Origin of the sequence: Streptomyces sp. NPDC051105 (assembly GCF_040682795.1) — a bacterium.
Lineage (GTDB): Bacteria > Actinomycetota > Actinomycetes > Streptomycetales > Streptomycetaceae > Streptomyces.
In genome coordinates this window covers 1-56321 of record NZ_JBFBBR010000014.1, presented here as the reverse complement: position 1 = coordinate 56321, position 56321 = coordinate 1, and the positions used below count along the sequence as shown (strand labels likewise).

At 69.7% G+C, this 56321-nt stretch carries 50 protein-coding genes, 1 tRNA gene and 3 pseudogenes (1 of these 54 running past the window's edge); 25 read left to right on the top strand and 29 right to left on the bottom strand.

Annotated features, from left to right (window positions below):
- Nucleotides 1-511 carry the beginning of an NAD(P)/FAD-dependent oxidoreductase gene (locus tag AB0N16_RS30160; RefSeq protein ID WP_365802107.1) on the bottom strand. 1019 nt of this gene lie to the left of the window's left edge, so 511 of the gene's 1530 nt are visible here — the first part of the coding sequence; its start codon is at nucleotides 509-511; its stop codon lies beyond the left edge, outside the window.
- 198 nt (nucleotides 512-709) lie between these two features.
- Between AB0N16_RS30160 and AB0N16_RS30155 the strand changes: the two genes are divergently transcribed.
- Nucleotides 710-1330 (top strand): MerR family transcriptional regulator, encoded by a 621-nt coding sequence (locus tag AB0N16_RS30155; RefSeq protein ID WP_365802421.1) that lies wholly within the window; start codon nucleotides 710-712, stop codon nucleotides 1328-1330.
- A gap of 230 nt (nucleotides 1331-1560) precedes the next feature.
- Here the strand turns inward: AB0N16_RS30155 and AB0N16_RS30150 are convergent, their stop codons facing one another.
- Entirely contained in the window at nucleotides 1561-2364 is an 804-nt protein-coding gene (locus tag AB0N16_RS30150) for an exodeoxyribonuclease III (protein WP_365802105.1), read from the bottom strand.
- 79 nt (nucleotides 2365-2443) lie between these two features.
- Here AB0N16_RS30150 and AB0N16_RS30145 point away from each other — a divergent pair, with 79 nt between their 5' ends.
- From AB0N16_RS30145 to AB0N16_RS30135, 3 genes are all read left to right on the top strand, one after another.
- On the top strand, nucleotides 2444-2932 hold the full coding sequence (locus tag AB0N16_RS30145; RefSeq protein ID WP_365802103.1) for a GNAT family N-acetyltransferase: 489 nt from the start codon (nucleotides 2444-2446) through the stop codon (nucleotides 2930-2932).
- Between the two features lie 426 nt (nucleotides 2933-3358).
- Nucleotides 3359-3838, top strand: coding sequence for a hypothetical protein (locus AB0N16_RS30140; protein ID WP_365802101.1), 480 nt, complete (start codon nucleotides 3359-3361; stop codon nucleotides 3836-3838).
- The gene (locus AB0N16_RS30135) at nucleotides 3835-4194 is read left to right on the top strand and encodes a hypothetical protein (protein ID WP_365802099.1); all 360 of its coding nucleotides are present in this window, start codon (nucleotides 3835-3837) and stop codon (nucleotides 4192-4194) included. Before AB0N16_RS30140 ends, AB0N16_RS30135 begins: the two co-directional genes overlap by 4 nt.
- A 166-nt stretch (nucleotides 4195-4360) precedes the next feature.
- On the opposite strand, the pseudogene AB0N16_RS30130 reads toward AB0N16_RS30135, so the two are convergent.
- Nucleotides 4361-4828: pseudogene (locus AB0N16_RS30130) on the bottom strand (nuclear transport factor 2 family protein); the annotation flags it as partial.
- 116 nt (nucleotides 4829-4944) lie between these two features.
- On the opposite strand from AB0N16_RS30130, the gene AB0N16_RS30125 reads away from it, so the two are divergent.
- Nucleotides 4945-5919, top strand: coding sequence for a LysR family transcriptional regulator (locus AB0N16_RS30125; protein ID WP_365802097.1), 975 nt, complete (start codon nucleotides 4945-4947; stop codon nucleotides 5917-5919).
- A gap of 193 nt (nucleotides 5920-6112) precedes the next feature.
- Nucleotides 6113-6349: a hypothetical protein gene (locus AB0N16_RS30120; protein WP_365802095.1), complete on the top strand. Its 237-nt coding sequence runs from the start codon at nucleotides 6113-6115 to the stop codon at nucleotides 6347-6349.
- Here AB0N16_RS30120 and AB0N16_RS30115 read toward each other — a convergent pair.
- From AB0N16_RS30115 to galU, 7 genes are all read right to left on the bottom strand, one after another.
- Nucleotides 6341-6414, bottom strand: a tRNA-Ala gene (locus AB0N16_RS30115). The genes AB0N16_RS30120 and AB0N16_RS30115 overlap by 9 nt on opposite strands.
- Before the next feature lie 103 nt (nucleotides 6415-6517).
- Complete coding sequence (gene glpR / locus AB0N16_RS30110; RefSeq protein WP_365802093.1) at nucleotides 6518-7747, bottom strand: gephyrin-like molybdotransferase receptor GlpR; 1230 nt, start codon at nucleotides 7745-7747, stop codon at nucleotides 6518-6520.
- 185 nt (nucleotides 7748-7932) lie between these two features.
- Nucleotides 7933-8604 carry a GNAT family protein gene (locus tag AB0N16_RS30105; protein WP_365802091.1) on the bottom strand — a complete coding sequence of 224 codons (672 nt, stop codon included), beginning with the start codon at nucleotides 8602-8604 and terminating at the stop codon, nucleotides 7933-7935.
- 20 nt (nucleotides 8605-8624) lie between these two features.
- On the bottom strand, nucleotides 8625-9161 hold the full coding sequence (locus tag AB0N16_RS30100; protein WP_365802090.1) for a MogA/MoaB family molybdenum cofactor biosynthesis protein: 537 nt from the start codon (nucleotides 9159-9161) through the stop codon (nucleotides 8625-8627).
- A complete protein-coding gene (gene moaC, locus AB0N16_RS30095) occupies nucleotides 9158-9670 on the bottom strand; it encodes a cyclic pyranopterin monophosphate synthase MoaC (protein ID WP_365802088.1) in 513 nt (170 codons plus the stop codon). Before moaC ends, AB0N16_RS30100 begins: the two co-directional genes overlap by 4 nt.
- Nucleotides 9671-9797: 127 nt before the next feature.
- Nucleotides 9798-11120: a gephyrin-like molybdotransferase Glp gene (glp, locus tag AB0N16_RS30090; protein WP_365802086.1), complete on the bottom strand. Its 1323-nt coding sequence runs from the start codon at nucleotides 11118-11120 to the stop codon at nucleotides 9798-9800.
- Nucleotides 11117-12052 (bottom strand): UTP--glucose-1-phosphate uridylyltransferase GalU, encoded by a 936-nt coding sequence (galU, locus tag AB0N16_RS30085; RefSeq protein WP_365802084.1) that lies wholly within the window; start codon nucleotides 12050-12052, stop codon nucleotides 11117-11119. The genes glp and galU overlap by 4 nt, the downstream gene beginning before the upstream one ends.
- Before the next feature lie 79 nt (nucleotides 12053-12131).
- Between galU and AB0N16_RS30080 the strand changes: the two genes are divergently transcribed.
- Nucleotides 12132-12767: a 5-formyltetrahydrofolate cyclo-ligase gene (locus AB0N16_RS30080; protein WP_365802082.1), complete on the top strand. Its 636-nt coding sequence runs from the start codon at nucleotides 12132-12134 to the stop codon at nucleotides 12765-12767.
- A gap of 98 nt (nucleotides 12768-12865) precedes the next feature.
- On the opposite strand, the gene AB0N16_RS30075 is transcribed toward AB0N16_RS30080, so the two are convergent.
- Nucleotides 12866-15625, bottom strand: coding sequence for a penicillin acylase family protein (locus AB0N16_RS30075; RefSeq protein ID WP_365802080.1), 2760 nt, complete (start codon nucleotides 15623-15625; stop codon nucleotides 12866-12868).
- Between the two features lie 206 nt (nucleotides 15626-15831).
- Here AB0N16_RS30075 and AB0N16_RS30070 point away from each other — a divergent pair, with 206 nt between their 5' ends.
- From AB0N16_RS30070 to mscL, 6 genes are all read left to right on the top strand, one after another.
- The gene (locus AB0N16_RS30070) at nucleotides 15832-17427 is read left to right on the top strand and encodes a potassium/proton antiporter (RefSeq protein ID WP_365802078.1); all 1596 of its coding nucleotides are present in this window, start codon (nucleotides 15832-15834) and stop codon (nucleotides 17425-17427) included.
- 411 nt (nucleotides 17428-17838) lie between these two features.
- Nucleotides 17839-19131 carry an MFS transporter gene (locus AB0N16_RS30065; RefSeq protein ID WP_365802076.1) on the top strand — a complete coding sequence of 431 codons (1293 nt, stop codon included), beginning with the start codon at nucleotides 17839-17841 and terminating at the stop codon, nucleotides 19129-19131.
- A 67-nt stretch (nucleotides 19132-19198) separates the two neighbouring features.
- Nucleotides 19199-19531: an FmdB family zinc ribbon protein gene (locus AB0N16_RS30060; protein ID WP_365802074.1), complete on the top strand. Its 333-nt coding sequence runs from the start codon at nucleotides 19199-19201 to the stop codon at nucleotides 19529-19531.
- Nucleotides 19532-19632: 101 nt separating this feature from the next.
- Nucleotides 19633-20466 carry an S-methyl-5'-thioadenosine phosphorylase gene (locus AB0N16_RS30055; RefSeq protein ID WP_365802072.1) on the top strand — a complete coding sequence of 278 codons (834 nt, stop codon included), beginning with the start codon at nucleotides 19633-19635 and terminating at the stop codon, nucleotides 20464-20466.
- A 176-nt stretch (nucleotides 20467-20642) separates the two neighbouring features.
- Nucleotides 20643-21218 (top strand): hypothetical protein, encoded by a 576-nt coding sequence (locus AB0N16_RS30050; RefSeq protein WP_365802070.1) that lies wholly within the window; start codon nucleotides 20643-20645, stop codon nucleotides 21216-21218.
- 138 nt (nucleotides 21219-21356) lie between these two features.
- Complete coding sequence (gene mscL, locus AB0N16_RS30045; RefSeq protein WP_365802068.1) at nucleotides 21357-21815, top strand: large conductance mechanosensitive channel protein MscL; 459 nt, start codon at nucleotides 21357-21359, stop codon at nucleotides 21813-21815.
- 112 nt (nucleotides 21816-21927) lie between these two features.
- Here mscL and AB0N16_RS30040 read toward each other — a convergent pair whose 3' ends face one another.
- Nucleotides 21928-22107, bottom strand: coding sequence for a hypothetical protein (locus AB0N16_RS30040; RefSeq protein ID WP_365802066.1), 180 nt, complete (start codon nucleotides 22105-22107; stop codon nucleotides 21928-21930).
- A 449-nt stretch (nucleotides 22108-22556) separates the two neighbouring features.
- On the opposite strand from AB0N16_RS30040, the pseudogene AB0N16_RS30035 reads away from it, so the two are divergent.
- Nucleotides 22557-22808, top strand: a pseudogene (locus AB0N16_RS30035) (low temperature requirement protein A); the annotation flags it as partial.
- A gap of 116 nt (nucleotides 22809-22924) precedes the next feature.
- Here AB0N16_RS30035 and AB0N16_RS30030 read toward each other — a convergent pair.
- The 3 genes from AB0N16_RS30030 to AB0N16_RS30020 all read right to left on the bottom strand — a co-directional run bounded on the left by AB0N16_RS30030 (nucleotide 22925) and on the right by AB0N16_RS30020 (nucleotide 24862).
- Entirely contained in the window at nucleotides 22925-24043 is a 1119-nt protein-coding gene (locus tag AB0N16_RS30030; RefSeq protein WP_365802419.1) for a methyltransferase domain-containing protein, read from the bottom strand.
- A 325-nt stretch (nucleotides 24044-24368) separates the two neighbouring features.
- Nucleotides 24369-24581 carry a hypothetical protein gene (locus AB0N16_RS30025; RefSeq protein WP_365802064.1) on the bottom strand — a complete coding sequence of 71 codons (213 nt, stop codon included), beginning with the start codon at nucleotides 24579-24581 and terminating at the stop codon, nucleotides 24369-24371.
- The gene (locus tag AB0N16_RS30020) at nucleotides 24578-24862 is read right to left on the bottom strand and encodes a hypothetical protein (protein WP_365802062.1); all 285 of its coding nucleotides are present in this window, start codon (nucleotides 24860-24862) and stop codon (nucleotides 24578-24580) included. Before AB0N16_RS30020 ends, AB0N16_RS30025 begins: the two co-directional genes overlap by 4 nt.
- A gap of 503 nt (nucleotides 24863-25365) precedes the next feature.
- On the opposite strand from AB0N16_RS30020, the gene AB0N16_RS30015 reads away from it, so the two are divergent.
- Nucleotides 25366-26196, top strand: coding sequence for a helix-turn-helix transcriptional regulator (locus AB0N16_RS30015; protein WP_365802060.1), 831 nt, complete (start codon nucleotides 25366-25368; stop codon nucleotides 26194-26196).
- The gene (locus tag AB0N16_RS30010) at nucleotides 26193-26405 is read left to right on the top strand and encodes a DUF397 domain-containing protein (RefSeq protein WP_365802058.1); all 213 of its coding nucleotides are present in this window, start codon (nucleotides 26193-26195) and stop codon (nucleotides 26403-26405) included. The genes AB0N16_RS30015 and AB0N16_RS30010 overlap by 4 nt, the downstream gene beginning before the upstream one ends.
- Nucleotides 26406-26820: 415 nt before the next feature.
- On the opposite strand, the gene AB0N16_RS30005 is transcribed toward AB0N16_RS30010, so the two are convergent.
- The 3 genes from AB0N16_RS30005 to AB0N16_RS29995 all read right to left on the bottom strand — a co-directional run bounded on the left by AB0N16_RS30005 (nucleotide 26821) and on the right by AB0N16_RS29995 (nucleotide 31744).
- Nucleotides 26821-27105 (bottom strand): hypothetical protein, encoded by a 285-nt coding sequence (locus tag AB0N16_RS30005; RefSeq protein WP_365802056.1) that lies wholly within the window; start codon nucleotides 27103-27105, stop codon nucleotides 26821-26823.
- Nucleotides 27106-28062: 957 nt separating this feature from the next.
- Nucleotides 28063-29514, bottom strand: coding sequence for an HK97 family phage prohead protease (locus tag AB0N16_RS30000; protein ID WP_365802054.1), 1452 nt, complete (start codon nucleotides 29512-29514; stop codon nucleotides 28063-28065).
- 523 nt (nucleotides 29515-30037) lie between these two features.
- A complete protein-coding gene (locus AB0N16_RS29995) occupies nucleotides 30038-31744 on the bottom strand; it encodes a recombinase family protein (RefSeq protein WP_365802052.1) in 1707 nt (568 codons plus the stop codon).
- 107 nt (nucleotides 31745-31851) lie between these two features.
- Between AB0N16_RS29995 and AB0N16_RS29990 the strand changes: the two are divergent.
- The 4 genes and pseudogenes from AB0N16_RS29990 to AB0N16_RS29975 form a co-directional block, all read left to right on the top strand.
- Nucleotides 31852-32844, top strand: a pseudogene (locus tag AB0N16_RS29990) (low temperature requirement protein A); the annotation flags it as partial.
- 39 nt (nucleotides 32845-32883) lie between these two features.
- A complete protein-coding gene (locus tag AB0N16_RS29985; protein WP_365802050.1) occupies nucleotides 32884-33909 on the top strand; it encodes a P1 family peptidase in 1026 nt (341 codons plus the stop codon).
- Nucleotides 33910-34075: 166 nt separating this feature from the next.
- Nucleotides 34076-35299, top strand: coding sequence for an Ig-like domain-containing protein (locus AB0N16_RS29980; RefSeq protein ID WP_365802048.1), 1224 nt, complete (start codon nucleotides 34076-34078; stop codon nucleotides 35297-35299).
- A gap of 157 nt (nucleotides 35300-35456) precedes the next feature.
- Complete coding sequence (locus AB0N16_RS29975; RefSeq protein ID WP_365802046.1) at nucleotides 35457-36203, top strand: DUF6227 family protein; 747 nt, start codon at nucleotides 35457-35459, stop codon at nucleotides 36201-36203.
- Between the two features lie 28 nt (nucleotides 36204-36231).
- Here the strand turns inward: AB0N16_RS29975 and AB0N16_RS29970 are convergent, their stop codons facing one another.
- The 5 genes from AB0N16_RS29970 to AB0N16_RS29950 form a co-directional block, all read right to left on the bottom strand.
- Nucleotides 36232-36483 carry a hypothetical protein gene (locus tag AB0N16_RS29970; protein WP_365802044.1) on the bottom strand — a complete coding sequence of 84 codons (252 nt, stop codon included), beginning with the start codon at nucleotides 36481-36483 and terminating at the stop codon, nucleotides 36232-36234.
- 109 nt (nucleotides 36484-36592) lie between these two features.
- A complete protein-coding gene (locus AB0N16_RS29965) occupies nucleotides 36593-38740 on the bottom strand; it encodes a fructose-specific PTS transporter subunit EIIC (RefSeq protein ID WP_365802042.1) in 2148 nt (715 codons plus the stop codon).
- Between the two features lie 247 nt (nucleotides 38741-38987).
- The gene (gene pfkB / locus AB0N16_RS29960; protein ID WP_365802417.1) at nucleotides 38988-39935 is read right to left on the bottom strand and encodes a 1-phosphofructokinase; all 948 of its coding nucleotides are present in this window, start codon (nucleotides 39933-39935) and stop codon (nucleotides 38988-38990) included.
- A gap of 47 nt (nucleotides 39936-39982) precedes the next feature.
- A complete protein-coding gene (locus AB0N16_RS29955; protein ID WP_365802040.1) occupies nucleotides 39983-40744 on the bottom strand; it encodes a DeoR/GlpR family DNA-binding transcription regulator in 762 nt (253 codons plus the stop codon).
- Between the two features lie 257 nt (nucleotides 40745-41001).
- On the bottom strand, nucleotides 41002-42447 hold the full coding sequence (locus AB0N16_RS29950; RefSeq protein ID WP_365802415.1) for an MFS transporter: 1446 nt from the start codon (nucleotides 42445-42447) through the stop codon (nucleotides 41002-41004).
- A 218-nt stretch (nucleotides 42448-42665) separates the two neighbouring features.
- On the opposite strand from AB0N16_RS29950, the gene AB0N16_RS29945 reads away from it, so the two are divergent.
- Nucleotides 42666-43634, top strand: coding sequence for a YafY family protein (locus AB0N16_RS29945; protein ID WP_365802038.1), 969 nt, complete (start codon nucleotides 42666-42668; stop codon nucleotides 43632-43634).
- 301 nt (nucleotides 43635-43935) lie between these two features.
- Here AB0N16_RS29945 and AB0N16_RS29940 read toward each other — a convergent pair whose 3' ends face one another.
- Both AB0N16_RS29940 and AB0N16_RS29935 read right to left on the bottom strand, forming a co-directional pair.
- Complete coding sequence (locus AB0N16_RS29940) at nucleotides 43936-44607, bottom strand: TetR family transcriptional regulator (protein ID WP_365802036.1); 672 nt, start codon at nucleotides 44605-44607, stop codon at nucleotides 43936-43938.
- A 747-nt stretch (nucleotides 44608-45354) separates the two neighbouring features.
- Nucleotides 45355-46356: a sigma-70 family RNA polymerase sigma factor gene (locus tag AB0N16_RS29935; protein ID WP_365802034.1), complete on the bottom strand. Its 1002-nt coding sequence runs from the start codon at nucleotides 46354-46356 to the stop codon at nucleotides 45355-45357.
- A 240-nt stretch (nucleotides 46357-46596) separates the two neighbouring features.
- On the opposite strand from AB0N16_RS29935, the gene AB0N16_RS29930 reads away from it, so the two are divergent.
- Nucleotides 46597-47115, top strand: a complete 519-nt coding sequence (locus tag AB0N16_RS29930) for an N-acetyltransferase family protein (RefSeq protein WP_365802032.1) — start codon at nucleotides 46597-46599, stop codon at nucleotides 47113-47115.
- Between the two features lie 10 nt (nucleotides 47116-47125).
- On the opposite strand, the gene AB0N16_RS29925 is transcribed toward AB0N16_RS29930, so the two are convergent.
- Nucleotides 47126-47938 carry a class III extradiol ring-cleavage dioxygenase gene (locus AB0N16_RS29925; protein ID WP_365802030.1) on the bottom strand — a complete coding sequence of 271 codons (813 nt, stop codon included), beginning with the start codon at nucleotides 47936-47938 and terminating at the stop codon, nucleotides 47126-47128.
- Nucleotides 47939-48071: 133 nt separating this feature from the next.
- Here AB0N16_RS29925 and AB0N16_RS29920 point away from each other — a divergent pair, with 133 nt between their 5' ends.
- Nucleotides 48072-48587 (top strand): MarR family transcriptional regulator, encoded by a 516-nt coding sequence (locus AB0N16_RS29920; protein ID WP_365802028.1) that lies wholly within the window; start codon nucleotides 48072-48074, stop codon nucleotides 48585-48587.
- A 127-nt stretch (nucleotides 48588-48714) separates the two neighbouring features.
- Here the strand turns inward: AB0N16_RS29920 and AB0N16_RS29915 are convergent, their stop codons facing one another.
- Together AB0N16_RS29915 and AB0N16_RS29910 are read right to left on the bottom strand one after the other, a co-directional pair.
- Nucleotides 48715-50253 (bottom strand): MFS transporter, encoded by a 1539-nt coding sequence (locus tag AB0N16_RS29915; protein WP_365802026.1) that lies wholly within the window; start codon nucleotides 50251-50253, stop codon nucleotides 48715-48717.
- A 186-nt stretch (nucleotides 50254-50439) separates the two neighbouring features.
- Nucleotides 50440-51090, bottom strand: a complete 651-nt coding sequence (locus AB0N16_RS29910; protein ID WP_365802024.1) for a TetR/AcrR family transcriptional regulator — start codon at nucleotides 51088-51090, stop codon at nucleotides 50440-50442.
- 272 nt (nucleotides 51091-51362) lie between these two features.
- Here AB0N16_RS29910 and AB0N16_RS29905 point away from each other — a divergent pair, with 272 nt between their 5' ends.
- Nucleotides 51363-52664 carry a M6 family metalloprotease domain-containing protein gene (locus AB0N16_RS29905; protein ID WP_365802022.1) on the top strand — a complete coding sequence of 434 codons (1302 nt, stop codon included), beginning with the start codon at nucleotides 51363-51365 and terminating at the stop codon, nucleotides 52662-52664.
- Between the two features lie 351 nt (nucleotides 52665-53015).
- On the top strand, nucleotides 53016-54605 hold the full coding sequence (locus tag AB0N16_RS29900) for an IclR family transcriptional regulator C-terminal domain-containing protein (RefSeq protein WP_365802020.1): 1590 nt from the start codon (nucleotides 53016-53018) through the stop codon (nucleotides 54603-54605).
- A 142-nt stretch (nucleotides 54606-54747) separates the two neighbouring features.
- On the opposite strand, the gene AB0N16_RS29895 is transcribed toward AB0N16_RS29900, so the two are convergent.
- The gene (locus AB0N16_RS29895; protein WP_365802018.1) at nucleotides 54748-55773 is read right to left on the bottom strand and encodes a hypothetical protein; all 1026 of its coding nucleotides are present in this window, start codon (nucleotides 55771-55773) and stop codon (nucleotides 54748-54750) included.
- Nucleotides 55774-56321 lie beyond the last annotated feature (548 nt).

The window sequence follows — 56321 nt, the reverse complement described above, 5'->3', positions numbered from 1 at the left end:
CGCGCAGGTCGTAGTCGTGGTCCCAGCGGGCCGAGTGGAAGACCTTGCCGGGGAAGGAGTCCAGCCCCGGGATATCGGGGATCTTCGGGTCGGACAGCGGCCCGGTGGCGGAGACGACGACGTCGGCGGAGAAGGCGCCGGCGGCGGTCTCGATCTCCCAGCGCAGCGCCTCCGCGTCCCAGGTCATCCTCTTCACCTCGGCGTCGAAGCGGAGGTGGGGCCGGAGCCCGAACACGTCGGCGACGTGCTCCAGATAGGCGCGGATGTGCTCCTGCCCGGAGAAGGTGCGCGGCCAGTCGGGATTGGGCGCGAAGGAGAAGGAGTACAGGTGGGAGGGCACGTCGCAGGCGCACCCCGGGTAGCTGTTGTCCCGCCAGGTACCGCCGACGCTGCCGGCCCGCTCCAGGACCACGAAGTCGGTGATCCCCTCCCTGCGCAACCGCACGGCCGCGCCCAGCCCGCCGAACCCGGACCCGATCACCGCCACCCGTACATGCTCGTGCTGGGCCATCCCGGAGCCTCCACACCTCGCCCGTGATTACGCCAGTGAACACTGGCACGATGGGACTGTAAAGCAGCTCCGTACTGCTGGGTAGGCCCCGGACGGAGGAAAGTTACCGGCGGTACAACATAGGCTGCGCACGTGACGGACGACGGCGGACGAACAACCTCCACGGCCTCCGCCCAGGGCGGCGGGCGCGAGTACCGCATGGAGGAACTGGCCGCACTGGCCGGCATCACCGTGCGCACCCTGCGCTTCTACCGCGAGCGCAAGCTGATCCGGCCACCTCGCCGCGAGGGCCGTATCGCCTGGTACGACGACCACCACCTGGCCCGGCTGCGCACGATCTCGGCGCTCCTGGAACGCGGCCACACCCTGAACGGCATCGCCGAGCTGGCGGAGGCCCTCGACCACGGCAAGGACGTCGCCGAACTCCTCGGTATCGACACCCCCACCGAGGAGGAGCCGGTCCGCCTGACCCCCGAGGAACTCGCCGCCCGCTTCGAGGGCGAGGTCACCCCGGAGAACCTCGCCGCCGCCATGGACCTCGGCTACCTCGGCACCGACGGCGACGACATCGTCCACATCAGCCGCCGCCTGCTCGACGCCTCGGAGGCCCTGGTCCGCGAAGGCTTCCCGCTCGCGGAGGTTCTGGCGGCGGGCCGCAGCGTCCGCGAGCACGCCGACGCCCTCGCCGAACTCTTCGCCGAACTCGTCCTGCGCCACGGCCCCCAGGAGGACATGGAACGCCTGCGCCCACTGGCCCGGAGCGTGGTGGAGGCGGAGGTGTCACTGGCCCTGGACCGCCGGATGAGCAAACGGGGCTAGGCCTTTTCGTTTGGATCACCGGTCGGACGCTCGTCTTCGGCATACCGGAAGCGGAGCCGCCTCTCGTCATGACGGCACAGGCGGACGGTGCGACGATCCGACGGTGCATGGACCTCGCCGATGATGCCGAGGAGGCCGGCTCGAGGAGTACACTATCGATCACTTCCACAAGGCCATGTCGACAGATACGCCCGTATCCCGCGAGCCGCCATGCGGAAGCGGTGTCCGCGTCACATCTCGAAGACCACCGTCACAGGAGCGTGATCCGACCACCGTTCCTCATGGGCGGCCGCCCGCTCCACGACTGCCTTGACGGCGCGGGCCGCCAGCCCAGGGGTCGCCACCGCGAGATCGATCCTCCAACCCGCGTCGTTGTCGAAGGCCCGCCCCCGGTACGACCACCAGGTGTACGGCCCCTCGACGTCCGGATGCAGCGCGCGGACGACGTCGACATAGCCGCCGTCGGCCGGGTCCAGGACACTGCCGAGCCAGTCCCGTTCCTCCGGCAGGAAGCCGGAGTTCTTGGTGTTTGCGCGCCAGTTCTTCAGGTCGGCCTGCTGGTGGGCGATGTTCCAGTCACCGCAGACGACGACCTCACGCCCGTCGGCGGCGGCCCGCTCGCGCAGTTCCTTCAGGTGGGCGAGGAACTCGTCCATGAACCGGTACTTCTCGTCCTGCCGCTCGGTGCGGACCTCCCCGGAGGGGAGATAGAGGGAGGCGACGGTGACACCGGGAAGGTCGGCCTCGACATAGCGCCCGCTCGCGTCGAACTCGTCCGACCCGAAGCCGATGCGCACGCTGTCCGGCTCGCGCCGGGTGTACAAGGACACACCCGCGCGCCCCTTGGCGGACGCGGGGGCGTGCACGACATGCCAACCGCCGGGCGCGCGCACCCCCTCCGGGAGCTGCTGCGGCTCCGCGCGCACCTCCTGCAGGCAGAGCACGTCCGCGGAGGTCTCCGCGAGCCACTCCACGAAGCCCTTCTTCGCGGCGGCCCGCAGCCCGTTCACATTCACCGAGGTCACAGTCAGCACCAGGGCACGATACCGGCACACTGGACGCAGTCCCGATGCCCACCGCGTTTACCGCCTGCACGAATATACGATGCCTCACATGAATATACGCCCGGTCGCCTTCGACCATCCCGACGCCGTAAAGCTCAACGACGAGGTCCAGGCCGAGTACCACGTGCGTTACGGCGAGGGGGGCGACGCCACGGTCCTCGACGCGGCAGACTTCGCGCCGCCGAACGGCGTCTACCTGATCGCGTACGACGAGTCCGACCGCCCCGTGGCCACCGGCGGCTGGCGCAGCCAGGACGAGAACGGCGAGGGCAACGAGGACGGCGACGCCGAACTCAAGCGCATGTACGTCGTCGAGGAGATGCGCGGCCGGGGCCTGGCCCGCCGCATGCTCGCCGCCCTGGAGGACGACGCCCGCGCGGCCGGCCGCCTCCGCATGGTGCTGGAGACGGGCACCAAGCAGCCGGAGGCCATCGCCCTGTACACCTCCAGCGGTTACGAGCCGTGCGTGAAGTTCGGCTACTACCGCCACTACGAGTCGAGCCGCTGTTACGCGAAGCCCCTGCGAGCAGACCTGTAATCGACTTCACATCCGGCCGCCACCTTGCCCCCGGCGCCGGGCATCGGGGGGACCGCGGCGCCGCCGGGTCGGTCCCACCTGCTGCACCCGACCGACCAGGTGGCCACCCCGCTCTCACCCTGGACCACCTCGCCTGCCGGCGCCCACCGGGTCGGGAGAACCCCGGAAACGACAAAGATCCCGGCGATCGGAACATCGCGGGGATCTCATCGTGCAGTGGGGCGTTCACGCGCGCTGATGACGTGCGGCGACAAGAGGCCCTGAAGATCGTTCCCCGTGCTGACGAAGATCGTTCCCCAGCCGCCTGGGAAACGGAACCGGTCGCCGCCGTTCGGCCGCTCGTGAGATGCGCGTGACCGGTCCGCTGCTCTGTGCCCCTCTTCCGGGTGATGACGCCGGGGCGAGTTTCGAAGTAGTTTCAAAGTTATGAGCACCGAGAGCGCCGCCGTGAACTTCTCCGAGCTGGTGAACAAGAACAAGCAGACGCTTGCCCGGCTCCAGGAATCACCGAGACTGCTCCTGCACCGCAGAGACGGCGAGGACCTGGTCCTCACCACCGCGGCGCGGGCCGAGCAGGACCAGACGGTGGTGTCGGCGGCCACCCGAATGCTGGCCGCGATGGCCCGCCGGGAGCTCGGCAGCATGGAACTGCTCCTCGACATACTGCCGGACGCCTTCCCATGGGTCCGTTTCCTGCCCGAGCCCGATCTCCACGCCTTCGCCGTCGAACTGGTCGACACCATGCGAGCCGCCGACTCCATCGGCAACAGCGCGTCCGTCGCCCAACTGCTCATCGCCTGGCAGCACACCGCCGAGGTCCACTCCGACCCCGAACTGCTGGCCGCACTGACCAGGGATCACGGCGAAGACTACGGCCCGGTACCGGACCCGCGGGGCACCGCATGACCGCGGGCCGCGGCGACCGCGCCGCACCACCGGCACCCGACGGCCACTGGAAAGTCCGCTTCGCCGACGCGGCCTCGGCCAAGGGCTGGGAGAGCCTCGCCCAGCAGGCCCGCGAGAACACCTACCGCGCCTGGATCACCATGCGCACCGCCCCCCGACCGTCCACTGAGACACCCCGGCACCACCGCCTCAAGGGCGGTCTGGCGCACGGAACCCACCGCGGACAGACCTGCGAGCAATGGCAGATCGAGGTGACCGGCGGCGGCCGCATCTGGTACCTCCTCGACACAGTCCGGGAGGCGTACTGGATCACCTTCGCAGGTACGGGGCACCCGCGGGCCACAGACCGCCGCTGAGGCGGCGGGCCACAGACCGCCGCTGAGGCGGCGGGCCACAGACCGCCGCTGAGGCGGCGGGCCACAGACCGCCGCTGAGGCGGGACAGCCGGGCGGGGGCGGAACAGGACGGCAAGGATCGTGGCGGGCGGCGGGGCCATGGAGGACAGGCCGCTTCCCGCACCCTTCAGGGGTGCCGGTGATAAGCCTTGTTGGCGATGCGCCATCTGTCGTCGGCACGGATCAGCAGGAAGATGTCGGTGAACGTGTCTGCGCCGTGCGAGAGCGTCATGGTTGCGGTCGCGACGGTGCCGTGGACGTCGATGGCGTCGATGCGGCGGGAGCGAGTCGGTTCGTCCCTGGCCGGCCGGCCAGGGAAGACAGTGCAGTACTCGTCCAGGCTCCACGAGACGAATGCGCCGTCCCGGAGTCCCTCGATGTGGGCGGTGGGAAGGAATGCGTCGCGGAAGTGGGTGGGGTCGCCGGTGGCGTGTCCGCGGATGTAGGCGCGGAGCGGTTCGAGTACGGCGTCCTCCCCAGCAGGGACCGTGGCGGCGACGGCGATGTCGGCTTCAGAGCCAGCACGGGTGTCGACCAGGCCGGCTGCGCTGCGCAGGGGGGTGTTGGACGAGGCGGCCAGCAGAGCCAGGTCCTTGATCGTGTGCGGTGTGGTCATGCACGGCAGGCTGGTGCACCACGAAGGCTGCGACAAGCGCAGATTTCGCAGGCCAACCCTGCGGAACTCGCATACCTGCTCGGCATACTGGCGCCATGGAACTGACGGTGTGGCGGACCTTCGTGACCGTGTGCCGGCTCGGGTCGCTGTCAGCGGCGGCCGCGGAGCTCCATCACACGCAGTCGGCCGTTTCCCGGCAGATCGCCGGGCTGGAGCGGCAGCTCGGTGTGCCGCTGATGGAGCGCCATGCGCGCGGGGTGCGTCCGACGCCTGCCGGTGAGGTGTTCCGGCACCATGCTCTGGCCACGCTCCACGAGGCCGACCGAGCCGTTCGGGCGGCACGGGAGGCTGGCGACGGGGGGTTCAACCGGCCGCTGGCCGTCGGTGCGACACCCTCTCTTGCCGCAGGGATTGTCCCCGAGGCCGTCCGGGCCCTGCTGAAGGAGGCCGGATCCATCCGGTGGAGCCTGTTCCCCGGCCTGAGCACGCAACTGCACCACCGTGTGATCGCCGGCGAACTCGACGTCGCCGTCGTCACCGACGCACCGCCTGGGCTGCCCCATGACCCGCGGGTCGAACGCCGGTTCCTCGGGTTGGACGAGATGGTCGTCGCGCTGCCCGTGGACCATCCGCAGTCCGGGCGCGGCCCGGTGCCCATGCAGGCGCTGGCCGACCAGACCTGGGTCGAGGACAACGACGGCTCTGCCGCACTCCTGCACCAGCACGCCGCCCGCGCCGGAGTCAGCGCCCGCATGGATCTCACCGCGGCCGATCTGCCCGGCAAACTGGCCCTGGTCGCAACCGGCCATGCGATCGCGCTGATACCCGGGGTGTTGACAGCCGCGCTGCGGCCCGATGTCACCACGGTGAGCCTCGTCAATCCCCCGGCACGCGGCATCTACACGGTCACACCAGGTCGTGGCCCCCACCCCCGCGCAGCGCCCCTGCTCGACCAGCTCGCCGCAGCCTTCGCCTCGGTGGTCCGTCCTGCCCACGCCGCGCACCCGCCGACCGGTACGGATGTCCACCCCACCGGGCCGGCACTTCACGACGGCATCACGGACTCGTAAGCGGGGGCTCTCCGGGATCGGGATGCCGCTGGCTTTCCCAACTGCCAGACGTGGTTCGGCGTTTGGGTGTCTGGGACATCTGGCGTGGCCTGCGATGTCTGGCGTTGCGCCTGTGGCGTCGTCGGGTTGGGGAGGACGAACGGGCTTCGCTGGCACGGATGAGACCGCAGCGGCCTCAGGCGTGCGTACGGCCGTGGACTTCTACATCCGCAACGCCGACCGTCTCCAGCAGCGCCAGCGTGAGCTGGAAACAGAACTCGCCGCAGTTCACACCGCCAGCGGTGTTCCGGTGCTGGACGAGGACCTGCTGGGACGGCTGGTGGCCTGCCATTTCCCGGAAACGACAAAGACCCCGACCGATCATCATGATCGGCGGGATCTCGTCAACCGCTCCCGAGCGAACTCAGGAACAGCCGTGCAGTGGACCTGAGGGGATTTGAACCCCTGGCCCCCTCGATGCGAACGAGGTGCGCTACCGGACTGCGCCACAGGCCCTTGCAACGAGTGAAACTCTAGCATCCCCGTCGGGGTGCTTGGAAATCCGTTCCCTGACTGGTCAGGACCGGGGTGCCGGGAGGCGCCCCGCGCTCGCTTGGTGTCACTCGTTGGCCGCGCGCGGGCGGTCGCCGTCCTCGTACTGGTCGAACAGGGGCGTGCGGCCGCGCTCGCGCGCCCGGCGCGCGGAGGCCGCGCGGCGCGCGTCGGTCCGGCCGTCGGCCGACTTGTCGTCGGCGGCAGCCTCCGGCTCCTGCGCCTCCGTCTCCGGCGCAACCGGCCTGGCCTCCTGCTCCGGCGCGACGGAGCTGGACCGCGCCGAACTCCAGGCGTCGGGCGCCCCCAGGTCCACGTCGGAGGTGGCGCGGGGCGCGACCGGCGCGGTCACGTACGTCGGCAATGGCACCGGCACCGGGTCCCAGCTGTCCCCGTGTCCGGGCCGCCGCTGCCGCTCGCGCTGCTGGTCGACCCACTCGGCGTGGTCGGTCTGTTCGACGAGGGCGCGCCGGTCAGCGGCGAGCGCGGACAGGCCGGGATCGGTCTCGGCCGCTGGTCCCTCGTCCGGTTCGTCGGCGACCGCGCCCGGATCGAGAGGCGCGCGCCGCCGCGGCTGGCGTTCCCGCAACCGCTGCGCGGCGACCTCGGCCTGACGCCGGTCCATCTGGTAGGCGAAGCGCCGGCGCTCCTGCGCGCGGAGGTAGGCGATGTAGGCGCTGAGCATGACGGCGGGTACGCCCGGCGCCCACAGGAACGCGAGCCCCCCGACGGCGGCGACGATCGCGCCCAGCGTGAACGCGACGAAGAGCAACACTGTGGTGCGCCGACGGCGCGCGAGTGCCTTCGTACGCCGGGCGCGCGCTTCGGCCGTCTGTGCCGAGGACGCGCGCCGCGCGGCCGGAACTCGCTTGCGCGCGGGGTTGGATGGCGGGGCGGGCGTGGCGCCTGACTGACGGGCCGGTGTGGACGGGGACTTGGCCGCCGACGCGACCGCCTGGTCGCGCTCCGGTTCCCGGCGCCCGGGTACCTCCGGCTCCGCCTCGGCCCGGACCTGACGACGGGTCGGAGGCATGGCGAAAGCCCGGACGTCCACCGAGTCGGTGACGACGTCCGGATCCCCGGCGTCCTGCTCCCCCTCAGAGGCGGAGCGCGCCCGCAGGTCCCTGGCGTATCGGCGCTCCATCCCCGCCCGTCCGGACAGCAGCCGGATGGCGGTGCTGAAGCGTTCCGTCGGACGGGCCTCGTTCAGCTCGTCCTGCCTACGGAGCCACATAGGCACCAAGTAGGCGGCCCAGGCCCCGACAATGACTGCGTAGATGAGGCCGCTGCTGCTCACGCCTCACACGGTAGAGGGGTTTGCATGGGGCCATCTGCCAATTGCGCCGGTGTGTCGCACGATCTGGCTGATATTTCGAGCTTTTTTTGTGACCGATGCGATCAGCAAGCCGTCGGAGCCGCGAATTCAATGCCCCGAGACGGTCACGAGTCGATCAATTTCGAACACGTATTCCATTTTTTCGCCTAGGCGGGATTCCCTGGAGTGTTCTGCGGATTCCAGGGCACGTTCGGGGTACCTGTCGTACCCGGCGCCTTCGGCGACTCGCTCCGGGAGCGTTCCCGCCGCCAGCGGCCGAGCAACCCCTCGGGCACCTCTTCCGCCGTAAGGGCGAAGACGAGGTGGTCGCGCCAGGCCCCGTCGATGTGGAGATAACGCGGCCGCAGCCCCTCCTCACGGAATCCGAGTTTCTCCACGACCCGGCGGCTGGGCCGGTTCTCGGGGCGAATACAGACCTCGATGCGGTGCAGACCGACCGTGCGGAAACAGTGGTCCACCACGAGCGCGACGGCCGTCGGCATCACCCCGCGGCCGGCCACCGACCGGTCCACCCAGTAGCCGACATGTCCCGAGCACATCGACCCCCAGGTGATCCCGGCGACCGTCAACTGCCCGACCAGGCGCCCCTGGTACTCGATGACGAAGGGCAGCATGCGGCCCGCGTTCGCCTCGGAGCGCAGGTGCCGGACCATCTGCCGGTAGGTCGGCCGGTGCGCGATGGGGCCAGTGGGCGTGGGCGGCGGGATGGTCGCTTCCCAGGGGCGCAGCCAGTCGCGGTTGCGCCGGTTGACCTCGCGCCAGGCCCGCTGATCGCGCACCCTTATGGGCCGGAGGACGACATCACCGTCCACCAGCACGACGGGCCAGGATGGGCTGTTCAGCTCGCACCCCCGGTGCTGGGTCTGGGGTGGTCGCCGCCTCGGATCTGGTCGACGGCGTGCGCCAGCAGCGGTTCCAGGACGGCCAGGCCGTCCCGTACCCCGCCGGTGGACCCCGGAAGGTTGACGATCAGTGTCCGGCCCGCCACCCCGGCCAGACCCCGGGAGAGCGCGGCGGTGGGCACCTTCTCCCGTCCGAACGCGCGGACGGCCTCCGCGATGCCCGGCACCTCGTGGTCGATCACCGCACGGGTCGCCTCCGGTGTGCGGTCGGTGGGCGAGATGCCGGTGCCTCCGGTGGTGACGACGACGTCGTACCCGGCGTCGACGGCCGCGCGCAGGGCGGCTGCCACGGGATCCCCGTCGGGCACCACCCGCGGCCCGTCCACGGTGAATCCGAAGCCCGCCAGTCCCGCCGCGATCAGCGGCCCACCCTTGTCCTCGTAGACGCCGGCGGCGGCGCGGTTGGAGGCGGTCACCACCAGCGCACGGTACGGCGCGCGCGGCGCACCACCGGCGGACGGCCCGGCGCTCACGCCCGGCTCCAGTCGCCCGACTTGCCGCCCGTCTTCTCCTCCACGCGTACGTCCGTGATGACCGCTCCCTTGTCGACCGCCTTGACCATGTCGATCACGGTGAGTGCGGCGACGGAGACCGCGGTGAGGGCCTCCATCTCGACGCCCGTGCGGTCCGTCGTCCTCACGGTGGCCTGGATCTCCACGGCGTCCTCCGCTACCGACAGATCCAGTTTCACACCGGAGACCGCCAAGGGGTGGCACAGCGGGATCAGGTCCGGGGTGCGTTTGGCGCCCATGATGCCCGCGATGCGTGCGGTGGCGAGGGCGTCGCCCTTGGGGACGCCCTCACCGCGCAGCAACTCGATCACGCGGGGTGAGACGAGGACGCGTCCGCTCGCGCGTGCGGTGCGCGCGGTCACGTCCTTGCCGGACACGTCGACCATGCGGGCGGCGCCCGCGTCGTCGATGTGCGTGAGGCGGTCTGGCACAGGGCGTCCGGGGGTGTCCCCCCGGGAAGGCTCAGTCATGCTGTGTGGCGCTCCCGGTCCGGGCCCGTCGCGGTGCGGCGCTCGAGCCTGCTGTGCGCGACACGGTACCGCCAAGCCGGCGCGCACCACCGGGCAGGACCGCCCGGCGAACGAGTACGCGCGCGGGTCAGCCGAGCAGGACGACCTCGACCTCGCTGCCGGGCTCGACGGACTCCACGTCCTCGGGTACGACGATCAGCGCGTCGGCGTGCGCCAGGGCGGCGACCAGATGCGAACCGGCGCCGCCCACCGCGGTCACCTCGCCGTCGGCGTACGCCCCGCGCAGGAACTGCCTGCGCCCCTTGGGCGAGCCGAGCGCCCGGTCCGCCTTGAGGGTCGCCTTGGTACGGGGCCGGTGCACGTCCGGGAGGCCCATCAGGGTGCGGATGGCGGGGCGGACGAACAGCTCGAAGGAGACGTACGACGACACGGGGTTGCCGGGCAGTGCCAGCAGGGGCGTGTGGTCGGGGCCAATGGACCCGAAGCCCTGCGGCTTACCGGGCTGCATGGCGAGCTTGCGGAAGTCGATGCCGCCGCCCGCCTCGTCCGCGTCGCCGACGTGGGCCAGCGCCTCCTTGACGACGTCGTACGCCCCCACGCTCACACCACCCGTGGTGACCATCAGGTCGGCTCGGACGAGCTGGTCCTCGACGGTGGAGCGCAGAGTGTCGGCGTCGTCGACGACCGCGCCCACCCGGTAGGCGATGGCTCCCGCGTCCCGGGCGGCGGCGGTGAGGGCGAAGCTGTTGGAGTCGTAGATCTGGCCGCTGCCCAGCGTCTCGCCGGGCTGGACGAGCTCGCTGCCGGTGGACAGGACGACCACACGCGGGCGCGGGCGCACGCGTACCGAGCCGCGGCCGATCGCGGACAGCAGCGCGATCTGCGGCGGGCCGAGAACGGTGCCGGCCTCCAGTGCGCGCTCGCCTGCCCGCACGTCGCTGCCCTTCGCGCGCACGTGCGCGCGTGCCTCGGCCGGCCGGTGCACGCGCACGTGCCCCTCGGCCCCCTGGGGCGCGAGGCTGCGCGCCACCATCCCCGCGACCGGTCCCTCGCCGAGTCCGCCGTCGGTCCACTCCACGGGGACGACGGTCTCGGCGCCGGGCGGCAGCGGGGCACCGGTCATGATCCGGGCGGCCTGGCCGGGGCCGACCGGGGTGAGCTCCGCCGCGCCCGCCGCGACATCCCCGACGACCTCCAGGACGGCCGGGAACTCCTCGCTGGCGCCCGCCACGTCCGCGACCCGTACCGCGTACCCGTCCATGGAGCTGTTGTCGAACGGCGGCAGTGACACCGGCACCATGACGTCGTCGACCAGGACGCAGCCCTGGGCGTCGAGGAGTTGCAGCTCGATGGCTTCCAGGGGTCGGACGGTGGTGAGGATGTCCTCCAGGTGCTCGTCCACCGACCACAGGTGGTCCTGGCCGGCGGGGCGGGTCGCGGCGCTGCTCAACTCTGCTGCATCTCCTCGGCTACGTAACTGCGAAGCCAGGTCCGGAAGTCCGGGCCCAGGTCTTCACGTTCGCACGCGAGCCTGACAATGGCACGCAGATAGTCGCCGCGGTCGCCGGTGTCATAGCGGCGGCCCTTGAAGACGACGCCGTGCACGGGGCCGCCGACCTTCCCCGCGGCGGTAGCCGCTGATGAATACGTCTGGGCGAGTTGCTGCAGGGCGTCGGTGAGCTGGATCTCGCCGCCGCGACCCGGCTCGGTGCGCCGCAGTATGTCGAAGACATGCGGGTCGAGGACGTAGCGGCCGATGATGGCGTAGTTCGATGGGGCGTCCGCCGGGTCCGGCTTCTCCACCAGGCCGGTCACCCTGACGACGTCACCGTCGACAGTGGTCTCCACTTCGGCGCAGCCGTAGAGGTGGATCTGCTCGGGGTCCACCTCCATGAGCGCGATCACGCTGCCGCCGTACTGCTCCTGAACCTCGATCATGCGCCGGAGCAGCGGGTCGCGCGGGTCGATCAGGTCGTCGCCGAGCAGGACGGCGAAGGGCTCGTGGCCGACGTGCGGGGCCGCGCAGAGCACGGCGTGGCCGAGGCCCTTGGGGTCGCCCTGGCGCACGTAGTGCATCGTGGCCAGGTCGCTGGACTCCTGGACCTTGGCGAGCCGGCTGGCGTCGCCCTTCTTCTGGAGCGCCGATTCCAGCTCGTAGTTGCGGTCGAAGTGGTCTTCCAGGGGACGCTTGTTGCGTCCGGTGATCATGAGGACGTCGTCGAGCCCCGCCGACACGGCCTCCTCGACCACGTACTGGATCGCCGGCTTGTCGACGACCGGCAGCATCTCCTTGGGAGTGGCCTTGGTGGCCGGCAGGAACCGGGTGCCGAGGCCTGCCGCGGGAATGACAGCCTTGCTGATCCTGGGGTGCGACTGAGTCATGTCCGCAACCTTATCCGGTGCCTTTGCGAAGAATCTGAGTCTCCGGTTAATTGGCACTCATATGAGCGGATTAGAAAGGATGCGGGGACGACCTGTGCAGCACAGTGAGCCCGGGGGCGAGACTGACAAGCGATTGTTGCGACGAGAATTCCTGGGGGTGAGGAACAGGTTGACGACAGACGTCGTCAGGGAGTCGTCCGACGCGCTGGCCGAGCACGCTCTGGAACTGCCCGAGCTGGCGCGTGCACGCACGGTGGCGGCGTACGTCTCGGTCGGGAGCGAGCCCGGCACCCTCACGCTACTCGACGCGCTGCTCACGCGGGGCGTACGCGTCCTGCTCCCCGCGCTCCTGCCGGACAACGATCTGGACTGGGGCGCGTACGCCGGGGAGGGCTCCCTCACGCGCGTCCAACACGGCGGGAAGATGGCGCTGTTCGAACCCTCCGGTGAACTCCTCGGCCCGGACGCCGTGCTCTCCGCCGACGTCGTGCTGCTGCCGGGGCTCGCGGTCGACGCGCGCGGGATGCGGCTGGGGCGCGGTGGAGGGTCGTACGACCGCGTACTGGCACGTCTGGAGCGCGCGGGTGCGCGGCCCGCGCTCGTGGTGCTGCTGTACGACACGGAGGTCGTCGAGCGCGTGCCCGCGGAGGAGCACGACCGGCCGGTGCAAGCGGTGGTGACACCGTCGGGCGCGCGCCGGTTCACGGGCTCTTGAGGTAGCCGGCACGCGGGGGGACGGCAGGCGCCGGTACGTGAAGCGGCCCTCCACGCGTGCGCGGAGGGCCGCTTTCGTCGGCGTGCGGTCAACACCGCTCAGGGCTTGAGAACGAGCGTGTCGCCGGTGCTCTTGTCGACCGCCTTGTCCGAGAACGACCACGGGAGCAGCTCGCCGTCGGCCCACTTGCCGGTCTGGTCGGTGTAGTGGGCGCTGAAGGCGTGGCCGGAGGCTCCGGTGAGGTTGATCCACTTGGATTTGTCGAGGTCGTCGAGGTTGACGACCATCCGCATGGAGGGGACCCAGACGACGCCGTAGCCGCCTGCGGCGTTCCAGCCGGTCGCGTCGACCGTGGCCTCGCCGCCACTGAGCTTCCAGGGGCCGCGGTTGAGGACGTACTGGACGATGGCCGGGCCGTCGGTGCCCAGGGTCTGGTTCTTCAGGAACAGGCGGTGCAGCCGGCCCCAGCTCCAGGTGTCGATGTCCTTGCCGAGCTTGGCGGTCAGCTCCCAGCGGGCGTCGATCATGGCACGCGCGAACAGCTCGTTCATGTTGTCGGCTTTGGGGCGGGTGCCCGCCGATGGCGTCTTCCACCAGTCGCTGTCCGGCTTCTCCATGAGGGTGCGGACCACCTCGAACCAGCGGTCGCCGCCGTCCGGCTGGGCCTGGTCGGCGTCGCGCTCGCCGCACTCGCGGACCTTGGTGTCGTCGTCGACCGGACCGGTGCCGTCGGCCTTGTCAACCCACAGGCACTGGCCCTTCACCCGCAGCTCCTTGGGCAGCTTGTTGCCGAAGGCCAGTTTGAGGATGTTGCGCCAGACCGCGTTGAAGTAGGCGGCGGCAGCGGAGTCGGCGTCCTGGGTGTAGTCCCAGCCCTCGAGGAGTTTCTGCGCCTCGCGGACGTCCTTGTCGTCGAGGTTGATCTTCAGCAGCTTGGGCACGAGCAGCTTGGCGATCTCGCTGCTGTTGTCCAGCTGCATCTGGCGCATGTCGTCGGTGGAGATCTTGCCGCCGTCCTTGATCTTCGACTCGATCAGGTCGGTGATGCGCTGGCTGCGAGTGCCGTAGCCCCAGTCCGTGGTGAGCGTGTAGGGGTACTTGTCCTTGTCGACCACGGCCTGGTTGGCGGTGACGATGTAGCCGCGCTCCGGGTCGTACTCGTAGGGCAGTTCGTCCTGCTTGATGTAGCCGGTCCACTTGTACTCGGAGTCCCAGCCGGGGGCCGGGATGGAGCCGTCGTCGGCCGACGAACGCGTGGGGATCTTGCCCGGCAGCGTGTAGCCGATGTGGTTCTTGGTGTCGGCGTAGACCAGGTTCTGCGACGGCACGTCGAACTGGGCCGCCGCCTCGCGGAACGAGCTCCAGTCGGACGCCTTGTCGAGGGCGAAGACGGCGTCCATGGTGGTGCCCGGGTCGAGGGCCGTCCACTTCAGCGCGACGCCGTAACCGTCGCCGCGGTCGGGTGCGGCGTTGTCGACGGAGGCCTTCTTGCCGACCTTGACGAGTTCGTCGTCGCGGTCGGACAGCAGGGGCATCCCGTCGGCGGTCTGCCGTACGACGATCTTCTTCGAGGTGCCGCCGGCGACCTTGATGGTCTCCTCGCGGCTCGTGAAGGGCTTGGTCCTGCCGTCGTACAGGTAGCCGTCGCCGGAGAGCTTCTCCAGGTAGAGGTCGGTGACGTCGACACCGGAGTTGGTCATGCCCCAGGCGATGTCCGCGTTGTGGCCGATGACCACACCGGGCATGCCGGCGAAGGTGTATCCGGTGACGTCGTACTGGCACTTGCTGGAGACCGTGGTGCAGTGCAGGCCCATCTGGTACCAGACGGACGGCAGCGAGGCCGACAGGTGCGGATCGTTGGCGAGCAGTGGTTTGCCGGTGATGGTGTACTTACCCGCGACGACCCAGGAGTTGGAGCCGATGCCCTGGCCGTTCACGCCGACGGCCGTGGGGACGTCGTCCAGGACGTTGTAGAGGGCCGCCAGCTGGCTTGTCAGCGCCGAACCGGTGGTCGACGAGGTGGAGGAGCCACTCGTGCCCGTCGAGGTCCCGGAGCCGCTCGTGGAGCCGCTCTGCTCGAACGTCTTGGTGAGCTCGTTGTACTGGCCCTCCTGGACGATCGGCTCGTTGCGGCCGTACGGGTATTCCGGGTAGAGGTCCTTGATCTGCTGCGGGCCGAGGCGGCTGGTCATCAGGGCCCGGTCGATCTCGTCATCCATGTTGCCGCGCAGGTCCCAGGCCATCGCCTTCAGCCAGGAGACCGAGTCGACGGGAGTCCACTGCTCGGGCTTGTAGTCGTTGATGAAGCCGAGGGCCGCGTACTCCAGGGAGATGTCCTTGCCGTCCTTGCCGGCGAGGTAGGCGTTGACTCCCTTGGAGTAGGCCTGGAGGTACTTCTTCGTCGAGTCCGACAGCTTGGTGTCGTACTCCTCCTTCGCGACCCGGTCCCAGCCCAGGGTGCGCAGGAACTCGTCGTCCTTCACCTGGCCCTTGCCGAACATCTCCGACAGGCGCCCGGAGGTCATGTGACGGCGCACGTCCATCTCGTAGAACCGGTCCTGCGCCTGGACGTAGCCCTGCGCCATGAACAGGTCCTCGTCGGAGGAGGCGTAGATCTGCGGGATCCCGTAGCCGTCCCGCTTCACGGTCACGGGTCCGGAGAGGCCCTTGAGCGTGAGCGAACCCTTGGTCTGCGGGAAGGACGCGCGGACCGTACTGATCGACCAGTACGCCCCGTAGGCGATGCCCCCGACGATGGCGAGGACTAGCACCAGAACGATCAGGCGGGCTCTGCGCCCCTTCTTCCTGCCGGACTTGCCAGGCTTGTCACCCGATGTGGCGGTGGTGTTGGGGGGCATCGCTGTCCTTGCTGTCCTAACGCGAGCGGCAGGCGGTCCTGGAGTGCTGGAGCAACCATAGGCGCAGGGCCTCGCGCGCCTTGACGCGGTGTCGGGAACCGGCGGGCACGGGCGTTCGATCTTGCCTCGTGGAACGTCAAGAAAGCGTCAAGAGTTAGGTAAGGTAACGAAGTACTTGGGTGCGGGGTGCCGCAGCCTCGGGTGTTGTGTACGTGAGCTCGCGTCGCCCGCGCGCGAGCCGACGAAGGGAATCGCCACTGACTGTCCAGCACCTCAACCAGCTCCTGCTCGTCTGCTCCCTGGTCCTGCTCGTCGCCGTCGCGGCGGTCCGGATCTCCTCACGCAGCGGGCTCCCCAGCCTGCTCGTGTACCTGGGGATCGGCGTCCTCATGGGCCAGGACGGCATCGGCGACATCCACTTCGACAACGCCGAACTGACCCAGGTCATCGGATACGCGGCCCTGGTCGTGATCCTGGCCGAGGGCGGTCTCGGTACGAAGTGGAAGGAGGTCGAACCGGTCCTGGCGTCCGCGTCCATGCTGGCCCTCGTCGGGGTCGGGGTGAGCGTCGGGGTCACCGCGGCGGGCGCGCACTATCTGGTCGGGCTGGGGTGGCGGCAGGCGCTCATCATCGGAGCGGTGGTGTCCTCGACGGACGCGGCGGCGGTCTTCTCGGTGCTCCGGCGCATTCCCCTCCCCGCGCGCGTGACGGGCACGCTGGAGGCGGAGTCCGGCTTCAACGACGCCCCGGTGGTCATCCTGGTCGTCGCCTTCTCCACCGCGGGACCGGTCGAGCACTGGTATGTCCTGCTCGGCGAGATAGCCCTGGAGCTGGCCATCGGTGCCGCCATGGGCCTCGCGGTCGGCTGGCTCGGCGCCTGGGGCCTCAGGCACGTGGCGCTGCCCGCCTCCGGCCTCTACCCGATCGCCGTGATGGCCATCGCGGTCACGGCGTACGCCGCCGGCGCACTGGCGCACGGCAGCGGCTTCCTCGCCGTCTACCTCGCCTCCATGGTGCTCGGCAACGCCAGGCTGCCGCACTGGCCCGCCACGCGCGGTTTCGCCGAGGGACTCGGCTGGATCGCCCAGATCGGCATGTTCGTCCTGCTCGGCCTCCTGGTCACCCCGCACGAGCTCGGCGACGACATCTGGCCGGCCCTGATCATCGGGCTCGCGCTCACCATGGTGGCGCGGCCCCTGAGCGTGATCGCCAGTCTCGCGCCGTTCCGTGTGCCCTGGCGGGAGCAGACCCTGATGTCCTGGGCCGGCCTGCGCGGCGCCGTCCCCATCATCCTGGCGACGATCCCCATGGTGAACGGCGTCGACACCAGCCACCGGATCTTCAACATCGTCTTCGTCCTGGTCGTCGTCTACACCCTCGTCCAGGGGCCGACGCTGCCCTGGCTGGCCCGCAAACTGCGGCTCGGCACCGGTCCGGAGGCGGCCGACCTCGGCATCGAGTCCGCACCTCTGGAGCGGCTGCGCGGGCACCTGCTGTCCGTCTCGATCCCCGAGGGCTCGCGGATGCACGGCGTCGAGGTCAACGAACTCCGGCTGCCCGCCGGGGCCGCCGTCACCCTGGTGGTCCGCGAAGGAAAATCGTTTGTTCCCCTGCCCACGACGGTGCTGCGGCGCGGGGACGAACTGCTCGTGGTCGCCACAGACCCGGTGCGCGATACCGCGGAGCGTCGGCTGCGCGCGGTCGGGCACGGGGGCAAGCTGGCGGGCTGGCTGGGCACGAACGGGACGGCGGGCGCCGGGTCGGGCGCGGGCTCGGGATCGGGGTCGCCCTCCGGGCGGTGAGCGCGGGCGCGCGGGGCGCGGGGCGGGCAGGGCGTGGGGCGGGCAGGGCGCGGGGCGGGCAGGGCCGCCGGGGGGTGCGGGGCGGTCGTGGGCGCGGGCGCACACGACGAGTGCGGGCGCGGGGAGCGGGAGGCGCGTGTTAAGGACGCGTTTCGGACGGTTCACACCGCCGCCAATCCCAGGTGAACGGCCCCCATGGTGCCCGTTTTCACAGGCACACAAGGGGTTGAGCCCTGTACGATAAAAGCACCCTGATCGAACCAACTCTGCCTGACGCAGAGCTGGCGCGACCGTATGGCGGCCGGATCGCTCTTCGCAGTGGACACCGGTATCTACCGCAGTTCCGCGCAAGAGGACAGCTCTCGGCGCCCCCGCACGGGCGCGCTACCAGGCGGCAGAAAGGCACGGGCCGTGGCATCCACGGTCACCACCGAGCCGTCGGAGAACTCGGCGGCGCCGTCCCGCCCGGGATACGGACAGTTGCTGCGCACCCGTGGCGCCTGGACGTTCCTGCTCCCCGGTTTCGCGGCGCGCCAGCCGTTCGCCATGCTCACCATCTCGATCGTGCTGCTCGTGCAGCACACCACCGGCTCGTACGGCGCCGCGGGTGCCGCCGCGGCGGTCACCGGTGTCTCCATGGCACTGTTCGCGCCCTACAGCGGCCGACTCGCCGACCGCTACGGGCAGCGCGCGGTGCTGACCCCCGGAGTGCTGGTCCACACGATGTCGGGCCTCGCCTTCACGGCGCTCGCGCTGGCGCACGCGCCCCTGTGGGCGCTGTTCGCGGCGGCCGTTCCGACCGGCGCCTCCGTGCCCCAGGTCGGCCCCATGGTGCGCGCCCGCTGGGGCGTGAAGCTCCAGGACTCGCCCCTCATGTCCACGGCGGCCGCCTTCGAGTCCGTCACGGACGAGCTCACCTTCGTCTTCGGGCCGCTGCTCGCGACCGCCCTGTGCACCACCGTGACGCCGGCCGCCGGCCTGGTCACGGAGGCCACGCTGACCCTGGTCGGCGGTCTCCTCTTCGCCGCGCAGAACAGCACCCAGCCGCGGGTGACCGGCACCGGCCACGCGCGCGTGCAGCACGTCTCCGCGCTCCGCGTCCCCGGCGTGCGGGTGCTGGTCGTCGCCTTCCTCGGCATCGGGTCCGTCTTCGGCGGCATGCAGGTCTCGCTCGCCGCGTTCACCGAGTCGATCGGCGAGCCCGGCCTGAACGGTGTCCTGTACGGCACCTTCGCGGCGGGCAACATGCTCTCGGGCATCGTCTGCGGCGCGATCGCCTGGAAGGCCGCCCCGCACCGGCGCCTGGTCGTGGGCTACGGGGCGCTCGCGCTGACCGCGTCGGCGCTGTGGACGTCGCACTCCGTGCTCGTCCTGGCCGGCCTCGGTCTACTGGTCGGCATGTGCATCGCACCCGCGCTGATCACCGGCTACACGCTGGTCGAGGGCCTGGTCCCGGCCGGCGCCCGCACGGAGGCGTTCACGTGGCTGACCGGCGCGGTGGCGCTCGGCCAGGCGGCCGCGGTCACGGTCGCCGGGCAGCTGGAGGACCGCCTGTGGGGCGGCGCCGGGTTCCTGGTGCCGATGGCGGGCACGGTGCTCGCCCTGGTGACCCTGCTGGCGCTGCGCTCGCGGCTCGTCACCCGGCCCCGGAACCGTACGGTCGCACGTGGCGTCGGTCACCGCGTGCCGGTGACGGTGGACTGATCCTCAGGAATACGTCACTATGGACCGTCGTTAGCACTCATCGAGTGAGAGTGCCAGGAGGAAGACAGTGCCGACCTACCAGTACCAGTGCACCGACTGCGGCGAGGGCCTCGAGGCGGTGCAGAAGTTCACCGACGACGCCCTGACCGAGTGCCCCAACTGCGGTGGCCGCCTGAAGAAGGTGTTCTCCGCCGTAGGCATTGTCTTCAAGGGCTCGGGTTTCTACCGCAACGACAGTCGCGGCTCCTCGTCGAGCAGCAGCCCCGCGTCGAAGCCGTCCGGCTCCGGCTCGTCGAGCACGTCGTCCGACGCGAAGTCGTCCGAGTCGAAGTCGTCGTCCTCGACGTCTTCGTCGGGTTCGACGTCCTCCTCGGGCTCCGCCAGCAGCTCCGCCGCCTGAGACTCCTTCCTCTCGGACCCCGCCGTCGTACGACGGCGGGGTCCGAGGTGTTCCCGGGCACCGGCTCCTGCCTGCTCCGGCGGCCAGCTAGTGTGCTGGGCATGGTGAACGCAGAGATCGGCGTAATCGGCGGCTCCGGCTTCTACTCCTTCCTCGACGACGTGACCGAGGTCCAGGTCGACACGCCCTACGGGCCGCCCAGCGACTCCCTCTTCTTCGGCGAGATCGCCGGCCGCCGGGTCGCCTTCCTGCCCCGCCACGGACGCGGCCACCATCTGCCGCCGCACCGCATCAACTACCGGGCCAACCTCTGGGCGCTGCGTTCCGCCGGCGTGCGCCAGGTGCTCGGCCCGTGCGCGGTGGGCGGCCTGCGCCCCGAGTACGGGCCGGGCACGCTCCTGGTGCCGGACCAGCTGGTGGACCGTACGAAGTCCCGGGCGCAGTCGTACTTCGACGGGCTGCCGCTGCCCGACGGCGCCGTGCCGAACGTGGTGCACGTCTCCCTGGCCGACCCCTACTGCCCCACCGGGCGCACCGCGGCGCTCAAGGCGGCTCGCGGCAGGGACTGGGACCCGGTCGACGGCGGCACGCTGGTCGTGGTCGAAGGGCCGCGCTTCTCGACCCGCGCCGAATCGCTGTGGCATCAGGCGCAGGGCTGGTCCGTGGTGGGCATGACCGGCCATCCGGAGGCGGCGCTCGCCCGTGAACTGGAGCTCTGCTACACGTCGTTGACGCTGGTCACCGATCTGGACGCGGGCGCCGAGACCGGTGAGGGCGTCTCGCACGACGAGGTGCTGCAGGTGTTCGCGGCGAACGTGGACCGGCTGCGGGGCGTGCTGTTCGACGCGGTGGCGGCCCTGCCGGAGAACGCGGCACGGGACTGCCTGTGCACGAACGCGCTCGGCGGGATGGATCCGGGGTTCCCGCTGCCGTAGCACGGGCCGCGGGCCGTTCCCGAGTACCCGGCGCCCTGTGGAAAACGGGCGGAACTTCCCGTTCGGGTGGCGGAGTTGTCCACAGCCCGTGGGTATTCCACGGGCTCCGACGCGTTTCGGCGCGAGGCCTCATCGTGGTCCCGCAAGCCGATTCCTCGTCGCAGGTGGTGATCCACATGTCCGTTCCCCCACCCTCGTCCTCCGCCTTCCCCCCTCCCCTTCGCGTTCCGCGCCCGCTGGGCACGGATGCGCCCGCCACCTGCGAGGTCCCGCACTTCGACCCGGTGCGGGTACGCGGCGGGAGCTACCGGCTGGGGCGGCTGCTGCGGCACCGCAGGCGGGCTCTCGCGGCCGGCCTGGCGGTCACGGCAGCAGCGCTCGTCGCGGCCGGACCCCGCGCCGCCACCGATCCCCTGCGCGCCGAGCGGCCCCGGAAACATCCGGTCACTCAGCCGGTACGGCGGCACGCCCCGCCCGTGGAGATGGTGACGGCGCCGGTGCGGATCGCCGACGCCGCGACGGTCCGCCTGCTGCGCCCGGGCGACCGGGTGGACGTCATCGCCGCCGGGGATCCCTCGACCGGTGGGGACGCCCGGGTGATCGCGCGCGGGGTACGTGTGACGGAACTGCCGGAGCCGGTCGAGGGAACCTCGGAGAGCGGGGCGCTGGTCGTGCTCTCGATTCCGCGTGCCGCCGCGGCACGGCTGGTCGGCGCGAGCGCCACGGCGCGGCTGGCGGTGACGTTGTGCTGAACAGCCTGGGGAGATTTCTTGGGCGAATCCTGTCACGCCCCTGGTTCCAGCTACCGGATTGGGCACGAAGGCCCCTTGGTGACGTAGGTTGCGGAGCGTTTTGTTCCACACCCTGTGCATGCGAGGAGAGTCCCCGAGGTGAGCGAGAAGAACGAACCGGGCATATGGCAGGGCTTCAAGGCCTTCCTGATGCGCGGCAACGTCGTCGATCTGGCAGTCGCGGTGGTCATCGGCGCCGCCTTCACGAACATCGTCAACTCGGTGGTGAAGGGAATCATCAACCCGCTGGTCGGTGCGATCGGCACGAAGAACCTCGACCGCTACAGCTCGTGCCTGAGCTCGTCGTGCCAAGGGACCCACGGCATCCAGCTGATGTGGGGCTCGGTACTCGGAGCCACTCTGAGCTTCGTGATCACCGCGGCGGTCGTGTACTTCCTGATGATCCTGCCGATGACGAAGTACCTGGCCCGGCTGGAGGCCCGCAGGAGGGCGAGGGAGGGCACGCGCGAGGTCGTCGAGGAGACCGAGCTGGAGGTACTGAAGCAGATCCGCGACGGCCTGATCGCACAGCGCGGGTCCGGGCACAACGAGCGCTAGCGACGCTGCCGCGCGAGGTCCGGGCGACGGCGCGGGCCGCTCGGCGGTGGTGGGTCCGGGCGACGGCCCGGACCGCTCGGCGGTGGTGGGTCCGGGCGACGGCCCGGACGGTTCAGAGGTGGTGGGGCGGCTTCTCGTCGAGGAAGCGCTTGAGGTCCGCCGCGGAGTCCCCCGCGGGGCGTTCGCCCCAGCCGCCGTCCGTGTCGTCCGACGACTGCCGGTCCAGTGGGTCGTCGAAGATCAGCGCGGCCTTCGGGTCGCGCGGGTCGGGCTCGGGGGTGGCGGTACTCATGCCTCAAGGGTACGGTCCCGGCCCGGCCCCGTACGGTCCCGGCCCGGCCGAGGCGTCCGTCGGCCCCGAGCCTGCCACCCGGCCTGACCGGCACGAGGCCGCGGACGAGGCCGCGGATGCTGTGTCCTTTGGGGAGGGCGAGGGCGCCGACCCCTATACGGGCCCGGATCTGCTCACCGGATTCCGCGCGTTCCTGGACGAGCAGATCAGGCAGCTGTCCGAGAGCCAGGAGCAGCCCTCGGCCACAACGACGGCCCCCGAGCCGTACCCGGAGGCCGTGCCTGCGGCCGCCTGCGTCGCGCGCCCGTCCGTCGTCCACGCACGCGTGTACACCGTCCGTCCGGCGGTCCGGTCAGCGTTCCACCTGTATCCCTCTCGCCGTTCTCACCGCCCTCCGTTCGTGAACTCCTTCACAAGCTTTGGCTGCCCTTTTCTGCTGTGCTGGACGCATGACGTCGAGTTCCACTCCGGCGCCCGCTTCCCAGGGCGCGCCCCAGCCTCTCCGGCCGCTGCGCCGGCTCACCGCGCGCGGGCGCGACGAAGCCCACCGCGTCGCGTCGCCACTCGAGCTCTTCTTCGACCTGTGTTTCGTGGTGGCCATCGCACAGGCGGGTGGGGGGCTGGTGCACGCCGTCGCGGAGGGCCTTCCCGGCGAGGGCATCCTGAACTACGCGATGCTGTTCTTCGCCATCTGGTGGGCGTGAACCAACGGACCAACAGGTTATCGCGCGTCCGCCCACCAGCCACAGCCAACGTGCAGAAGCCCCGCCCGCACGCCACGGGGGCGACGCGTGGACGGGGCCACTGGATCAACTGTTCAGACCGGCCAAGACTCAGCGGGATCGTCCAACCAGGCGCGCTGACCAGCCGCCGAGACAGTGAGCCCGAACCGCTCGTATCCCGGCTTGCCCTGCCTCCCCCACCATCGGTAAGCCGACTCAACTTCGTCCCACAGTTGGCGGGGGCCGGACTGCCACACCTGTGCTTCGTCTCCGTCCCGGAACACGACACAAGCCCATGAGTGGTCGGTGAGCCCGTAGAACCACACAGGCCGCTTGCCGTCCTGCTTGTCGGCCACGACGTGAACGCAATCGCGGACCTTGAGCCCCATGGCGAACTGCTGGGGGCTGAACTGCTCACCCATGAATTCGTCTTCCGTGATCACGGTGGACGACTTGTCACGGTCGGCCACGCTATCGCTGACGTATTCAGAGTGCACGACAGCAGAAAGGCGCTGGGCTCGCGCCTTCATGAACTCCACCGGTCCCGTGAACGGACCTGTGGCGCTCTCTCCGTCGTCAGCGACGACCAGCCGGGCCACGGCGTCCCCGTTGCCATAGTGAGTCCCCCACGGGACCACGATGACCGCCCCCGGGCGGCTTTGCTCAACCCACGCGAACGGGATGGACCGGAAGCCACACGTGGCAATGATCCGGTCGTACTTCCCGCCTTCCGGGTAACCCTTGAGCCCGTCTCGATTGATGACCTGGACTCCAAGCCCGAAGAGGTTGAGAGCCGTTCGCGCTTCGGCGGCAACGACCGGATCAAGTTCCACGGTGACGACGTTCTCAGACCTCAACCGGTGCGCCAGCAATGCGGCGTTCCATCCGGTGCCCGTGCCGATTTCCAAGACACGGTTGCCGGGCTTCACGTCCAGATCGCTGAGCATCCGGAAGACGACGGACGGCATAGATGCCGAAGACGTTGACACCTCACCTGGTTCAGTTCCGGTGTGCTTGCCGTCGTCCCATTGGGTCACAATGGGAACGTCGGAGTCCGCGTACCCGTACCAGAGTTCCGGGTCTTCCGACCTTGACACGGGAACGCTCTGCCCCGTCTTCATGTCGAACGGCCAAATGAGATCCGACAGAAATGAGGCACGGGGAACCGCAGCGAACGAGGGGGCCCAGTCCGAAGAGAGTGCGCCCCCAGACATGAGGACGCGCCCCAGCTCAGTACGGCTGGGGCGCTCCTGGTGTGCGTTGGCGGTCACTGGTTAGGCGGCCTTCGGCGGGTTGGGAACACCGGGACCACCGTCCGGGGTCGGCGGCGGGGGCGGCGGGGCAGGCTCGCCGGGCAATCCATCTCCGCCGCTGGCCTCATAGATCCTGATCACTGGTTTCCTTTCGTAGTGCTTCTCTTGAACCATTCGGCTGCCGACCGTCACGCAAGCAACCGAACGGGCTTAGCCCCACCCCTGCCAGGAATCCGACCCGAGTACGGGGGAGCCTCGAATTCGGCACGTCCGGCAGGGGCGGGAGTCATGTGGTGGCGAGGCAGCGCGGGCAGTTCACGGCGCGAGCCCATACGTCTTTCTCGTCGCTGGCCTTACCGGCCCCGCACACCGCCTTAAGCTCAGCCGTGCGGCGCGGGTCGTTCAGCGGACCGGTGAGCTTGTGCACGGTCATAACGTCCTCTCCAACCGTGCCCGCCGCCCACTCCACCGTTTCCTTGGGTCGCGTCTTCGTGCTCATGCCCTGCCCTTCTTCCGCTGCCTATGAAGCCTGCCGACCGCTACCAATTGCCGCTGCTCCCACTCAGTTGCCGGGCGAATCCTGCGGTAGTGCACGCGCCAAGCAAGACCAGTCGGGCGGTCAAGCTCGATAAACGGCGCGTCCACCAGTCGCACCCTGCCGGGCATTTCGTAGTCGCGATCAAAGGCGACCGAACCCACCACGACGGCTTCCGGCCCGGAAAAGGCAGGCTTGCGCTTCACGCTTCGCGGCGGTTTGGCCACAGGGTTCTTCGCTCTCATTCCCGGTCGGCCCTTCGGTGCGGGTGGTTCGCAATCTCTTCGTTGCAGTTCCGCACCGTGACAGGACTCCCCATGGTTCGGGCCGTCTCGCGCTGCCGGGCAAGGGCCGCGCACACGTCGCAGCCGTCCACGGGTACGGGCTCAAGGTCGGGGCCGCGAAGCGCTGCCGCTGCCTTGGTCGTGGGCTGAGCGTTCACCGTTCCAACCGCCTTCGTAGTCCAGCCTCAACGTCCTTGAGCACGTCCCGTGTTGGCTCTACGTAGCCGGTACGCGGTACCCACTCCGGGGCCAGCCGCCAGAACCCGCCCGCCTCTATCAGCGCGGCCAGCTCATCCACCTCGTCCGTGGGCTGGGGGGTCTGCGGTGCCTGGTCCATTGCTCGGGTCCTTCGTGCCGTCGTAGTGCGGTGCAACCGGAACTACACCCACAGTGACCCGCAAGGCGTACGCTCAACAGGTCTGGAGCCTTTCCAACGCACTTGGAAAGAGTGGGGAGTTGGACACATGACCGAACCGTCACCCGATCAGCGCGACGAGCCCGCCAACGGCCTTGAGTGGTTCGGGCGGGAGCTTGAGGAAGCGCTGATCCACAAGGGGGCCAGCCAGCGAGAGCTAGCAGACTTCACGGGCTACAAAGAGCCGTACGTGAGCAAGGTCAAGAAAGGCAAGGCCATGCCTTCCCCGGCCTTCGCCGAAGGCTGCGACCGCTTTTTCAACACGTCCGGGTGGTTCGCCCGGATACTGGTGAGGATCAGCGAGCGTGGACACCCCGGCTGGTTCGTCCCGTACATCAACCTGGAGAAGCAGGCCAGCCAGATTGAGGACTACTCCAACGGTCTGATCATGGGCATGTTGCAGACGTGGGAGTACGCGGAAGCCACGTTCCGGGCGACTTTCCCGTACGAGACTGCCGACCAGATCAAGACCAGGGTTGAAGCCCGGTTGGCCCGGCGTGAGGTCTTGGAGCGGGAAGCTCCACCCCTGCTATGGGAGATCCTTCACGAAGCGACGTTGCGCACCGTGGTGGGCAGCCGGGCCGTCATGGCTGACCAGCTCCGTCAGCTTGCCGCCGACGCAGGAAAGCCCCACGTCACGCTTCAAGTTCTTCGCTCCCAGACGGGTGCCCCCGCGTCGGGTACACCCTTTACGCTGCTTACACCAGACGACGGGGCAACAGTCCTGTACACAGAGGCCATGGGGCAGGGGCACGTGACGGACTCCGCGCAATCGGTGAACCACGGACGTGCGACGTTTGAGCGTCTGCGGGCATCCGCACGCGACCCCGAAGAGTCCGTGGCTCTGGTTCGTGAGATCGCGGAGGAGTACGACAGATGAGCAAGACGCACGGCCCCCAGCCTGACCAGTGGGTCAAGAGCACGTACAGCGACGGAAACGGCGGCCAGTGCATTGAGTGGGCTCCGGAGTACGCCCGTGCCACGGGTGAGTTCCTGGTCCGTGACAGCAAGGACCCAAACGGACCGACCCTCAACCTGACCGCCGAAGGCTTTGCCGGACTGGTCGCCTTCGCCAAGTCCCACGGCTGACCAGCCGACCCACCTGCCCGACCAGAGCCCCGCCACTCCACCCCCTTCGGAGCGGCGGGGCTCTCGCGTGGCGCGACTACCCAACGTAGCCGCCATTATGGCCGGCTGGACCTCGGAAAATATGGACATTGCGGGTCCAACCCATCGCCCTGCCGACTGCTCCACAACTCAACGTGACGGAACGCAAGAAAGCCCGGCACCGACCCGCAGTGACGCGAGTGGGTACCGGGCAGGGTCTAGAAGTGGCAGGGGCACACCATGCAGGCGAAGAGGTCCGTGGGCAGCGGGGCCCGTCCCAGCTCCGCCGTGAAGAGTCCCGCGAACGGAACCCACAGAGGATGAGTCGGCGGGTTGGCCGCGTCGCCCAACCGACAGGCCAGCGAAGCGAGTTCAGGACTCACGGGGTGTTGAAGGGTCACGTGGTGTGCTCCGCGTCGTAGTCGTCCAGGGCTTGCCGGGCAAGGCGCTGCATCTGTTCGAGCGGGCTTTCCGTACCGCTGGACTCCGTGCCGGTCTCAAGGTCGCGCATCGCAGAGTGCAGCGCAGAGAAGTACCTCAGCGCGGGATGCGCGACGGGGAGCCCGCTGGCACCGATGACCATGAAGCCGTCTGTGGCAACCTGGCGAATCAGGGACTCCCAGAGCGCCCGTACGTCGTCCAGTCGTTCCGGGGCGCTCTCAGGGGCACTGAGGGGCGTCACGGTGGCAAGCCTGCCGTTCGGCGCTGCCGCCCTTCGAGCACGGGACGCGGCGACCCTGCAACGGCTATCGCAATACCGCTGACGCGCATCGGCGCTCTTGCCGAATGGTTTTCCACACGGCCTGTGTTGGCAGTTAAGTACCTTCACGGGTGAACCTCCTTTCGGGGAAGACGAACAACGCCAAGGGGCCTGTTCGTTACGGACGCGCGTTTCTTTGGGGAGTCGGGATCGCCAGCGGGCACGCGTCCCCACCTTTGGAAGCGCCCCGCCCGCCCCGTGGCACTAAAGGCAGACGATTGCGTCTGTCGTATGAGGATTGGACTTGCGGGCAATGGCAGCGCCGTGAGGAACGCTCAGGCCGTCATGCCTGCCGGTCTCTCGCCAGCAACCGACGCACGACATACGGATGTTGGGGCGCTCGCGCTTACCGCCCGACTGGATAGGAAGCGACCACGCCAACACCACTGCCGACGCTGGCCCGTTGCCGTCGCAGTAGTCGCACCGCAGATGAATCCCGCGTCTTCCTATCCCAGCCATGCGCGCTGCCGTCTCGACTAGCAGGGGCTCGCGCTCAGCGGGCACGGGGCGGATAACGGCAGCCCATCGGATTAGTCGCTCACGCGTCCGGTTGCTAATCAACCAGGAACACCCCCGCCCAGTGAAGTGCGCTTTGACACTCCTTGCATGCAAGCGATAGACCCGACTTCTTAGCAGTAGGAATCTTCACGCCGCATCGCTCGCGCACCAATTGCGGGTCCACAACGTCAACGTCTTCCGGCGCGTGATACCTGATGGTGTCGCCGTTGCGGCACTCGCCAACGAGACAAGGCAGGAGCCCAGGAAATCCCGCCGCTGCCGCCTTGGTGGCCACGCTCTCCAGAAACCTGGTTTCCCGCTCTCTGCGCGCTTCCGCCTCTTCCTTGCGCAGACGCGCGCACGTTTCGCATCGGCAGATCATTACGCACTGACCTTGAGCACCTGAACACGGGCAGCGTCCGCCAAGGTGACGGAGGAAACCCGAGAACGACCGGCAATGAAAACCCGATCCCGTTCAAAGGCTTCCGGCGCTGCCTCAGTCTTGAATATCTCAAGGTTCTTGCGCAGCGCCACGGCAACAGACGAGAGATCAGCGACCAGGACTGTACCGGCAGGAATGCCAACGGTTCCGTCTGCCAGATCAGGAACGCTGACTAGCTCGGGAATCTTGTCCAGCTTGGTGCCGTCCACCTTCTTCTTGATTCCCGCAATGCCGGAAGGACGACCAACGACCGCAGTAGCCTGCCCGCCCGAATCCTCAATACGGGCAACAGCGTCGGCCAGCGAGTCAAAGTCAATCGCCGTAACGGTAGTCGTGTGGCCGTCTGCAATCATCCCGGTAACGGTCACGTCGCCGTCTGTGCCACCGTTGATGAGTACGTGGTCCATTCGCTGACCAACGGCAGCGGCAAGGGCCGTATTGATAGCCGTCTCAGTCGGAGGAACATCGGAAAGGGTGTCCTTGTCGATGCTCACCATGGCGGACACCTTGACCGCCTGAAAATCTGGGGCCGTGACCGCATTCTGAATGAATGTCGCCGCCTCGTTTCGCGGCTGGAGAACGGCCGTCACCCTGGGGGCAATCGGCACATAGCCGCGCTGCCGCTTGAAAGGGAAAGAGGAAACCTTCTCGATGAGCCTTGATCCCTTACCCGCAGCGGAAAGGATTTCCGGCGCATACGCCGTTCCCTCCGCATCCAGCCAGTCAGCGTCTCGCGTCTCGGAGAGCGACCGGCCAAAAATCTTTATCTCAGCACGGGAACGCTTGGCGTCGTCGTCGGTGACAATGCCAGCCATGCGGGGCGGGTAGGTGTCGTTCACGGCATCGCTCTTTTCGGTGGCGGGAATGGCGGGAATGTGTCCTGCGGTTCGCATGGAACGCACGGCAACGCTGGTATCGGGATATGCGGGGTTGAGGACCGGCCCCAGTTCGAGCACGCGCATTCGCGTGACAGTGCGCAGAGGAGTTCCGTCCGGCGCTTTCGACCATTCGTCATCGTCGGCACGGAACGTGAACGAGCAACCGGGGATGTCGCCACGCTGTACCAGCGCGAATACGTCGCGTCCGGCTGCCGTATCGGGCAAGGCGCATTCAAACCAAATGCCGGTCTGGTCAGCGCCAAGCCGCAGCGTCCCCGAGGAACGGCGACCCAGGTAATTCCTTGTGTCGTGGTCGAACGTACACAGAACGTCAGTCGCGTCATTTTCTGGCGACCAGGCAGCGGGGCTGATCTGTTCGACAAATGGCGGATTCCCCAGCGGTGCGGATGGGGAATTGAATACGATGCCGTACCCGCGAATTACGAGCGTCGCGCCGACGCTTCGCGCTGATAGAGCGCGTACGAGCGCTCGGGTTTCGGTGGCGCTGTGCAAGGGTGCCCCCTAATGAGAATGAAGATCACCACCGACTCACGTGAGTCGGTGGTCTGGATATGCGAAAAGCCCGGAATTCCGCTAAGACCGTGGCAGCGGCCATTCAGCGGAAATCCGGGCTAAGGGCTATGGGGGCGCACTGCCATGCGCTAAGCGGAGTAGGGGCGACCCGTGACCGGAGTCAGGGACTCGACAGTCACGGGACGCATCCCGCGCACCCCTACACACAACTACTAGAGCGCAAGGGTTGCCTGAGATTCGAGCGGTTGCGCCCCCGCAAGGTTCCCTGCGGTGAAACGGTGGTTTGAGGGCGGTTTCTGTTTTCCTTGAAGGTTTCTCATGGGATACCTAAAACTAAGTAAGAACCACCGTTTCACCGCACTGCGCTGGTTGGGCATTCGCCCCGCAGGGGCAGCATTGGCGGCGTCGGCACCTCAGTCGCCCTTGTGCGCCCCGTAGGGACGCGAACGGCCCGCCACAGGGGTAATCCCAGTGACGGGCCGTAAGAGGCGTTCGTGGGCCCTTATGCGGCTTCGGCCATCTGCCGTCGAACTCGGCTCCGCTCGACCGCAGCAAGCGCCGCGTCAACGTCGCGCGCATCGTGCTTGTCTCGCCATTGCGGCTTGAGCCGCTTTTCGATCGGCGTACGGTCCCCCTTGTAGCGCGCCGGGAGAATGGTGACCTCCTTGACGGCCGCCCTGATCAAGGCCCGGCGTCCTTCGACGCCCGCCACTTCCCAAAGAGCAATCAACGATTCGGAGTTTTGGAGCGGAGTAAGGTCCGCCCCCTTGCCCAGTTCTGCAAGCTCGCCCTTGAGGCCGTCAATCTGATTGGACACGTCACGTCGAAGGTTCTCGAACGTCTCTTCATCCATGCCCGCTGAGACCCCCAGGAAGTATTCCTTGTTGAGCTTGAGCTGACGCGCAAGGGCATTGTCAAGCGCTGCCGTTACCTGTTGCTTTCGGGCTTCCTTCGTCGGGTCTTCGTATGCCAGCCATTCACGGGCAATTGTGTGAATGGTGGGAGACTCCGGAGACAGGCTCAGGATGTGATTTCGCCACATCGTTTCCATGACATTGTCAACTCGGCTACGCGTGGTTGCCACGCCGATGCATACTGACGGCCCTTGATTCGTCCGAGCGACGCAGCGGTAATTGGCACCGCCATTGCCCATAGGTCCCTTGCAATGCGGGCATCTAAGCGTGCCAGTCATGATGGTGACGGGCTTGCGAACGCCCCGCGTCTTATCGCCAATTGTCGTTCCGGGGCGCGCACGTCCGCTGATGATTTTGTTGATTTTCTGCCATTCGGCGAACGTAACCACCCCGACACCAGCTTTAATGGGGTGTCCATCTGCTCCCATTAGCGGCTGGGCCCGCCGGTACCACTTGTCAATGGGCGTGCCGTTCTCATCGGCCGCTCGCTCACGGTCCGGGATGAGTCCTGCCCAACTAGGTGACTGCGCAAGGTGAAGAATGGTTTGCGCGCGCCACATCTTGCCCTTACGAGTTCGTATGCGCCGCCGGTTGAGGTCGTCGGCAATATCGGCTGGTGTCACGTACTTGAGCAACCGTTCCGCAATCAGCTTGCGTGCGGTCGGGTACTCATCTGCCTGATGGCTGAGTTTCCCCGAGCCCTTTACGCACTCAAGGCCGTACGGAGTCACGCCGCCCGGCCAACGCCCCTCAGCCTTATGAGCATCACCGCCAATCTTCGTCCGCTCAGCAATCGACTTGGCCTCTTCCCGGGCACGGTCAGCGAGGATTCCGAAGACCATCCGCATTCCCGGAAGGCTTGAGTCCAGCCCTTCGGACGTGACGACAATCCGAGCACCCTTTGGTTCCATCTCGTCAATGAGCCGGTCTACCGCCCCCATACCGCGACGGGAAAGCCGGTCCGTCCGCCACACATAGAGCGTCTTGGACTTACCGTCTTCGATGATGGCCCCGGTAGCCTTCTCGAATTCTTCTCTCCGGACGTACGCCTTAGAGGCTGAGCGCTGCTCAAACCACACGTGCCGAATGCGCTTGCCCTCTTCCTTGGCCTTGCGGCAAAGGTCCCTCAGATGTTCGCGGAGCGTCGAAAGAGTGTCCTTTTTCTTTGAGCGCCTGATGTACGCCTCAGCCAAGTCGGCCGGATCTCCGATGGCTATATCCCAAAGCCCGAGCGCCTTGATCTCTGCGTCCTTGAAGCCCATCGCTCGCAGCGTGGCCAAGTCGTCGCGTTCCATGTCCATCCGTCCGCCGAAGGTTGACCGCTTCGGCCTTCAGGGAGCGCAAGAGTTGCCTAGAGCGCATACCCGCAGGTCAGAGCGGTGTTGCTCCGTTGGCTCACGGGTGGGCCTGGATGAACTTCACCTGGTTCTCCTCGGCGTACGACAACGACGACGCGCTCTACCGGGTCGTCACCCTGCTCCAGGTCGCCGGCGTGTTGGTGCTGGCGGCCGGGGTCTCGCGCTCCTTCGCGGACCACGACTACGTGGCGGTCTGGCTGGGCTACGTGATCATGCGGCTGGCGATGGCCGCGCAGTGGCTGAGAGCCGCGCGATCGGCCGAGGGCGCGGAGAGAACGATGGCCCTCCGGTACGCGGGCGGCGTGCTGCTGTGCCAGGTCGGCTGGACTGGCCTGGTGCTGCTGCCGGAGCACGCGCGCGCCTGGGTGTTCCTGGTGATGGCGGTCGTCGAGATGTGTGTCCCGCTGTACGCGGAGAAGGCCTCTGCCACCTCGTGGCATCCGCACCACATCGCCGAACGCTACGGGCTGTTCACGATCATCGTGCTCGGAGAGACGATCGCGGCGGCGACCGTCGCCGTGAAGTCGGCCCTGGCCGAGCATGACGCGCTGGGAGAGCTGCTGCCGATCGCGGCGGGCGGACTGCTGATCGTCTTCTCCGCGTGGTGGATCTACTTCGTGGTGCCCATCCACGGCCATCTGCGCTCCAACAGGGAATCCTTCCTGTGGGGTTACGGCCACTACCTGATCTTCGCCTCGGCGGCCTCGATCGGCGCGGGCCTGGAGGTGGCCGTCGAGCAGGCGGTCGGCGCGGCGCACATCTCGACGCTGGCCGCCTCGGCGGCCGTGACCCTGCCGACGGCGCTGTACCTGCTGGCCGTGTGGGCGCTGCACTCGCGGTACTTCAAGGTCGGCATCGCCCAGCAGCTGGTGCTGCCGATGACGGCGCTGCTGGTGATCTGCTGCACCTTCCTGGGCGACTGGGCGGTGCCGGCGGCGGGTCTGGTGTCGGCCCTGGCGGTGGCGACCGGGACGACTCTGACGGCGCGCACGGCCGGCCGCGAGCGCCCGGCGGACGCCGCCGCGGCCGACTCCTGACGCTCCGCGACGACCGCCGGCTGGGCCAGACTGGCCGTCATGACAGTTGACGCATTGACGGACGTGGCCGGGCTGCGGGTGGGACACGCGTCCCGTAGCGGCGACGGCTGGCTCACCGGGACCACGGTGGTGCTCGCTCCCGAGGGCGGCGCGGTCGCGGCGGTGGACGTGCGCGGCGGCGGTCCGGGTACCAAGGAGACGGACGCGCTCGACCCGCGCAATGTGGTGCAGCGGGTGGAGGCGATCGTACTCACGGGCGGCAGCGCCTACGGGCTCGACGCGGCGTCCGGGGTCATGGCCTGGCTGGAGGAGCGGGGGCGCGGGGTGCGGGTGGGAGCGGATCCTGCGCACGTCGTGCCGGTGGTGCCCGCCGCCTGCGTCTTCGACCTGGGGCGGGGCGGGGACTTCCGGGCCCGGCCGGACGCGACCACGGGGCGCGCGGCGGTCGAGGAAGCCGCGGCAAGCGCACCCGGGGCGCCGGTGCGGGAGGGATGCGTGGGGGCCGGCACGGGCGCCGTGGCCGGGGCGCTGAAGGGCGGGGTGGGCAGCGCGAGCGCGGTGCTGGAGTCAGGGATCACGGTGGCCGCGCTCGTGGTGGCGAACGCCGCCGGCGCCGTGATGGATCCCGAAACAGGCGTCCTGTACGGGGAGTTGTTCCAAGGACGCGTGGAGTACCCCGAGGAGCGGGTGCACGAGGCCGCGCGCCGGCGGCTCGCCGAGGCCGCCGCCGAGAACGGGCTTCCGCCGCTCAACACCACACTCGCCGTGGTGGCGACCGATGCCGACCTCTCGAAGGCGCAGGCGCAGAAGCTGGCCGGGACGGCGCACGACGGGATCGCGCGCGCCGTGCGGCCGGTGCACCTGCTGCACGACGGGGACACGGTGTTCGCGCTGGCGACGGGCGCGCGCCCGCTCGACTCGAGCCCGCTTGCGCTCAACGAGATCCTCGCGGCCGGCGCGGACCTGGTGACGCGCGCCGTCGTGCGCGCCGTGCGGGCCGCCGAGTCCGTGGCCGGGCCGGGCGGAGTGTGGCCGTCGTACGGGGAGTTGTACGGGGCGCGATGACGGCGGCGAGGGGCGTGCCCTGACTCTCACGTGCCCCCGCTGATTGTCCCGGTTCTGTCACGTGATGGCGTTCGCGACCGTTCGGGGGAACCCGAACCCGCGCCGACGCCCTCTCTCTCCACGCACTGGAGCGGATCACGCACATCACAAGAACCTGGAGCAGCCCGTGACAACGCCGGACATTGCAGCGCGGCGCGCACTGGGGGCCTGTGCCGCCCTGATGGTCGGCGCCCTCACCCTGACCGCCTGCGGCGGCAACGCCAATGCCAACAGCGGCGACAGCAAGGGCGGGCAGGACAACGCCACCAAGACGTCCACCGCGAAGATCGCCATCTCGGCGAAGGACGGTTCGACCGGCGCGTCCATCAACACGACCGGCGTGCAGGTCAGCGGCGGCAAGCTGACCGTCGTGAAGATGACCGTGGCGGGGTCGGGGCAGGCCGTGGACGGCACCCTCTCGGCGGACGGCAGCACCTGGAAGCCGAAGGAACAGCTGGAGCGCGGCACGAAGTACGAGATATCGGCGACCGCCAAGGACTCCAGGGGGCTCACGGCGGCGGCCAACTCCATCTTCACCACCGTCAATTCGGCGAACAGCTACATCGGGACGTACACGCCGGACAACGGGACGACGGTCGGTGTGGGGATGCCGGTGTCGTTCAGCTTCGACAAGGTCATCAGCGACAAGAAGGCCGTGCAGTCGCACATCACGGTGACGTCCAGCAGCGGCCAGCAGGTGGTGGGGCACTGGTTCGGGTCGCAGCGGCTGGACTTCCGGCCGCAGGAGTACTGGAAGGCCGGCTCCAAGGTCACGATGAAGATCGACCTGGACGGCGTCGAGGGCGCGAACGGCGTCTACGGGGTGCAGAAGAAGACGGTGACCTTCACCGTCGGGCGTTCGCAGGTCTCCACGGTCGACGCGAACACACAGACCATGACGGTGGTCCGGGACGGCAGGACGCTCAAGTCGGTGCCGGTGTCGACGGGCAGCCCGGAGCACACGACGTACAACGGTCAGATGGTGATCTCCGAGAAGTTCACCCAGACCCGGATGAACAGCCAGACGGTCGGCCTGGGCGGGGAGTACGACATCCCGGACGTGCCGCACGCGATGCGGCTGACGACGTCGGGGACGTTCATCCACGGCAACTACTGGTACAACAAGGGCAACCCGCCGTTCGGCCGCGAGGGCACCAGCCACGGCTGTGTGGGGCTCGCGGACGTGCAGGGCGCGCAGGGCGACACGACGGCCAAGTGGTTCTACGACGAATCGCTCATCGGGGACGTCGTCATCGTGAAGAACTCCCCCGACAAGACCGTGCAGCCGGACAACGGGCTCAATGGGTGGAACCTGTCGTGGAGCGAGTGGACCGCGGGAAGCGCGGTCTGACCGGCTGGTTTTGACAGATCGTCGGGCCGCGCGGGAACTTTTCGCGCGGCCCGCGTGTTTTCGCGGCGTACGTTTTCTCGGTTCCCGGACATGATGTCCGACCGAGGGGCTACGGTATGCACCCACAAGGTGACATGCAGCAACGCCGGGAGAAACCTTGAGCGTTCCGTACGAGACGGCAGCGTACGAACCAGCCGAGTCGCCCGAGTCTCCGGAGGAGCATCTCGCGCGGCTCCTCGGCCGTGCCCTGAACTCCTTCGAACTGCCCGATGAGGCGATAAGGCAGCTGGACTGCGCGCTGGCGCACGACAGTTCGCTGCACTCCGCGCACCACAGCGCGGGGCTGCACCGGGAGACGTACCGGCACACCTGGCTGCTCGCCGACGGGTCGGCGGTCACTCTGTGGGAGCTCGTGCACAACACCGCGCCGGGCAGCGACCCGCAGGCCGAGGTGTACGTCGACGAGGAGGAGCTGCGGGCCGCGACGGCGCGGCTGCCCTTGCCGCCGGACACCCCGGACTTCGAGCTGCCGGTGCTGATGACGCTGGCGGCGGTCCCCGAACCCCGGCACGTGTATGTGCCGGACGACTCGGCGGACCACGCGCGCCGGCTTCTGCGCCGTGCGGAGAACACCGACCGGCCGGACACGGAGACGGCCCAGCTGCTGGCGACGGCGTTCGCGCACCAGATCACCCAGGCGTTCGGACGGCCCGGGCGGGCGGGCCGGACCGGCTTGAGCTTCTCGCTCTACGAGCACGCGTTCCTGCTGAGCGACGGCCGGGAGCTCTCCCTGTGGGAGGTCGAGCACACGGCGACGCCGGACGGGCGGCACATGTGCGAGGTGTACCCGTCGGAGGATGCGGCCCGGGAGGCCATGGAGCGGCTGGCGGCGCGGCGGTCCTGAGCCGAGCGGGCTCCCCGTCCACCGCGCCTCAGCGGCCGCCGAGTCGGCGTACCAGGCCGGCGAAGGCGTCCTGTTCGGCGGGGGTGAGTTCCACGGACTCCCGTGGCGGACCGGCCTGGAGCGGGTGCGGGTGGCCGGGAAGGACGCGGGCCGCATGCCAGGCGGTGGCCTCGCGGCGGGTGTGGCGCAGCACGCGCATCAGGACGACCACCCAGGCGACGGTCGCCAGGGCGAGGGCGGTCACTCCGATCAGCTGGAGGGGCGCAACGTGCTCAGGCATGCGCCCCAGTACACACCACGGTCCGGGACTTTGGTCCCGGACCGTGACGTATCTCGCAGGTGCCGCGAACAACTCACAGCGAATCAAAGGGACAAGAGGGTGCGGGCGATCAGGCCGCGACGGGCTGCTTGGTCTCCTTCGTGGTGGCGGCCGGGCCGGCCGCGGAGCCACCCGCCGGGGTCTGCGCGGCCGGCTTGCGCAGGCCCTTCAGGATGACGACCAAGGCCGTGGTGACACAGACACCGGCGGCGATGGCGATCAGGTAGAGGAACGGGTTGCCGATCAGCGGGACCACGAAGATGCCGCCGTGCGGGGCGCGCAGGGTGGCGCCGAAGGTCATCGACAGGGCGCCGGTGACCGCGCCGCCGACCATCGAGGACGGGATGACGCGCAGCGGGTCGGCGGCCGCGAACGGGATCGCGCCCTCGGAGATGAAGGAGGCGCCCAGGACCCAGGCGGCCTTGCCGTTCTCGCGCTCGGTCTCGGTGAAGAGCCTGCCGCGCACGGTGGTGGCCAGGGCCATCGCCAGCGGCGGGACCATGCCGGCCGCCATGACCGCGGCCATGATCTTCATCGCGGAGTCACTGGGGCTGGAGACCGCGATACCGGCGGTGGCGAAGGTGTACGCGACCTTGTTGACCGGGCCGCCGAGGTCGAAGCACATCATCAGGCCGAGCAGGGCGCCGAGCAGGACGGCGTTGGTGCCGGTGAGGCCGTTCAGCCAGTCCGTCATGCCCTTCTGGGCGGACGCGATGGGTTTGCCGATGACGACGAACATCAGGAAGCCGACGATCGCCGAGGAGATCAGCGGGATCACCACCACCGGCATGATGCCGCGCAGGGCCGCCGGGATGTTGACCTTCTGGATGCCCATCACCACCGCACCGGCGATCAGACCGGCCGCCAGGCCGCCGAGGAAGCCGGCGTTGATGGTGAGGGAGATCGAGCCGCCGACGAAGCCGGGGACCAGGCCCGGCCGGTCGGCCATGCCGTAGGCGATGTAGCCCGCCAGGACCGGCACGAGGAAGGCGAAGGCCACGCCGCCGATCTGGAAGAACAGCGCGCCCCAGCTGTCGGCCTGCGTCCACAGGAAGTGGTCCATGACCGACGGCGCCTTGTTGATCTTGTATCCGCCGATCGCGAAGCCGATGGCGATCAGCAGACCGCCGGCCGCGACGAACGGGACCATGTAGCTCACACCGGACATCAGCCACTTGCGCAGCTTGGTGCCGTAGCCCTCGCCGGAGTCTCCGGCGCGTTCGACCGGCGTGGCCGGCGCGGAACCGGAGGTCACCTCACCGCGGGCCGCCCTCTCGCGGACCTCGCCGATCAGTTCGGCGGGGCGGTTGATGCCCGCCTTCACGCCGACGTCGACGGTCGGCTTGCCGGCGAAGCGGTCCTTGTCGCGGACGGGTACGTCGTGCGCGAAGATCACGCCGTCCGCCGCCGCGATGACCTCGGGGTCGAGCCGGGTGAAACCGGCCGAGCCCTGCGTCTCGACGACGAGTTCGACGCCTGCCTCGCGGCCCGCGTTCTCCAGGGACTCGGCCGCCATGTAGGTGTGGGCGATGCCGGTGGGGCAGGAGGTGACGGCGACGATACGGAAGGGGCGCTCGGCAGTCGCATCCGCGCCGGCGCCCGGGGCGGGCGCCTGCGCCGTGTCTGCCGCTGCGGCGCCGGCGGAGGCCGCCGCCGGCGTCGCAGCGGTGTTCTGGGAGGCGCTCACGGCGCCCTCAGCGGCGCTCGCGGTGCCCTTCGAGCCCGCGCGGGCGCCCGTGTCACCGGCGTCCGCGGCCTCCGCGCCCTTCGCGGGGGTCTCGTCCCCGCGGATCAGCGCCGCAGCCGTCTCCGCGTCGCCCGCCGACCGCAGCGCGTCCGTGAACTCGCTGTTCATCAGCTGGCGGGCCAGCGAGGAGAGGATCGTGAGGTGGGCGTCGTCGGCGCCGGCGGGGGCCGCGATCAGGAAGACGAGGTCGGCGGGGCCGTCCGCCGCGCCGAAGTCGATGCCGGCGGCGCTGCGCCCGAAGGCGAGCGTCGGCTCGGTGACGTGGGCGCTGCGGCAGTGCGGGATGCCGATGCCGCCGTCGAGGCCGGTCGGCATCTGGGCCTCGCGGGCGGCCACGTCGGCGAGGAAGCCCTCCAGGTCGGTCACCCGGCCCAGGGCCACCATGCGCTCGGCGAGGGCGCGCGCCGCCGCTTCTTTGGTGTCGGCGGACAGGTCGAGATCGACCAGGTCCGCGGTGATCATGTCGCTCATCGCGGGCTCCTATGCACGCGTGTCGCCCGGGGTGTGGGGTGGGCGAGGGTGGGGACGGGGGTGCCGTGGGGGGCAGGGTGGGAGACGGGGCAGGGGAAGCCCCGCCTCCCGGGGACGGCAGGGCGGCTCAGGGTGCCCCGTCGGCCCGTCGGCGCGGTGAGTAAGACTGAACCTCGCCGCTCCTGGGCGGGTTGTGGAAGGGCGGCGCCGACCAGAGACGCGGCCGCCTGCGGGGTCGTACGAGCGTTCATGACACCGGCTCCGTCAGGTCGCGGTCGACGGGGACGCGGTCGGTGACGGTCACCGCCGTGGGATCCAGATCGGCAGGGGTGGGCATGACGCTGCCGGGCAGTTGGACGGCGGCGGCGCCGTGGGCGACGGCGGAGGCGAGGGCCTTGGGGCCGCTGCCGCCGGCGATGAGGAATCCGGCGAGGGAGGAGTCGCCGGCGCCGACGTTGCTGCGGACGGTGTCCACGCGGGCGCTCGCGAACCAGGCGCCCGCGTCCTCCACGAGGAGCTGGCCGTCGGCGCCCAGGCTCGCGAGGACGGCGCGTGCGCCCATGCCGCGCAACTCCTCGGCCGCCTTCAGCGCGTCGCCGACCGTCGCCAGGGGGCGCCCGACGGCCTCCGCGAGCTCCTCGGCGTTCGGCTTCACCACGTCCGGGCGCTCGCGCAGCGCTTCCAGCAGCGCGCGCCCCGAGGTGTCCAGCGCGATGCGTGCGCCCCCGGCGTGTGCCCGGGCGACCACATCGGCGTACCAGGACGGCGCGAGCCCCCGGGGCAGGCTTCCGCAGCACGCGATCCAGTCCGCGTCACGGGACTGCTCGCGCACCGTCTCCAGGAGCAGCTCCTGCTCCGCCCTCGAGAGTTCCGGACCCGGCGCGTTGATCTTGGTGAGCACCCCGTCGGACTCCGCGAGGGCGATGTTCGAGCGGGTGGCTCCGGCGACCGGGACCGGAGCGACCTCGATGCCCTGCGCGTCGAGCAGGTCGGACACGAGCGCGCCGGGCGCACCCCCCAGGGGCAGCACGGCGACCGTGCGCCGGCCGGCGGCCGCGACGGCGCGTGAGACGTTCACGCCCTTGCCGCCGGGGTCCATGCGTTCGCCGGTGGCTCGGATGACCTCGCCGCGCTCCAGGGAGGGGACCTCGTAGGTGCGGTCGAGGGAGGGGTTGGGGGTGACGGTGAGGATCATGGCCGTACCGCTCGTGCCGTTCGTCGCGCTCGCGCTGTTCGTGGTGCTCATGCTCGTACTACTTCCGTGCCGCCGCGCTCGATGGCGGCGGCGTCGTCGGGGCTCAGCCCGCTGTCGGTGATCAGCAGGTCCACGTCGCTCAGGTCACAGAAGCGGGCGAAGTGCTCCTGGCCGTGCTTGGCGGAGTCGGCGAGCAGGACCACCCGGCGGGCCGCGGCGACGGCCGCCCGCTTCACCGCGGCCTCGGCGAGGTCGGGGGTGGTCAGGCCCTGGTCGGCGGAGAAGCCGTTGGCGGCGACGAAGAGGACGTCCGCCCGGATCTCGCTGTACGCGCGGAGCGCCCAGGCGTCCACGGCGGCGCGCGTGCGGTGCCGTACGCGCCCCCCGACCAGATGGAGCTGGATTCCCGGATGGTCGGCGAGGCGGGCCGCGATCGGCAGGCTGTGCGTGACGACGGTGAGGGACGCCTCCAGCGGGATGGCACCGGCCAGGCGGGCGACCGTCGTGCCGGCGTCGAGGATCAGGGTGCCCTCGGTCGGCAGTTCCGAGACGGCGGCCTTGGCGATGCGGTCCTTCTCGTCGGCCGAGGTGGACTCGCGTTCGGCGAGGTCCGGCTCGAAGTCGAGGCGGCCGGCCGGGATGGCACCGCCGTGCACCCGGCGGACCAGACCGGCGCGGTCCAGGGCTTTCAGGTCACGGCGGATCGTTTCCGCGGTGACCTGGAACTCCTCGGCGAGCGACACGACGTCCACCCGGCCGCCGTCACGGGCGAGCCGGAGGATCTCCTGCTGCCGCTCCGGTGCGTACATGCCCTGCGCCTCCGCTCCAAGATACGTCCGACTGGTGTCCGGTTAATGTCCGACTGAGTCCGACTCGTGCCCGAACTTGTGGTTTCGCTGGAGGCTACGCCCGGATTTCCAGAAAGTAAACAGGTTCGGGCATGGATCGGGCGCGATCGGACTTCCGAGCTGTTCGGAGGGGTCGGGCGGGAAGCACGGGAGACTCCTTCGCGCATGCCGAAGGGCCCGGCACCGGGAGGTGTCGGGCCCTTCGGCAGGGGGCGCGCTCAGTGGACGAGCGCGCCCTCCTCCTTCGTTCGCGCCGGGAGCGGCTCCTGCACGCCGCCGCCCTCCAGGTGCTGCGCCGGCCGCTTCGGCAGGGCGGACATCAGCAGGAACATCACGACCATGAGGGCGGCCACCCAGAGCAGCGCGTGCTGGAAGGCGTTCACGAAGGCCGGGCCGAGCGGGGCGGAGGTCAGGCGGTCGTCGACGACGCCGAAGAAGACGACCGAGACCAGGCCGAGACCGAGCGCGTTGCCCATCTGCTGCACGGTGTTGATCAGCCCGGAGGCGGAACCGGCGTGCTCACGCGGCACCTCCGACAGCACCGTGTCGGTCAGCGGGGCGACGATCAGGCCCATGCCCGTACCCATCACGACCAGCGGCAGGGCCATCTGCCAGGAGGCGATGGCCAGGCCGTAGCGATCGGACTCCCAGATGTAGACCAGGACGCCGAGGCCCATCACCAGGGCGCCCGCCTGGAGCACCTTGCGGCCGAAGCGCGGGACCAGCTTCTGCACGGACAGGCCGGCCGCGACGGAGACGGCGATCGAGAACGGCACCCCGGTCAGGCCGGCGTGCAGCGGGGTCCAGCCGAGGCCGACCTGCATGTACAGCGTCCAGACCAGGAAGAAGATGCCCAGCGCGACGCCGAAGACGGTCTGCACGGCGATGCCGGCGGCAAAGCTCTTCACCCGGAACAGAGACGGTTCGATGAGCGGCGAACCGTCGCGGGCGGCCTTCCGGCGTTCGTACGCCACCAGCGCGCCGAAGACGACGAGCGCCCCCGCCATCGACGCATACCCCCACAGCGGCCAGCCCAGCTCGCGGCCGCGGGTCAGCGGGTAGAGCAGCATCAGCAGGCCGAGGGTCACCAGAGCGACACCGACGAGGTCGAGCTTCAGGGCGTGCGGGGCCTTGGATTCGCTGATGTAACGGCGACCGAGGAGCAGGGCCGCGACGCCGACCGGGAGGTTGATGAGGAAGATCGGACGCCACTCGAGGCCGAGGACGTTCCACTCCGTCAGGAGGGCGCCGAGCACCGGGCCGGAGACCGCGCCCAGGCCGACGATCGCGCCGAACAGGCCGAAGACCTTGCCGCGTTCGTGCGCCGGGAAGGTGGCGTGCACGATCGACAGGACCTGCGGGACCATCATCGCGGCCATGCCACCCTGCAGGATGCGGGCGGCGACCAGCATCTCCGGGTCGGCGGCGAAGCCGCACAGGGCCGAGGCGAGAGTGAAGCCAGCGACACCGATCAGGAACAGACGTTTGCGGCCATGAATGTCGCCGAGGCGGCCGCCGGTGATCAGGCCGGCGGCGAAGGCCAGGGCGTAGCCGGCGGTTATCCACTGGATCTGGCCGAAGGAGGCACCGGCGTCCCGCTGAATGGAGGGGATCGCGACGTTGACGATCGTGACGTCGACCAGGTCCATGAAGGCGGCGGTCATGACGATGGCCAGGGCCAGCCAGCGGTGCGGGGCACCGGGGTCGGCCGACGTGCCGGGCGCCGCCGGGGTCGCCGTGGCGGGTTGGCTGCGGATTCGTCGTGGTGGAGTGCGCAGTTCCCCGCGCCCCTTTGCGGCGTTGTCGTCAACGGAAGTCATGTCGTCAACGTAGGACGCGAATAGGTCAGATCCTGTCCTAGTCATGCGGCATCCTCTGACGCATGACGACAGACACTCCGGCTCGGCTGCTTCAGCTCCTGTCTCTGCTCCAGACGCCCCGTGAGTGGCCCGGCGGTGAACTCGCCGAACGGCTCCGGGTGTCCCGGCGCACCGTGCGGCGGGACATCGACCGGCTGCGGGAACTGGGGTATCCCGTCGAGGCCAGCAAGGGGGCCGACGGCGGGTACCGGCTGGTCGCCGGGAAGGCGATGCCGCCGTTGCTGCTCGACGACGAGGAGGCCGTCGCCATCGCGGTCGGGCTGCGCGCCGGGGCGGGACATGCCGTGGAGGGGGTGGACGAGGCGTCGGTACGGGCGCTGGCGAAGCTGGAGCAGGTGCTGCCGGCCCGGCTACGGCACCGGGTGGCCACGCTTCAGGCCGCGACCACGCCGCTGACCATCGGGGACGGGGCGAGTATCGCGCCGGAGACACTGACCGTGATGGCGTCGGCGGTGGCGGGCCGGGAGCGGTTGCGGTTCGCCTACCGGGCGGCGGACGGAAGCGAGACACGGCGGCAGGCCGAGCCGTACCGGCTGGTGTCGACGGGACGGCGGTGGTACCTCGTGGCGTACGACCTCGACCGCGACGACTGGCGGACGTTCCGGGTCGACCGGGTGAGCGAGCCGTTCGCGACCGGGGCGCGGTTCGCTCCGCGGGAGATGCCGACGGGAAGCGCGGCGGAGTATCTGCGCCGGTCGATCCAACGGCAGCAGGAGACGTACGAGTTCGTGGTCGCGTTCGCCGGCACGGTGGAGGAGGTGGCGGCCCGGCTGCCGGGGTGGCTGGGGACGCCGGTGGACGAAGGGGGCGGGTGGTGTGTGGTCCGGGGAGTCGGCGGGGATCCGATGGAGTGGCTGGCGGTGCGGTTGGTGATGGCGGGGGGCGAGTTCGTGGTGCGGGAGCCTCGGGAACTCGTGGAGTGCGTAAGGGAGTTGGGGGGTCGGCTGGTTCGGGCGGGTGGGGGTGCGTGAGCGGGCGGGCAGGGCGCCTCCCAGGCCTTTCAGACTTTGGAGGTCCTTCAGGCGCTGGAGGTCCTTCAGGCGCTGGAGGTTCTTCAGGCGCTGACAGCCCCTCAAGACACTGGAGGCCCTTCAGGCGCTCGAGGTGCTTCAGGCGCTGACGACCCCTCAAGACACTGGAGGTCCTTCAGGCGCTGGAGGTCCTTCAGGAGCTGGAAGTCCTTCAGGCGCTGACGGCCCCTCAAGGCACCGGAGGTCCTTCAGGCGCCGGAGAGGCACGACTGCCCGCAGCCGGCTCGACCGGTCGTACCGGCTACGCCTGCTCCTCCCAGGCGAACCCGCGCAGATCCCCCAGGTTCCGCAGCGCCAGCGCCGCCGGTCCCTCCGCGCCCGACGGGGACGCCGTGCCCGCCGCCCAGGACTCCACCGCCACCCGGACCGCCGCGCCGGCCACCGCCGAGGTGAAACGGAGGTGAGGAGTGGGGGCAACGTTGTCGGGTGTGGTGCGCTCCGCCAGGATCGTCGCCAGGAGGTCTTCCGAGGACTGGCAGACCTCCGCCCACACCTTGCGCAGGGCCGGGCTGGTGTCGGCGAGGTGGATCAGGGTGCGCACCCACTCCCAGGACGCCGCGGAGACGCCCACGCCGGGGGTCAGGGTGTGGTGGACGGCGTGTTCGAGCGCCTCGGGGACCGAGAGGGACGCCGGAGCCGACCGTACGGCCTCCGCCCAGCGCTGGGCGCCCGCCGCGTAGAGCGGGGCGACCGCCTCCTCCTTCGTGGCGAAGTAGCGGTAGAACGTGCGGGGGGCGATGCCGGCGGCGTGTGCGATGTCCTCGGCGCGGGTGGCCCGTAGGCCCTGCCGTACGAAGAGGCCCGCGGCCGCCCGGGCGATCTCCATGCGGGTCTCGGCCTTGCGCCGCTCTGTCAGGGAGACACCGGGAGGATCCTGCCGAGGGGTGTTGCCGGTGGTACTGGGGGTGCTCACCTCGGCAGGCTATGCCGCTATGGCAGAATCTGCCATCCGGCGGTTCACCCCGTGGTTCAGGTACGGGGTGGGCCGCCGTTCCAGCATGCCGGGAAGAGCTCCAGCATGCCGGGGGGAGAGAGACAGGGCCCGGCAAACGCGCCGAGCCGTGGCGGGCGGACCGAGTCGCGCCGAGCCGTATCGAGCAACCGCAGCGCAGTCGCCGGGCCATCGCCGGACTGTCACCGGGCAGCAATGGAGCCGGGCTCCGGCACCCGGGGGGGGGTTAGGCGCCGAAGCCCGGCTCTGCGGAAGTCCCGGCGCCGGGGGGGATGGCGCGTCGGGACATGGCTCACCGAGGGGTCGTCATACGTCGTCGTCAGAGATCGGCGCAGGCTGCCACCGGGAGTCGAGCAGGCACCGGTCCGCCGAAACGGACCCTCCGGCGGACCTCCGCGGCAAACTCACCGAAGCCTGCTCTCCTGAGTCGGGTCTCCCGAGTCGGCTCTCCTGATCGAACCGACCACCACCCCAGCCGGAGCCCTCAACTCCCCGGCCCGAAATGGTTGTTCCCTACACACGGCGCCTTGAAGCGGCGGTACCGCGCCATGTTTGCGCCGTCTTTCGCCACCCGGCGCACGCGCTCGGCGTGAACGGTTCCACGCGCGCCCCCAGGCTCGCGAGCCCGCACACCCCCCGGAGTCTCCACGGACCCGCGAACCCCCGCCGAAGCGGGAGCCCCATGCGCACGAGCCCCCTCGCACTCCCTTACGCCGCCGGCTCGAACCCCGTGCTGCGGGCCAGCTTCTTCAGCTCCAGCAGCGCGTGCTTCTCGATCTGGCGGATGCGCTCGCGGGTCAGGCCGTGCTCCTTGCCGACCTCGGTCAGCGTGCGCTCGCGGCCGTCCTCGATGCCGTACCGCATCTTGATGATGGAGGCCGTGCGCTGGTCCAGGCGGCCGATCAGGTCGTCCAGTTCCTCGCTGCGCAGCAGGGTCAGGACGGACTGCTCGGGGCTGACCGCCGACGTGTCCTCGAGGAGGTCGCCGAACTGGGTGTCACCGTCGTCGTCCACCGACATGTTCAGCGAGACCGGGTCACGGGCCCAGTCGAGGACGTCGATGACGCGCTCGGAGTTGGAGCCCAGTTCGGCGGCGATCTCGGCGGGCTCCGGGTCGCGGCCGTGTTCCCGGTTGAACTCGCGCTGGACGCGCCGGATCCGGCCGAGCTCCTCCACCAGGTGGACGGGGAGCCGGATGGTCCGGGACTGGTCGGCGATGGACCGGGTGATCGCCTGGCGGATCCACCAGGTGGCGTACGTGGAGAACTTGAAGCCCTTGCGGTAGTCGAACTTCTCGACGGCGCGCACCAGGCCGGCGTTGCCCTCCTGGATCAGGTCGAGGAGGGGCAGGCCGCTGCGCGGGTAGCGTCGGGCGACGGCCACGACAAGGCGGAGGTTGGAGCGGATGAAGACGTCCTTGGCCCGCTCGCCGGCGACGACGAGCGCCTCCAGCTCCTCGCGGGTGGCGTCCGACCCGGACTCCTCCTCGCCGTCGAGGACCTGCCGCGCGAACACCCCCGCCTCAATGGTCTGGGACAGCTCGACTTCCTTGGCGGCGTCGAGGAGCGGTGTGCGCGCGATCTCGTCGAGATACATGCCGACCAGATCGCGGTCGGCGATCTCGCCGCCATGGACGCGGCGAACACTGCTTGCCGAGTCGGCCGTCTCGCCGGTGGCGGACTGACGACGGGCGACGGCACGGGTTGCCATGCGGTGCTCCCTTGCGATGGTGGGCGGGCGGGGTGGTCCTATCCGGTTCTTCTCGGTCTTCGGTGGATGCTCGGCGCTCGGCTCGCGGCGCCCCGGAAGTCCGCTTCTGGAACTCCCGGCGTCCTGGTCGGGTGCCCGGCATCCGAAGGAAACAACGACTGGAATCCGGACAGAATTCCCATGCCGCCCCCCGATTTTTCTGATCATGCAGTACCCTGTCGAACCGACCGAGGGGGCCTGATGTCGTCGGAACGTGCAGAGGTGCAGGTCAGGCCGGGAGTCGAGGGGGACCTCGAAGCCCTCACGAACCTCTACAACCACTACGTACGTGAGACGTCCATCACCTTTGACACGACGGTCTTCACGCCGGAAGAGCGTCGTGCGTGGTTGCTCTCCCACCCGGAAGACGGCCCGTACCGGCTGATGGTTGCCACGTCGGCGGACTCACAGGAAATTCTCGGGTACGCCACATCCAGCCCTTACCGCGCGAAACCCGCCTACGGGACCTCGGCGGAGACCACGGTCTACGTCGCCCCGGACGCCGGCGGGCGCGGCGTCGGCACGCTCCTCTACAAAGCCCTCTTCGAGGCGCTCGCGGACGAGGACCTGCACCGCGCCTACGCGGGCATCGCGCAGCCGAACGAGGCGTCCACCCGGCTGCACGAGCGCTTCGGGTTCCGGTACGTCGGCACGTACCGCGAGGTGGGCCGCAAGTTCGGCCGCTACTGGGACGTGGCCTGGTACGAGAAGGACCTCTGACCGGGCCGGCTCAGCCGAACTGCACCGACCGCTTCGCCATCCCCATCCAGAACCCGTCGATCACCGACTTCTGCGCGTCCAGTTCGCCGCCGGCCTCCGCCGCGCCCATGGTGACGAAGAGCGGGGCGAAGTGCTCGGTGCGCGGGTGGGCGTAACGGCCGGCCGGGGCCTTGTCGAGGAAGTCGAGGAGGGCGTCCCAGTCACGCTCCTCCAGCGCCCGGTGTCCCCAGTCGTCGAACTCAGAGGACCAGGAGGGCACCCCGGCCCCGGTGTGACGCAGGGCGGCCAGGTTGTGGGTGAAGAAGCCGGAGCCGACGATCAGCACGCCCTCGTCGCGCAGCGGGGCGAGCCGGCGGCCGATCTCCATCAGGCGGACCGGGTCGAGGGTGGGCATGGAAATCTGGAGGACAGGGATGTCCGCGGCCGGGAACATCTCCACCAGGGGCACGTAGGCGCCGTGGTCGAGTCCGCGGTCCGGGATGTCCTGCACGGGGGTGCCGGGGGCGCGCAGCAGCTTGCGTACGGACTCGGCGAGCGCCGGCGCGCCGGGGGCCGCGTACCGCACCTGGTAGTAGTGCTCGGGGAAGCCCCAGAAGTCGTAGACGAGGGGGACGGTCTGTACGGCACCGAGGGCGAGGGGGGCCTCCTCCCAGTGGGCGGAGACCATCAGGATCGCCTTGGGGCGGGGCAGACCGGCGCTCCAGGCGGCCAGTTCGCCGGGCCAGACCGGGTCGTCGGCGAGCGGCGGCGCGCCGTGGCTCAGGTAGAGGGCGGGCATGCGCTCCCGGGAAGCGGCGGATCGCTCCTGTGCGGCGGCGGTCATGACGGCGGCTCCCTCCACGGACGGGAACCCCCCAGGGCCCCATGTTCCCTACGTTTTAACTCTCAAGCTTTTCGTGGAACACCATACGCCCCACTTGTTTAACCTTCAAGGAGAGGCTCGTACAGTGGGATACATGAATACGGCATCCACATCCGCGACCGCCGAACGGCACCGTTGGCTCAGCGACGACGAACAGCACGTCTGGCGCTCGTATCTGCACGCCACGACCCTGCTGGAGGACCATCTGGACCGTCAGCTCCAGCGGGACGCGGGGATGCCGCACATCTACTACGGCCTGCTCGTCGGGCTCGCCGAGGCGCCCGGGCGGCGGCTGCGGATGACCGAGCTGGCCATGGGGGCGAAGATCACCCGGTCCCGGCTCTCGCACGCCGTCGCGCGCCTGGAGAAGAACGGCTGGGTACGCCGGGAGGACTGCCCCTCCGACAAGCGGGGCCAGTTCGCCGTCCTGACCGACGAGGGCTCCGAGGTGCTGCGGCGCACCGCGCCGGGCCATGTGGCCGCCGTACGGCAGGCGCTGTTCGAGCGGCTGACCCCCGAACAGCAGCAGACCCTCGGCGAGATCATGCAGATCGTCGCCGAGGGCCTGCAGCCCAACGAAGCGGGCGCGGACCTGCCCTGGCTCCGCTGAGGAGGCTCAGGAAGCTCAGGACAGGTCCGCGTGCGGGTACCCGGTCGACCGGTGGCCGGTCAGTGGTCGCTCAGTGAGTCGCTTAGAGGTCGTCGCTCAGAGGTCGCTCAGTGAGTCGCTCAGAGGCTCAGTGGGCGACCACCGGGATCGCCACCTCGTCCTCCGCGCCCTCGCCCGAGGCCACCGTCGTGGTGTCCGGCTTGCCGGCGTTGACGAAGGTCACCACGACCACCGCGGCCAGCACCAGCATGCCGACGGCGACCCAGATCGCGTTGGCGTAGCCGTGCACGGCGCCCTCCATCTGGACCAGCTGCTGCTGCGACTTGGAGGTCGCGGTGGCGATGTGGTCCTTGATGTACGACGTCGTCGCGGACGCGGCGATCGTGTTCAGCAGGGCGGTGCCGATCGCGCCGCCCACCTGCTGCGAGGTGTTGACCATCGCGGAGGCGACACCGGCGTCCCGGGGTTCGACGCCGAGCGTGGCCAGGGACATGGCCGGCATGAACGCCGTACCCATGCCGAGACCGAGCAGCAGCATCGCCGGCAGGATCGTAGAGGCGTACGACGAGCCGATCTCCATCTGGGTCATCACCAGCATGCCGGCCGCGGCGACCAGGAAGCCGGGGCCCATCAGCGCCCGGGCCGGGACCCGGGTCATCAGACGGGTGCCGATCTGGGTCGAGCCGACCATCATGCCCGCGATCATCGGCAGGAACGCGAAGCCGGTCTTGATCGGCGAGAAGCCCTTGATGACCTGGAGGTAGTAGGTCAGGAAGAGGAACGTGCCGAACATCGCGATGATCGCGATACCGAGCGAGAGGTAGATACCGCCGCGGTTGCGGTCGAGGACCACGCGCAGCGGCAGCAGCGGGGCCTTGACCCGGGTCTCGGTGACGACGAACGCGACCAGCAGCACCACGGAGGCGACGAACAGGCCGATGGTGGTGGCGTCGCCCCAGCCGTCGGACTCGGCGCGGGTGAAGCCGTAGACCAGGGAGACCAGGCCGAGGGTGGACAGGAGCACGCCGGGGATGTCGAGCGGGTTGCGGTTGCGCCCGCCCTCCGGCTCGCGGATGACGAAGTACGCGCCGAGCGCCGCGACGATGGCGAACGGGATGTTCACGAAGAACGTCCAGCGCCAGTCCAGGTACTCGGTGAGCACACCGCCGAGGATGAAGCCGACGGCGCCGCCGCCACCGGCGATCGCGCCGTAGATGCCGAACGCCTTGGCACGCTCCTTGGCGTCCGTGAACATCACGGCGAGCAGGGAGAGCGCGGCCGGGGCGAGCATGGCACCGAAGGCGCCCTGCAGGGCGCGGGCGCCGAACATCATCGCGCCGCTGGTCGCCGCGCCACCGAGCGCGGAGGCGGCGGCGAAGCCGATCAGGCCTATGACGAAGGCCCGCTTACGGCCCCACAGGTCGGCGATCCGGCCGCCGAAGAGCAGCAGACCGCCGAAGGCGAGGGCGTAGGCCGTGACGACCCACTGCCGGTTGCCGTCGGAGATGCCCAGGTCGGTCTGGGCGGAGGGCAGTGCGATGTTCACGATGGTGGCGTCGAGGACGACCATCAGCTGGGCGAGCGCGATGAAGACGAGCGCTTTCCAGCGGTTGGCGTCACCGGACTGCGCCGGTGCGCCGGGAGCCTTGGCGGCTGTTTCTGACATGGGGGTACCCACTTCGTGACTTCGTGAATGCGTGACGGAAAGCCGGTGCTTGCTTCGTGACGGAAAAACGGATCGGTGGAGCGCAGACGGTGGTCGGCGCGGATCAAGGGGTGCGCCGAACAAAGGACCGGTGCTCGGTCCGGAACTGATCGGCCCCTGTGGGACGGTGCGGTCTCTCTCGGTCGGTCAGGCCTGGCGGAGGTCCTCCATGGTCACGGCCGTGCCCGGCAGGGCGGAGCAGGCCGGGGCCCGCAGTCCGTCCAGGAACAGCTGCAGATGACGGTGGACGAAGCGGTCGCCGACCAGGCAGTCGGTGCCGAACGGGGGCCGGCTGAGCTGGGCCACGGCGATCATGACGTCGCCGACACCCACGTCCGGACGGAGCTGCCCGGCCGCCTTGGCACGGTCCATGAGCTGGTCGATGAGCTGCTCGCACCGCTCGCGCGCCGCTTCCAGGTCGGGGTGGTTCTTGTCGAAGGTGCTGGAGACCATCGGGCACAGCGCGCTGACCCGCTCGTCGGCGGAGGCGTGCACGAACCGCTCCAGCGCCCCGAAGGCGTCCCCGCTCTCCGCGAGCGCGAGCTCGGCCGCTTCCGACGTCCGGTCCATCACGGAGCAGACGACCTCGCGGACGAGTGCGTCACGGTCGGGGAAGTTGCGGTACACCGTGGCGTTGCCGACGCCGGCCCGGCGGGCGATCTCGTCGAGCGGCACGTCGGGGCCGTACTCGGTGAACATCTCGCGGGCGGCGGTGACGATCCGCTCCCGGTTGCGCAGAGCGTCGGCGCGGGGCCGGGGCGCCTTGCGCACGGTGGGGATGGCGGTCGCGGTCTGCACGGCGCACTCCTGGTCTTGGTCTGGGTGGTGCCTTGGGCTTCCACGATCCGGGGATCCGCTCCCCGTTTCGCGCGGACACAGGTCTAAACGGGGAGAGGGTCCCCGGTTATTTCCCCACCTTCCCCAAACTTCCTGTGACCTGAGTCACACCTTCTGCCGCGGGGAATCCCACGATCGGCCTCTCCAGCGCGCGCCCAACGCCCCCTCGACACAGGGTGATCGAAAGGGTGCAGCCGGAAACCGGCGGCTGCCGTGGAGCGGAAGGTCCATGCATGCAGCCGCAGCCCCGCCGCCCGATACCCCCGAACCGCCGGATAGGCCACCGCCGTGCGGTCTCCCTCGCCGCCGTGACCGTGCTGATCCTCGCGGTCGGGACCTCGGCGGGCACCGGGCACCTCACGGCGGCGCCCACGCCGGCCGGCGCCGGTCCGATCGCGCTGGCCCGCTCCTCGGTCTATGGCCCCTGTCTGATCAGCGGCGGCCACGAGGTCCAGATGACCGAGGGCATACCGACCCCGGGCGGCTACTCCCGCTCCACCGGCACCGTGCACGCCCTGACCCTGATGGTCGACTTCTCCGACGCGCCCGGCCAGGGCAGCGCGCTCGACCGCTACCACGAGTTCTTCCCGCAGACCCAGGACTGGTTCCGCACCGCCTCCTACGGCAAGCTCGACTACCAGCCGGCGGCCCCGGTCGACCACTGGCTGCGGATGCCCAAGCCGTTCGCGGCGTACGGCATAGAGCGCGGCGCCCCCTTCGACCCCGGCTACCGGCAGCTGGTCCAGGACATCGTGGCCGCCGCCGACCCGGACGTGGACTTCCGGTCGTACGACCTCCTGAACGTGCTGATCACCCCGAACGCCGGCCCCTCCGCCCTGGACACGGTGCTGTCGGTGACCTTCGCCGGCAACTCCGACGCCCCGGTCGCCGACGGCGTCCCGGTCGCCAACGCCTCCTTCGTCTACTCCCGCCAGGACGACGGCTCCGGCTCCTACCCGCAGACCGGCTACCGGGTCCTCCCCCACGAGAACGGCCATGTCTTCGGCCTGCCCGACCTCTACACCCAGGAGGGCGGGGGCGCGGTCGGGCACTGGGACATCATGAGCGAGGACTGGGGCGCCGACAACGACCTCCTCGCCTGGCACAAGTGGAAGCTGGGCTGGCTCGACGCCGACCAGGTCAGCTGCGCGGCGGCCCACGGCTCCACCGACCACACGCTGACCCCGCTCGCCCGCGCCGGCGGCCCCAAGCTGGTCTTCGTCCCCGTCGACGCCCGCACCGGCTACGCCCTGGAGGTCCGCACCCAGGGCGGCAACGACGAGGAGGTCTGCCGCCCGGGCGTCCTCATCTACAAGGTCGACGCGAACGTCGACACCGGCCGCGGACCGATCAAGGTGTACGACGCCCACGGCGACACCGGTGGCTGCACCCGCAGCCCCAACGTCCAGGCGGAACTCTCCGACGCCCCGTTCGGCCCGGGCGAGACCTTCAAGGACCCGAAACACGGGATCGAGGTGCGGGTGCTGGGGGTGGATGCGACGGGGGACTACCAGGTGCGGATCGCTCGGGGGTAGGAGGGCGTGGGGGTGGGGGAAGGGGGCGCGGGGGGTGAACGGGGGGGGCGCGGGTCCACGGGGAGCGCTGGTGGAGGGGGAGCGCGAGTGGAGGGGGAGTACTGGTAGGGCGCGAGGTTGCGCGCTCCAGCACGGGGGTGTGGAGCGTGGCGCGGAGTCGCGCAAGCCGGCGCGGGGGTGCGCAAGCCGGCGCTGGGTCGCGGCCCCCGGCGCGGGACTGCCGGACCCGGCGCGAAGTCGCGGCACCCGGCGCGGGACTGCGGGACCCGGCGCTGATCGGCTCGGGCGTCCACGGTTTACGGTAGGCGTGCCCCGATCGAGGCCTGTGCTGATGGCCGTACCGGAGAGTCGATGACCGCCGCCACCCCCCTGCCCTCCTCCACCGCACCGCACGAGCCGCCCGCCGAGGCGGTCGCGCCGCTGATCCGAGGCGTGGCGGTGCTGGAGGCGCTGACCGAGGCGGGCGGGACCCTGAGCGCGAGCGCGCTGGAACGCCGTACCGGCCTGGCCCGTTCCACGGTCGACCGGATCACCGCGACCCTCGCCCGCATGGGATACGTCCGCCAGGCCGGCCGGGACGCGGTGCTCACTCCGCACGTGATGGAGCTCGGCAACGCCTACCTGGCCGCCCTCCGCCTGCCCGCCCTCCTCGACCCGTACGCCGACGCGCTCGCCGACGAACTCGACGAGTCGGTCTCGCTCGCGGTCGCCGACCGGGACGGCATCCGTTTCATCCACCAGGCCACCCGCCGCCGCGCGATGTCCGTCAGCTTCCGCATCGGCGACCTGCTGCCGGCCGAACGCACCGCCCCCGGCCCGCTGTTCGCGGCGGACTGGGCGGAGACGGAGTGGTCGGCCTGGCGGGCCCGGCGCGCGGCGGACCCGTCCGACGCGGGTTTCCCGGCCGTACCGCCCCGCGTCCCCGGTACCGGTGTCGGGGACGGCTTCGAGGCGCGGGCGGACCGGGCCCGCGCGGACGGCTGGGCCCTGGACGACCAGCTGATCGAACCGGGCCTGGTCGCGGTGTCGGTTCCCGTCCGTGACCCGGCCGGCGGCAGGGTCGCCTGCGTGGCCAGCGTCGTTAGCCACACCAGCCGTCACACGGCTGCGGACCTGCGCGCCACGCTGCTCCCCCGCCTGCGCACGGCGGTGGCGGCGATGGAGACGGAACTGCGCGAGGCCCCGCCGCCGTACCCGGGGCCCCCGCCCGCCGGCCTGGCCGGCTGGACCACGGCGTCCAAGCACGAGTTGGGCCGCGACTTCGTGGAGTCACTGGCCCGCGGGCTGACGGTCCTCACGGCGTTCGGCGAGGGCCGCTCGGCCCTGACGCTGACGGACGTGGCGCAGGCGACGGGCCTGGCCCGGGCGACGGCCCGACGGGCACTGATCACGTACGAGCACCTGGGCCTGGTGACCGCGGAGGGCCGCACGTTCGCCCTCACCCCGCGGGTGCTGTCCCTCGGCTATCCGCCGCTGTCCCGCACCACCCTCGCCCGCCTGGCCACCCCCCGCCTCCGAGCCCTCACGGACCGCCTGCACGAGCCGGCGGCCCTGGCCGTACTGGTGCCGGGGACCGACCCGCCGGAGATCCAGTACATCGCGGTGGCGACCGCGAGCCGCGTCCTGACCGTGGACATCACGGTCGGCACCCGCCTGCCGGCGGCCCGCACCTCCCTCGGCCGGGCCCTCCTCGCCCCCGACGAACCACGCGGATACGCCCTGGCGGACGAGGAACTGGAGTCGGGTCTGCGCTCGATCGCGGTACCGGTACGCGACCGCACGGGCCGCCCGGTCGCCGCTCTGAACGTGGCCACTCACGCGGCCCGCCGCACTCTGGAGGAATGCGTGACCGAACTCCTCCCGGAACTCCGTGCCACAGCCACCCACATCCAGACCGACCTGCACACCGCTTCCCGCTTCACCCGGGTCCCGCCCTCCTGAAACGGCGGGGCAGGGGCTGCTCATCGGATCGCCAGATTCTCGAGGCACGACCTGACCGCCGCTCGCACCCACAGGATCATCCGCATCTGTGAGCGCTGAAGCTCAGTGGTGAAAGAGCTCCCCGTCCCCGGCCCGCCCGCACTCAGCGCAGCCGCGCGAGCAGCAGATTCGGATCCGTGCGCGTGAGGTACGCCCCGCTCGCCACGTACACGGTCGAGCCCTTGACCGCCACCGAGGTCGGGTTCTCGATCCCGTCCGCCGCCGTCAGTACCGTCTGAACCATGCCGTCCGAGCTGACGATGCTGGCCTGGTTGGTGCCGTTCTGGGCGGCCAGCACCTGGTCGCCGCGGCCGGTGAAGGTGAAGTCGTCGATCCCGGACAGGCCGGTCGCCTTGACGGTGTCCGTACCTGCCGTGCCGTCCTTGTTGATCGGTACCCGAAGCAACGTACCGTTGCCGGTGTTGGTCACCCACACGGCGCCGTTGTGCACCTTGACACCGTTGGCCCCCAACGAGGACGTCGAGGTCGAACCGGGTTGGAAGTCGCCTCCCTGTGTCCACAGGGAGGCGACCCTCGTCCTCAGCGACACCTTCCACACGGTGCCGGACGAGGAGTCGGTCGCGTACAAGGTGTCACGGCTCGCGTCGATCGCCAGGCCGTTCAGCACCTTCACTTCGGGCATCGCCACCACCAGCACGGGAGTGCCACCGCCCGCCGGGATCCGATAGATGCCGGAATTGGCGCCCGCGTTGTAGTTGACGTAGAGCGTGCCGTCGGCGGTACGTACGATGCCGGACGCCGTCGCCGTCGCGTTGCCGGTGGGCGGCGCGGGAAGGGTCGCCAGTACGGTGATCGTCCCGCTCGTGGCCACCTGGGCCACCTGCCGGGACTTCTGGAACGTCACATCGGCGGCCCCGCCCGGCTCCAGCGTGATGTTCTCCGGCTGCTGCAGGGTGGCGATGTCGAAATGGACGACCTCGCGCGCACCGCTCAGCGGCGCGGTGGCACCGAAAGCGGTACCTGTGGTTTGTGCGCCGACGACCAGTCCGGCGAGCGTGACCGCGCTCAGCAGGAGGGAGCGGCGATAGCGGCGAAGGCGAATGGAAATGAGGGCTCCCCGGGTCGTTGGCGGACCGATGCGAGCAGTTGACGGGCCTGATGCTCGCAACCTTGTCTGAGAACAGCCCAGGATTCGCATGAGAAACCCCCTTATCGCCGTGCCAACCGCGCCGCCCGCTCGGGCCGGCGGATTCAGCTGATGTGCGCGAGCAGCAGATCTGGGTCCGTGGGCGTGAAGTGCGTATCGCTCGCCACGTACGCGTCGCACCCTTGGCCACCACCGACGTCGGGTTCGCGCCGAAGGCCGAGTACCGGACCAATGGGCATCCGGCCAGTATCTGGGTGCGCGAGGACGTGCTCCTCAACAGACTCACAAGTCTGCTGAACTCGTGAGTTGCTTTCACCGATTCTGCAGAATTACGGAATCACCGTGAAGGGCGGAATCATTACTTCGTCAGGTCCCGGCGGGGCAGCATCAATTCATCCGCAGGTCGGGGCGAATTCACATGGCTGGGCACGGGAGTTCCGGAAAGCACGGAGTCCCGGACGCGTGGCCACGCGTCAGGCCACGAAGCCGCCGGCGGCGGACGGTCCGCCGTACGCCCCGTGTGTGCTGTGCCGGGAGCCGACCCAGTACCCCGAGTCGTACAAGGGCAT

Bases quoted from the DNA above. Each gene is read 5' to 3' on its own strand.
- AB0N16_RS30155 (WP_365802421.1), top strand. From the start codon at position 710: ATGGAGGAACTGGCCGCACTGGCCGGCATCACCGTGCGCACCCTGCGC.
- AB0N16_RS30145 (WP_365802103.1), top strand. From the start codon at position 2,444: ATGAATATACGCCCGGTCGCCTTCGACCATCCCGACGCCGTAAAGCTC.
- AB0N16_RS30140 (WP_365802101.1), top strand. From the start codon at position 3,359: ATGAGCACCGAGAGCGCCGCCGTGAACTTCTCCGAGCTGGTGAACAAG.
- AB0N16_RS30135 (WP_365802099.1), top strand. From the start codon at position 3,835: ATGACCGCGGGCCGCGGCGACCGCGCCGCACCACCGGCACCCGACGGC.
- AB0N16_RS30125 (WP_365802097.1), top strand. From the start codon at position 4,945: ATGGAACTGACGGTGTGGCGGACCTTCGTGACCGTGTGCCGGCTCGGG.
- moaC (WP_365802088.1), bottom strand. From the start codon at position 9,670: ATGACTGAGCCTTCCCGGGGGGACACCCCCGGACGCCCTGTGCCAGAC.
- galU (WP_365802084.1), bottom strand. From the start codon at position 12,052: ATGACTCAGTCGCACCCCAGGATCAGCAAGGCTGTCATTCCCGCGGCA.
- AB0N16_RS30080 (WP_365802082.1), top strand. From the start codon at position 12,132: ATGCGGGGACGACCTGTGCAGCACAGTGAGCCCGGGGGCGAGACTGAC.
- AB0N16_RS30075 (WP_365802080.1), bottom strand. From the start codon at position 15,625: ATGCCCCCCAACACCACCGCCACATCGGGTGACAAGCCTGGCAAGTCC.
- AB0N16_RS30055 (WP_365802072.1), top strand. From the start codon at position 19,633: ATGGTGAACGCAGAGATCGGCGTAATCGGCGGCTCCGGCTTCTACTCC.
- AB0N16_RS30050 (WP_365802070.1), top strand. From the start codon at position 20,643: ATGTCCGTTCCCCCACCCTCGTCCTCCGCCTTCCCCCCTCCCCTTCGC.
- AB0N16_RS30040 (WP_365802066.1), bottom strand. From the start codon at position 22,107: ATGAGTACCGCCACCCCCGAGCCCGACCCGCGCGACCCGAAGGCCGCG.
- AB0N16_RS30030 (WP_365802419.1), bottom strand. From the start codon at position 24,043: ATGTCTGGGGGCGCACTCTCTTCGGACTGGGCCCCCTCGTTCGCTGCG.
- AB0N16_RS30025 (WP_365802064.1), bottom strand. From the start codon at position 24,581: ATGAGCACGAAGACGCGACCCAAGGAAACGGTGGAGTGGGCGGCGGGC.
- AB0N16_RS30020 (WP_365802062.1), bottom strand. From the start codon at position 24,862: ATGAGAGCGAAGAACCCTGTGGCCAAACCGCCGCGAAGCGTGAAGCGC.
- AB0N16_RS30015 (WP_365802060.1), top strand. From the start codon at position 25,366: ATGACCGAACCGTCACCCGATCAGCGCGACGAGCCCGCCAACGGCCTT.
- AB0N16_RS30010 (WP_365802058.1), top strand. From the start codon at position 26,193: ATGAGCAAGACGCACGGCCCCCAGCCTGACCAGTGGGTCAAGAGCACG.
- AB0N16_RS29995 (WP_365802052.1), bottom strand. From the start codon at position 31,744: ATGGAACGCGACGACTTGGCCACGCTGCGAGCGATGGGCTTCAAGGAC.
- AB0N16_RS29985 (WP_365802050.1), top strand. From the start codon at position 32,884: ATGACAGTTGACGCATTGACGGACGTGGCCGGGCTGCGGGTGGGACAC.
- AB0N16_RS29970 (WP_365802044.1), bottom strand. From the start codon at position 36,483: ATGCCTGAGCACGTTGCGCCCCTCCAGCTGATCGGAGTGACCGCCCTC.
- AB0N16_RS29965 (WP_365802042.1), bottom strand. From the start codon at position 38,740: ATGAGCGACATGATCACCGCGGACCTGGTCGATCTCGACCTGTCCGCC.
- pfkB (WP_365802417.1), bottom strand. From the start codon at position 39,935: ATGATCCTCACCGTCACCCCCAACCCCTCCCTCGACCGCACCTACGAG.
- AB0N16_RS29955 (WP_365802040.1), bottom strand. From the start codon at position 40,744: ATGTACGCACCGGAGCGGCAGCAGGAGATCCTCCGGCTCGCCCGTGAC.
- AB0N16_RS29950 (WP_365802415.1), bottom strand. From the start codon at position 42,447: ATGACCGCCGCCTTCATGGACCTGGTCGACGTCACGATCGTCAACGTC.
- AB0N16_RS29945 (WP_365802038.1), top strand. From the start codon at position 42,666: ATGACGACAGACACTCCGGCTCGGCTGCTTCAGCTCCTGTCTCTGCTC.
- AB0N16_RS29935 (WP_365802034.1), bottom strand. From the start codon at position 46,356: ATGGCAACCCGTGCCGTCGCCCGTCGTCAGTCCGCCACCGGCGAGACG.
- AB0N16_RS29930 (WP_365802032.1), top strand. From the start codon at position 46,597: ATGTCGTCGGAACGTGCAGAGGTGCAGGTCAGGCCGGGAGTCGAGGGG.
- AB0N16_RS29925 (WP_365802030.1), bottom strand. From the start codon at position 47,938: ATGACCGCCGCCGCACAGGAGCGATCCGCCGCTTCCCGGGAGCGCATG.
- AB0N16_RS29920 (WP_365802028.1), top strand. From the start codon at position 48,072: ATGAATACGGCATCCACATCCGCGACCGCCGAACGGCACCGTTGGCTC.
- AB0N16_RS29915 (WP_365802026.1), bottom strand. From the start codon at position 50,253: ATGTCAGAAACAGCCGCCAAGGCTCCCGGCGCACCGGCGCAGTCCGGT.
- AB0N16_RS29905 (WP_365802022.1), top strand. From the start codon at position 51,363: ATGCAGCCGCAGCCCCGCCGCCCGATACCCCCGAACCGCCGGATAGGC.
- AB0N16_RS29900 (WP_365802020.1), top strand. From the start codon at position 53,016: ATGACCGCCGCCACCCCCCTGCCCTCCTCCACCGCACCGCACGAGCCG.